Genomic DNA, 55515 nt, shown 5'->3' with positions numbered 1-55515 from the left:
TGTTGTATGAATGACACGACTTCGGCGGTACGCTTGAGCCCCGCTACATTGTCGGCGCGGAATCACTTGACCAGTGAGCTATTACGCACTCTTTCAAGGGTGGCTGCTTCTAAGCCAACCTCCTGGTTGTCTCTGCGACTCCACATCCTTTCCCACTTAGCGTACGCTTAGGGGCCTTAGTCGATGCTCTGGGCTGTTTCCCTCTCGACCATGGAGCTTATCCCCCACAGTCTCACTGCCGTGCTCTCACTTACCGGCATTCGGAGTTTGGCTAAGGTCAGTAACCCGGTAGGGCCCATCGCCTATCCAGTGCTCTACCTCCGGCAAGAAACACACGACGCTGCACCTAAATGCATTTCGGGGAGAACCAGCTATCACGGAGTTTGATTGGCCTTTCACCCCTAACCACAGGTCATCCCCCAGGTTTTCAACCCTGGTGGGTTCGGTCCTCCACGAAGTCTTACCTCCGCTTCAACCTGCCCATGGCTAGATCACTCCGCTTCGGGTCTTGAGCGCGCTACTGAATCGCCCTGTTCGGACTCGCTTTCGCTACGGCTTCCCCACACGGGTTAACCTCGCAACACACCGCAAACTCGCAGGCTCATTCTTCAAAAGGCACGCAGTCACGACTGTATGTGCAAGCACATACAGCGACGCTCCCACGGCTTGTAGGCACACGGTTTCAGGTACTATTTCACTCCGCTCCCGCGGTACTTTTCACCATTCCCTCACGGTACTATCCGCTATCGGTCACCAGGGAATATTTAGGCTTAACGGGTGGTCCCGCCAGATTCACACAGGATTTCTCGGGCCCCGTGCTACTTGGGTGTCTCTCAAACGAGCCGCTAATGTTTCGACTACGGGGGTCTTACCCTCTACGCCGGACCTTTCGCATGTCCTTCGCCTACATCAACGGTTTCTTACTCGTCCTGTCGCCGGCAGACGACAGAAGAGAGATCCCACAACCCCGTACACGCAACCCCTGCCGGGTCTCACACGTATACGGTTTGGCCTCATCCAGTTTCGCTCGCCACTACTCCCGGAATCACGGTTGTTTTCTCTTCCTGCGGGTACTGAGATGTTTCACTTCCCCGCGTTCCCTCCACACTGCCTATATATTCAGCAGCGGGTGACAGCCCATGACGACTGCCGGGTTTCCCCATTCGGAAACCCCCGGATCAAAGCCTGGTTGACGACTCCCCGGGGACTATCGTGGCCTCCCACGTCCTTCATCGGTTCCTGGTACCAAGGCATCCACCGTGCGCCCTTAAAAACTTGGCCACAGATGCTCGCGTCCACTGTGCAGTTCTCAAACAACGACCAACCACCCGTCACACACCAAGAACCTTGGCGCTTCACCGGGGCCGGCATCGAGGTCGGGATCAAATCCGTACCCTCAGACACCCAACAGCGTGCCCGGCCCGACCAGTTCACTCACACGTTCCACGCCGAAGCAGTACTAGCGAAGCCAACCAATCGTGCCGAATAATCAACGTTCCACCCATGAGCAACCACCGTCGAACGTGTGCCGACGTAATGGCCCTGGACCACCGGGCAAGCCCGGCGGCCTAGATGCTCCTTAGAAAGGAGGTGATCCAGCCGCACCTTCCGGTACGGCTACCTTGTTACGACTTCGTCCCAATCGCCAGTCCCACCTTCGACAGCTCCCTCCCACAAGGGGTTGGGCCACCGGCTTCGGGTGTTACCGACTTTCGTGACGTGACGGGCGGTGTGTACAAGGCCCGGGAACGTATTCACCGCAGCAATGCTGATCTGCGATTACTAGCAACTCCAACTTCATGGGGTCGAGTTGCAGACCCCAATCCGAACTGAGACCGACTTTTTGAGATTCGCTCCACCTTGCGGTATCGCAGCTCATTGTATCGGCCATTGTAGCACGTGTGCAGCCCAAGACATAAGGGGCATGATGACTTGACGTCGTCCCCACCTTCCTCCGAGTTGACCCCGGCGGTCTCCTGTGAGTCCCCATCACCCCGAAGGGCATGCTGGCAACACAGAACAAGGGTTGCGCTCGTTGCGGGACTTAACCCAACATCTCACGACACGAGCTGACGACAGCCATGCACCACCTGTACACCGACCACAAGGGGGCGCCCATCTCTGGACGTTTCCGGTGTATGTCAAGCCTTGGTAAGGTTCTTCGCGTTGCGTCGAATTAAGCCACATGCTCCGCTGCTTGTGCGGGCCCCCGTCAATTCCTTTGAGTTTTAGCCTTGCGGCCGTACTCCCCAGGCGGGGCACTTAATGCGTTAGCTGCGGCGCGGACAACGTGGAATGTTGCCCACACCTAGTGCCCACCGTTTACGGCGTGGACTACCAGGGTATCTAATCCTGTTCGCTCCCCACGCTTTCGCTCCTCAGCGTCAGTAATGGCCCAGAGATCCGCCTTCGCCACCGGTGTTCCTCCTGATATCTGCGCATTTCACCGCTACACCAGGAATTCCGATCTCCCCTACCACACTCTAGCTAGCCCGTATCGACTGCAGACTCGGGGTTAAGCCCCGAGCTTTCACAATCGACGTGACAAGCCGCCTACGAGCTCTTTACGCCCAATAATTCCGGACAACGCTTGCGCCCTACGTATTACCGCGGCTGCTGGCACGTAGTTAGCCGGCGCTTCTTCTGCAGGTACCGTCACTTTCGCTTCTTCCCTGCTGAAAGAGGTTTACAACCCGAAGGCCGTCATCCCTCACGCGGCGTCGCTGCATCAGGCTTTCGCCCATTGTGCAATATTCCCCACTGCTGCCTCCCGTAGGAGTCTGGGCCGTGTCTCAGTCCCAGTGTGGCCGGTCGCCCTCTCAGGCCGGCTACCCGTCGTCGCCTTGGTGAGCCATTACCTCACCAACAAGCTGATAGGCCGCGGGCTCATCCTTCACCGCCGGAGCTTTTAACCCCCATCCAGGAGGACAGGAGTGTTATCCGGTATTAGACCTCGTTTCCAAGGCTTGTCCCAGAGTGAAGGGCAGATTGCCCACGTGTTACTCACCCGTTCGCCACTAATCCACCCCGAAGGGCTTCATCGTTCGACTTGCATGTGTTAAGCACGCCGCCAGCGTTCGTCCTGAGCCAGGATCAAACTCTCCGTGAATGTTTCCCCGTGATCGGGGCGACACACACGAGAGCGGAACAGTCGGAGGAATAATCCGACCGTTCACAGCGTCCTCGCTGTGTTTTTTTACAAAGGAACCTCATCCCCAGCAGACGCTGGAGACGGGGTATCAACATATCTGGCGTTGATTTTTGGCACGCTGTTGAGTTCTCAAGGAACGGACGCTTCCTTTGTACTCACCCTCTCGGGCTTTCCTCCGGGCGCTTCCCTTCGGTACTTCTTTGCAGTGTTACTGCGTGTTTCCAACCTTACCAGATCCGTTTTCCGTTCCGTTTCCGGTTCGGATTTCATTTCCGGTGGCCGTTGGAGGGCCTTTGCCTTTCGGCGTGTCCACCACATTAGCCGAATCTTCCGGCAACTCATAATCGAGTTTCGCGGGTTCGAATTGCGGCATGCGAGCACGCCGAAAGGACCCCGCCGAGGGAAGTCGTAATGAGTGGTTTGGCCGCTTCCGGTGGTTGGCTGAGCGCCAGATCCGGCTTCAGCGGCTCAGGCCACATTACGGATCCCGTAGGGGCGCGTCAAGTTGAGCGGCGGCGCGGCGTATGGGCCCGATAAGGGCTCACCGTCGGGTCGTTGGCGATCCAGAAGCGCCACGGGTGGACGCCGCCCTCGCCGGACACCCCTGTGCGTGGGCCGTTGCGTACCTGGTCAGTGGGTACCGGGGTGCCGTGCAGGACCGTCAGTGGGGAGTCCGTGCGGGCGCAGGCGTCCGTGCCGTCCAGGGAGCGGTCCACGCCGAGGGCCGTGGCCATGCGGGCCGGGCCTTTGGCCAGTTCCTTGTCATGTCGGGCCGATAGTCGTCGCTTGCGGGCCAGTTCGACGCCTGCGGTGATCTCGCCGGCGCGGAGCAGTACGGCGCTCGCCCTGCCCTCCTCTCCGCAGACCAGGTTCATGCAGTGCCACATGCCGTAGGTGAAGTAGACGTACACGTGGCCGGGGCGGCCGAACATCACGCTGTTGCGCGCGGTCTGCCCTCGGTAGGCATGGGAGCCGGGGTCGTCCGCCCCGTCGTAGGCCTCGACCTCTGTGAGGCGGAGTTCGATGGGCCCGTCGGGGGTGTGCCGGACCAGCGTGCGCCCGAGGAGGTCGGGGGCGACTTCCAGGACAGGTCGATCGAAGAACTCGCGTGCGAGGGGCGTACGGTCAGGGGCCGTGATCATGCCCTCCGAGGGTAGTGGAGCGGGGCGGGACGGGCGCTCGCGGAACCGGGCGTCGGTGTCCCGCGTTTGTAGTCAGCAGTATCTGCAGTGATTCGCACACGGAGGAGATCGAGGCATGGGGTTCAAGCGGCTGTTGGCGAGTCTGGGTGCGGGCGGGGCGTCCGTGGAGACGGTGCTCACCGAGGTCAATGTCGTGCCCGGTGGTGTCGTTCAGGGTGAGGTGCGGATCCAGGGCGGGTCCGTCGACCAGGAGATCGAGGGGCTTTCCGTCGGTCTTCAGGCGCGGGTCGAGGTCGAGGGCAACGACACGGAGACGAAGCAGAACATCGAGTTCACCAAGGTGCGGCTCGGGGGCGCGTTCGAGCTGAAGGCGCAGGCCGTGCACGCCGTTCCGTTCGGGCTCGAGATCCCGTGGGAGACGCCGGTCACGACGATCGACGGGCAGCAGCTGCGCGGCATGAACATCGGGGTGACGACCGAGCTGGAGATCGCCCGGGCCATCGACTCGAGCGACCTCGACCCGATCAATGTGCACCCGCTGCCGTCCCAGCAGGCGCTTCTCGACGCCTTCATCCGGCTCGGCTTCCGGTTCAAGAGCGCGGACATGGAGCGCGGGCACATCCGGGGGACGCGGCAGAAGCTGCCGTTCTACCAGGAGATCGAGTTCCACCCGCCGCAGCAGTACCGGGGGCTCAACCAGGTGGAGTTGAGCTTCGTGGCCGACGACCGGGAGATGGACGTCGTACTGGAGATGGACAAGAAGCCGGGCCTCTTCAGTGAGGGCAGTGACACGTTCCGGTCGTTCGTCGTCGGGCACCACGACTTCCAGGGCACGGACTGGTCGGGGTATCTGCACCAGTGGCTGTCCGAGGTCGGCAGCAAGAGGAACTGGTTCTAGGGTTTCAGGAGCAGGGTCGACAGGCTCTGTGGAACCACTGTTTCCGTAGATCCAGGAGGTGTCGTTGTGACCGAGCAGCCCCAGAGGGCCTCGCTTCCTCATGACTTTCATCCGCAGGTGCCGTCGTTCACCGTCGTGAGCCAGGACTTCGAGCCGGGCGGGACGCTGGACGACGCGCAGGTGTACGCGGCGGGGAACACGTCGCCGCACCTGCGCTGGGAGGGCTTCCCGGCGGAGACCAAAAGCTTCGCCGTGTCCTGCTTCGACCCGGACGCGCCGACCGGCAGCGGGTTCTGGCACTGGAGCGTGTTCGACATCCCGGCCTCGGTGACCGAGCTGCCGGTGGGCGCGGGCAGCGGCAAGTTCGACGGGCTTCCCGAGGGCGCCGTGCAGGTGCGCAACGACTACGGGACGAAGGAGTTCGGGGGTGCCGCGCCGCCTCCCGGGGACCCCGCCCACCGTTACGTGTTCACCGTGTACGCGGTGGATCAGGAGAAGCTCGGCCCGGACTCCGACGCGACGCCGGCCTTCGTCGGGTTCAACCTGCGGTTCCACACGATCGCTCGGGCCCAGGTCATCGCCGAGTACGGGGCACCTGCCGAGGGCTGATCCGCTCTCCAGCGTTCACTGAACGTTTGCCTGCCTCTGGTCATGGAATTGATCAGGGGCAGGCACTTTTTATTGCGTTGTCCATCTCGGCGGGCCCGGCCAGAGTTGACGCACGGACGCCGAGGGGTGATCCGCTGCGTACGGGAGGTGGGCAGGGTGCGGGACACACTGGTGCTGAACGCGAGCTTCGAGCCGCTCTCCACGGTGACGCTCAATCGAGCCGTCGTCCTGGTGTTGCAGGACAAGGCCGTCGTCGAGCAGGTCCACCCCGAGCTGCGCGTGCGCGGTGCCGCGATCGACATCCCCGTGCCCCGGGTGATCAGGCTGTGCAGGTATGTCCGGGTGCCGTTCCGAAGACGTGCGCCGTGGTCCAGGCGGGGCGTGCTCGTACGGGATCAGCACCGGTGCGCGTACTGCGGCAAGCGGGCGACGACCGTCGACCACGTGGTGCCGCGGTCGCACGGCGGTGCTGATTCGTGGTTGAACACGGTCGCGTCCTGCGCCGCCGACAATCACCGCAAGGCGAACCGGACGCCCGAGCAGGCGGGGATGCCGCTGCTGCGGCAGCCGTTCGAGCCGACCCCCGCCGACGCGATGCTGCTGTCGCTGGGGGCCGGCGGGCGGGCCGGGCTGCCGGACTGGCTGGCGCAGACCGCCGCGTAGGGACGTGCGAGGAGCTGGTCGATCTAGTCGATCGGCGGCTGTTCGCGGCGCGGCTGGGGCGGCGTCGGCATCACCGGCGGCGTCTTCGCGTCGCTGCCGCCGCCCGGCATGGCGCCGCCGAAGTTGCCGAACGCGCCCGAGAGGCCCTTGAGGGCGTCGCCGATCTCGCTGGGGACGATCCACAGCTTGTTGGCGTCGCCCTCGGCGATCTTCGGGAGCATCTGCAGGTACTGGTACGAGAGCAGCTTCTGGTCCGGGTCTCCGGCGTGGATGGACTCGAAGACCGTACGGATGGCCTGGGCCTCGCCCTCGGCGCGCAGGGCCGCGGCCTTCGCCTCACCTTCGGCGCGCAGGATCGCGGACTGCTTCTCACCTTCGGCGGTGAGGATCTGGGACTGACGGATGCCTTCCGCCGTGAGGATCGCGGCGCGCTTGTCACGGTCGGCGCGCATCTGCTTCTCCATCGAGTCCTGGATGGAGGTGGGCGGCTCGATCGCCTTGAGCTCGACGCGGTTGACGCGGATGCCCCACTTGCCGGTGGCCTCGTCGAGGACGCCGCGCAGCGCCGCGTTGATCTCCTCGCGGGAGGTCAGGGTCCGCTCCAGGTCCATGCCACCGATGATGTTTCGCAGGGTGGTGACCGTGAGCTGCTCGATGGCCTGGATGTAACTGGCGACCTCGTACGTGGCCGCCCTCGCGTCGGTCACCTGGTAGTAGATGACGGTGTCGATGTTGACGACCAGGTTGTCCTGGGTGATCACCGGCTGCGGCGGGAACGGCACGACCTGCTCGCGGAGGTCGATGCGGTTGCGGATCGAGTCGATGAACGGGACGACGATGTTCAGGCCCGCGTTCAGCGTGCGCGTGTAGCGGCCGAAGCGCTCGACGATGGCGGCGCTGGCCTGCGGGATGACCTGGATGGTCTTGATCAGCGCGATGAAGACCAACACCACCAGAATGATCAGGACGATGATGATCGCTGACATCGAGTCTCCCGTGCCCCTCGTACCGTTCGTACCGTCGTGGTCCCGGCGCCGGCGCGCCGGAAGATCATGAGGTCTTGCGCGTCGAGTGTGTCAGAACTGCCCACGTGGCGGGGCTGGTTCGGGCCACATATCGGTTCACATGACGATCGCCGTGGCCCCCTCGATCTCGACCACGTCGACCTGGCGGCCCGGCTCGAAGGCCGCCTCCATGTCGAGGGAGCGGGCGGACCAGATCTCGCCGCCCAGTTTGATCCGGCCGCCCTCCTGTCCGTCGACGCGCTCGACGACGACGGCCTGCTTGCCCTTCAACGCCTCGATGCCCGTCGCCAGTTCGGGTTTCTGGGCGCGGTGCCGGTTGGCCACAGGGCGTACGACCGCGATGAGCGCGCACGAGACGATCGCGAAGACGATCACTTGGAGGACGACACCACCGCCCATGCCCGCCGTGACGGCGCCAGCGACAGCGCCGACGGCCAGCATGCCGAGCTCGGGCATGGCGGTGATGACGAGCGGGATTCCGAGTGCGGCCGCCCCGATCAGCCACCACACCCATGCGTCGATGTCTGCCACACGGCCATGGTAGATCCGCAACTGCCGCGCGGACAGGGGCCGTCCGGCCCGCGCGGCGTCCGGGAGGGTCAGCTCAGGGGCAGGCCGGTGGCGGTCCAGCGGCCGTTGTTCTCCTCGACGACCAGCGGGAGGCCGAAGCACTTGGAGAGGTTGCGGGAGGTGAGTTCGAGCTCGATCGGGCCCGCGGCGAGGATCCGGCCCTGGCGGATCATCAGGACGTGCGTGAAGCCGGGGGCGATCTCCTCGACGTGGTGCGTCACCATGATCATCGAGGGGGCGATCGGGTCGCGGGCGAGGCGGCCGAGGCGGCGCACCAGGTCCTCGCGGCCGCCGAGGTCGAGGCCCGCGGCCGGCTCGTCGAGGAGCAGCAGCTCGGGGTCGGTCATCAGGGCGCGGGCGATCAGCGTGCGCTTGCGCTCTCCTTCGGAGAGCGTCCCGAACTTGCGGTCCAGGTACTCGCTCATGCCGAGGCGGTCGAGGAACGCGCGGGCGCGCCGCTCGTCCATGTCCTCGTACTCCTCCTGCCAGCCGGCCGTCATGCCGTACGCGGCGGTGAGCACGGTCTGCAGGACGGTCTGCCGCTTGGGCAGCTTGTCGGCGAGCGCGATACCGGCGACGCCGATGCGCGGGCGCAGTTCGAAGACGTCCGTCCCGGGCTTGCCGAGGGTCTCACCGAGGATCGTGGCGGTGCCGGTGCTCGGGTAGAGGTAGCTCGAGGCGACGTTCAGGAGGGTGGTCTTGCCCGCGCCGTTCGGCCCGAGGATGACCCAGCGCTCCCCCTCCTTCACCGACCAGGAGACCTGGTCCACCAGAGCCCGGCCCTCGCGGACCACGGATACGTCCTCCAGCTCCAGTACATCGCTCATGAGCGCGTTGTCTCCCATTGCAGTCTCGACTGTTCGCCGCGTCCGTCATGCCTTCGCATAGTTCCTGCTCGGCGCGGCCCCCAAGGAAAACCTACGCCACCGCCCCAGCGGTCCATTCCATCGGTCGGGCTTTTGGCGGCTTTGCGGGCTTCTAAGGTGGGGCGCATGCTCACTGAACCACGCTCCGGACGCCTCGCAGCCTGGGGAAATGCCCTTCTTGGTGGATTTGTCGCGCCCGATGACGCGGCGCTCGCGATTGTCGGCGAGGACACATCGCACCGCGTGGCGGGGCTTCCGGGCGAGGACGGGCCCGTCGGCCTGACGCTGGCGCTCGGCCGCCTGCGGACACTCGGCGTCGGCGGCCTGCGCGTGGCGCTGCCCGCGCCGGGCCATCCGCTGGGGCTCAGCGGGCCGCCGGAGTTCAACGCGCGGGCCCTGGAGGCCGAGGAGGCGGTGGTCTGCCACGGCGCCGCCCTCGGGCTCGTACCCGAGGTCTACGAGGTCGGTCCCGAGGGCGACGCGCACCTCCAGGTGATGTGGCACTGCCTGGCGGTGCGGGAGGCGCCGCCGGCGGATGTCCCCTCGCTCGGCGAGGCCGAGCGGGAGCTGGCGGAGGCGCTGCGGGATGCCACCGAGGTGCTGACGCGGCTCGACGTGGCCGGGTCGGGGCCGGTGTCCGAGGCCGCCGTGGACGCGTACCGGGCGCGGGCCGAGCGGGGGCGCGAGGCGCTGGCGCCGGGGTATCCGGGGCGGGCCGTGCGGGTGCTCGAGCTGGCGCAGCGGGTGGGGCTGCTGATCTCCGTGGCGTACGAGAGCGGGCACGGGGGCGCGGTGAGCGCTTCGGAGATGGGGGCGCGGGCGCTGGCGTTGCGCCCGGTGGAGCGGACGGCCCGGCGCGCGCAGGTGGCCGCGTACAACGCGTTCGTGGAGGAGCGGGAGCGGGGCTGAGGACCGGGGCCGGGGAAGGAGGAAGGCCCCCACGGACCGGGTCCGTGGGGGCCTTCCTGTGCCTCGGGGGCAGCGAACCTTACTTGTTCGCCGCGGAGTTGCCGAACGCCGGGTTCAGCAGACCGATGACGTTGACGGAGTTGCCGTCGACGTTGACCGGGACGTGAACCGGAACGCCGACGTTGTTGCCCGAGCCGACGCCCGGGGAGTTCGCGGCCACGCCGTCGGCGTTCGAGTCGGCGAAGGCGGCGCCGGCGGAGGCACCCGCGGCGATGCCGGCGACGGCGACGGCCAGGGCGGCCTTCTTGGCGATGTTCATGAGAAGCGTTCCTCCAGATATTGCGGTCCGACCCCAGCCGCGGGGTCGCACGATGGGAAACGCGCGGGGCGCGGCGCGGTCACGGGACGAACACCTGATCCGCCCGATTGGATCAATAGGCCGACGAATCGACCAGCCGCGCTATCGAACAGGAGACGCGCCCCCCGGGAAGGACGTGTCCCCAGGAAAGCGGACCGGCCCCGCGGGGAACACCCCGGGGGCCGGCGAAGCCTGAGCACGCGTCAGCCGTTGTAGCCGTCGTTCGCGAACGCCGGGTTGAGGCCGCCGATCACCGTGGCGGTGTTGCCCACGGCGTTCACCGGAACGTGGATCGGGGCCTGGATCAGGTTGCCCGAGCCGACGCCCGGGGACTTCACGGCGTGACCGTGGGCGTGCGCGCCGTCGGTGGCGGAGGCGAGTCCCGCACCGGCGGCGACAAGGCCGCCGGCCACGAGGGTGACGGCCGCGGCCTTCTTCAGGTTCTTCACTTCTGGATCCTCCTAAGCGGTCGCCGCGGCATGACCGCCGCGGCACGCATTGGAGAACGCGGCACCATCGAAAGAGATACGCCGTCCGAGGGACATCTACACGACGGTATGAATTCCAGAACGGAGTGCGACGCTCCGAGTTGCCGTCTCAGCCCGCGGCGCCGTGCCGCACGGCCCACAGGGCGGCCTGCGTACGGTCCGCCAGATCGAGCTTCATCAGGATGTTCGAGACATGGGTCTTCACCGTCTTCTCGGAGAGGACGAGGGCGCGGGCGATCTCCCGGTTCGAGCGGCCGTCGGCGATCAGGCCGAGCACCTCGCGCTCGCGTTCCGTGAGGGAACCGCCCCTCCCCTGCCCGTTGTTGGTCTCCTCCTGGGACAACAGGGCGCCCGCCACCTCGGGTTGCAGCAGGATGTGGCCCGCGTGGACGGAACGGATGGCGCCTGCCAGGGCGTCCGGGTCGACGTCCTTGTAGACGTAACCGGCGGCTCCGGCGCGCAGGGCGGGGACGACGGTGCGCTGCTCCGTGAAGCTGGTGACGATCAACACCTTGGCGGGGTTGGCGAGTTCGCGGAGCCGGCGCAGGGCGTCGACTCCGTCCATGACCGGCATCTTGACGTCCATCAGCACGACGTCGGGCTTCAACTCCTCGGCGCGGGCGACTCCTTCGGCGCCGTCCGCGGCCTCGCCGACGACCTCGATGTCGCCCTGTACCTCCAGGAAGGTGCGCAGGCCCCGGCGGACGACCTGGTGATCGTCGACCAGCAGTACCTTGATCGGGTCAGCCACCGGGGACCTCCATCTCGATCGTGGTGCCCTTGCCGGGCTCCGATTCCACTGTGAGCCTGCCGCCGACCCCGCTCGACCGGTCGCGCATGGAGACGAGGCCCAGGTGGCGGCCCGCGCTGCGGATCGCCTTGGGGTCGAAGCCCGCTCCGTCGTCGATGACCCGCAGCACGGCGCCCTGGCCGTGCTTGTCGAGCGTGACCCGCACCTTCTCCGCGCCGGAGTGGCGCAGCGCGTTGTGCAGCGCCTCCTGGGCGACGCGCAGCATCGCCTCCTCCTGGGCCGCGGGCAGCGCTTTTATGCCGCTGGTGGTGAAGGTGACATGCGCCGAGTGGGCGCGGTCGAGCACCTGGATCTGGGTGCGGAGGGTGGCCATCAGGCCGTCGTCGTCGAGCGCCGCGGGGCGCAACTCGACGACGGCGGCGCGCAGTTCGTCCACTGCCTGTGCCGCGAGCTCCGCCACGTGCGCCAACTCCCCCTTGGCGCGCTGTGGGTCACGGTCCATCAGGGTCGCGGCGGCCTGCGCGGTCAGGCGCAACGAGAAGAGCTTCTGGCTCACCGCGTCGTGCAGCTCGTGGGCGATCCGGGAGCGCTCCTCGGCGATGGTGAGCTCGCGGCTGCGCTCGTACAGGCGGGCGTTCGTGAGCGCGATGGCCGCGTGCTGGGCGAGGATCCCGAGCAGCTCCTCGTCGTCCTGCGTGAAGCCGCAACCGCCTTCCGGCTTCGGGCTCGGGGGGTGTGGGGGGTGTCCCCCCACAGAACGCAGCTTGTTTGCCAGGAAGAGCGCGCCGATGGTCTCCTCGCCGTCCTTGATGGGCAGGCCGAGGAAGTCGGACATGTCGGGGTGGGCGGAGGGCCAGCCCTCGAAGCGGGGGTCCTTGCGGACGTCGGCGAGGCGCTCGGTCTTCGCCTCGCGCAGCATCGCGGCGAGGATGCCGTGCTGGCGCGGCAGCGGGCCGATGGCCTTCCACTGCTCCTCGCTGACGCCGTCGACGACGAACTGGGCGAAGCCGCCGTGGTCGTCGGGCACGCCGAGCGCCGCGTACTCGGCGTCGAGCAGCTCGCGGGCCGAGGCGACGATCGTCTTGAGGACGTCGCGCACCTCGAGATGCCTGCTCATGGCGAGGAGCGCGGCGCTCACCGCGGCCAAGCCTGTACGTGGACCCTGACTCATGTCCTCACCGTACCGGCGGGGTGTGACAGCCGGATCGGACCGATGGCGCCCCGCGCCTAGGTCGGTCGGCGTAGGGCGAAGGGCCCTGCGTTGTTGCTGCTCGCGTACGAGGTGCCGAGGGCCGCCGCGTTCCTACGTTGAGGACACGACGCACAACGGATGACGTACGCAAGGGGACGGTTGTCATGACGGTAGCGATCATCACGGGGGCTTCGCGGGGGTTCGGGAGGGCGCTCGCGACGGCGCTGGCCGAGCGGGGTTGGGATCTGGTCCTGGACGCGCGCTCCGCCGGGCCGCTGGAGGAGGTCGCGGAGCGGTTGCGGGGGCACGGCGGGACGGTGACGGCCGTGCCGGGCGATGTCGCGGACGGCGGGCACAGGGTGGAGCTGATCGCCGCGGCGTGGGAGCTGGGCGGGCTCGATCTGCTGGTGAACAACGCGGGGGTGCTGGGCGCGGCGCCCCTGGTGCCGCTCGACCGTCACTCGCTGGACGACTTCAGGGCGGCGCTCGAGGTCAATGTGGTGGCACCGCTCGGCCTGCTCCAGGAGGCGCTGCCGCTGCTGCGCGAGGCCCCGGCAGGCACGGTGCTCAGCATGAGTTCGGACGCGGCCACGGAGGCGTACTCCACCTGGGGCGGTTACGGGTCGACGAAGGCGGCCCTCGACCAGCTCATGGCCGTGCTCGGGGTGGAGGAGCCGGGCCTGCGCGTGTGGGCGGTCGATCCGGGCGGGATGCGGACGGACATGCTGGCGGCGGCCGAACCGGAGGAGGACCTGAGCGGGGTGCCGCGCCCCGAGGACGTGGTCCCCGCCTTCCTGAGCCTGCTGGACCGGCGCCCCGCGAGCGGGCGCTACTCGGCCCCGTCCCTCCTGGAGGCGTGATGGCGCTGGCGCTGCGGGTGCCCGAGGAGCTGTCGGCGCGGGTCCCTGCCGAGCAGCGGGGGCCCGGCCTGGACAGATCGTCCGTACGCCTCCTGGTGTCGCGCGGCACCTATGCCTCCCATCACCGCTTCCCCGAGCTGCCGTCCGTGCTGCGCGCCGGGGACCTGCTCGTCGTCAACACGTCCCCTACGTTGGCGGCCGCCGTGGACGGACGGCTGGGGCACGCGCGCGTGGTCGTGCATTTCTCGACGCGCGGCGACGACGGGCGCTGGGCGGTCGAGCTGCGGGACCCGGACGACCGGGGCACGACGCGACCGCGCGCGGGAGGGCCCGCGGGGTCCGTGGTCGCGCTCCCCGGCGGCGTACGCCTCACCTATGAGGAACCCCTGGCGGCCGGGAGCGAGCGGCTGTGGTGGGTGCGGGTGGCCGGGGACGTGCCCGCGCTGCTCGGCCGGCGCGGGCGGCCCATCCGCTACTCCTATACGGAGCGGGACCAGCCGCTGGCCGCGTACCAGACGGTGTTCGCGCTGCCGTACGCCGCCGGGGCGGGCAGCGCGGAGATGCCGAGTGCGGCGCGGCCCTTCACGGAGTCGATCGTGTCGCGGCTCGTGAGCCGCGGTGTGCAGTTCGCGCCGATCACGCTGCATACGGGGGTGGCGTCGGTCGAGTCGCACGAGCCTCCTTATGCGGAGCGTTTCGAGGTGCCCGAGGCGTCGGCCCGGCTGATCAACGCCGCGAGGGCCGCGGGCCAGAACGTCATCGCCGTGGGGACCACCGCCGTGCGGGCCGTCGAGTCCGCCGTCGACGGCGACGGGGTCGTACGGGCGGCGCGTGGCTGGACGGAGCTCGTCGTGACGCCCGAGCGCGGGGTGCGGGTGGTGGACGGGCTGCTGACGGGGCTGCACGAGCCGGAGGCCTCCCATCTTCTGATGCTGGAGGCGGTGGCGGGGCGGGCCGCGGTGGACCGTGCGTACGAGGAGGCGCTGAGGGGGCGCTACCTGTGGCACGAGTTCGGCGACGTGCACCTCATCCTGCCGGAGGAGAGGCATCACGCTGTGCGTTGCAGTGGCAACTGCCGGTGAGTTCGGGAGGGGGTGCGTGTGACGCCGCGCATAGGGCCCACGTCACGTACGAAGGTCCCTAGTGGATGAGTAAGGGACCTACGTCCCGATGCGGCGCGGGGACAGGAGGTCGGACATCGGCTTCCTGTCCCTTTTTGTACGCCCCCGGTCCACTACCCGGCTTCGTACGTCACACCTTTGCCTCGGCATTTTGCGGCCGCTAAGAATGTCCATCGTTGTTCGGCGCCGCGGGGTCCTACCCGCGGCGTTCGTGTCGTAAACACGACTGATCCGGTCCCCTGGATCCGCGAGCGACTTCCGTTCTTAGAGAGGTCCCCGTCTCATGTCCAAGCACAGCTCCAACGCCGGCCATAGTCAGCTGACCCGCACCCACAAGTTCTCGCTCGCCGGTGTCGCGGCTCTCGGTGCCGCCGCCCTCGCGGTGACGCTGGTTCCGGGCCACGACACCCAGGCCCAGGCGAAGGACGAGACGGTCTCCGCCGCCCCGGTCGCGTTCACCACCGACGCCGGTGCGAAGCAGATCAAGGACGTCCACGCCAGCGTCACCGACCAGCAGGCCGCCGCCAGCGAGAAGGCCAAGCAGGCCGAGGCGAAGGCGAAGGCCCGCAAGGAGGCCGAGGCCAAGAAGAAGGCCGAGGCCGAGCAGAAGGCGCAGGCGGAGGCCAAGGCTCGGGCCGAGGCGCAGGCGAAGAAGGAGCGCGAGGCCAAGCAGGCCGCCGCGCGTGCCGCCGCCCGCAAGCCGGTCTACGCCAACAACCTGGACGGCTGGATCAAGGAATCCCTCGCCATCATGAAGGCCAAGGGCATTCCCGGTTCGTACGACGGCCTGCACCGCAACATCATGCGTGAGTCCGGCGGCAACCCGAACGCGGTCAACGGCACCGACGTGAACGCGCAGAACGGCACGCCGTCCAAGGGTCTGCTGCAGGTCATCCAGCCGACCTTCGACACGTACCACGTCGCCGGCACCGCCAACAGCCTGACCGACCCGGTCGCCAACATCGTGGCCGCGGCCAACTACGCGGCCGACAAGTACGGCTCCATCGACAACGTGGACAGCGCGTACTGATTCCTGTAGTCGGGACCTCCAGGTCCGGCACACGCTGAACCCCCACGGCACGAAGGGCGGCACCCATTGGGTGCCGCCCTTCGTGTTTCTTACGTACGAAGTACGTAAGGGGGTTACTTGCGCATGACCTCCGGCTCGTGGCGGCGCAGCAGGCGCGCGACCATGACGCCGCAGACGAGGCCGAGCAGGATCAGGACCGTGAGGTTGAGGCCCCACTGGCCGACCGAGTGCTGCCACAGCGGGTCCAGGTCGTTCGGCTTCTGCGGGTCCCACGGCGGCATCAGGTGGCCGAGGTCCAGGGTGGCGCCGGCGGCGCCGACCGCCCAGCGGGACGGCATCAGCCAGGCGAACTGTTCGAGGCCCACGGTGCCGTAGATCTGGAAGAGCACGCCGGTGAACACGACCTGGACGATCGCGAACATGACGAGCAGCGGCATCGTCTTCTCGGAGGTCTTCACCAGCGAGGAGATGACGAGCCCGAACATCATCGACGTGAAGCCGAGCGCGATGATCGAGATGCACAGCTCGGCGGCCGGCGGCAGCAGGAGACCTTCCTTCGGAAGGTCACGCGTCGAGAAGCCGATGGCACAGAGGATGACGCCCTGGAAGGCCGTGATCACGCCGAGGACGATGACCTTGGACATCAGGTACGCGGAGCGGGACAGGCCGGTGGCCCGTTCTCGCTCGTAGATGACCCGCTCCTTGATCAGCTCGCGGACCGAGTTGGCCGCCGCGGAGAAGCACATGCCGACCGCGAGGATCAGCATGATCGTGCCGGCGTCCCCGTTGAACTTGGAGGGGGGTTTCGGCGGGCCGAGGCCGAAGTCGGCCGGGATGACCACCGAGACGATGCCGAGGACCGCGGGCAGGATCACCATCAGCCCCATGAAGCCCTTGTCCGAGGCGATCACCGAGCAGTAGCGCCGGATCAGCGTGACCAGCTGCGAGCCCCAGGGCTGCGTCTTGGGCGCCTTGATCGCGGCGGGCGGCGCCACCGGGTCCGACTGCGCGGCGACAGCGTCGATGTCGGCCGCGTACATCTGGTAGTGCTGCGAGCCCTTCCAGCGGCCCGCCCAGTCGTAGTCGCGGTAGTTCTCGAACGCCGAGAACACGTCGGCCCAGGTCTTGTAGCCGAAGAAGTTGAGGGCTTCCGCCGGCGGGCCGAAGTAGGCGACGGCGCCGCCCGGCGCCATCACGAGCAGCTTGTCGCAGATCGCCAGTTCGGCCACGGAGTGGGTGACGACGAGGACCGTGCGGCCGTCGTCGGACAGGCCGCGAAGGAGCTGCATGACGTCGCGGTCCATGCCCGGGTCGAGGCCGGAGGTGGGCTCGTCCAGGAAGATCAGCGACGGCTTGGTGAGCAGCTCGAGGGCGACCGACACGCGCTTGCGCTGGCCACCGGAGAGGGAGGTGACCTTCTTCTCCTTGTGGATGTCCAGCTTCAGCTCGCGCAGCACCTCGTCGATGCGCTGCTGGCGCTCCTGCACGCTCGTGTCGGCGGGGAAGCGCAGCTTGGCGGCGTACTTGAGCGCCTTCTTGACGGTGAGTTCCTTGTGCAGGATGTCGTCCTGCGGGACCAGACCGATGCGCTGGCGCAGCTCGGCGAACTGCTTGTACAGGTTCCGGTTGTCGTAGAGGACGTCGCCCTCGTTGGCGGGCCGGTAGCCGGTGAGCGCCTTGAGGAGCGTCGACTTCCCGGAGCCCGACGGGCCGATGACCGCGATCAGCGACTTCTCGGGGACGCCGAAGGAGACGTCCTTGAGGATCTGCTTGCCGCCGTCGACGGTGACCGTCAGGTGCCGTGCGGAGAAGGAGACGTCACCGGTGTCGACGAACTCCTCGAGCCGGTCCCCGACGAGCCGGAACGTCGAGTGGCCGACGCCGACGATGTCGTTCGGGCCGAGGAGGGTCGTGCCGCCCTTGGGGATCGGCTGGCCGTTGACGTACGTGCCGTTGTGTGAGCCGAGGTCGTGGATCTCGAAGCGGCCGTCTGGCGACGCGTGGAACTCGGCGTGCAGCCGCGAGACCTGGAGGTCGGAGACGACCAGCTCGTTCTCCAGGGAGCGGCCGATGCGCATGACGCGGCCGAGTGCCAGCTGGTGGAACGTGGTGGGGCTGCGGTCGCCGTACACGGGCGGGGCCCCCGCGACCCCGCCGGCGCCCTGCTGTTGCGGCACCCTCTGAGCCTGCGGTTGCCGCGGCCACTGAACCGGCGCCTCGCGCTGCTGGGGCGCCTGCTGGGACCAGCTCGGCTGCTGCTGGTACTGCTGCGGTGACGGCTGCTGCGCGAGGCCCGCGGCCTGCTGCTCCGCCTGGTGCGGCGAGGCCACGGCGGCGGCGCGGGCGCTGCCCTGCGCGGTCAGGCGCGGGCCGTCGGTGGAGTTGCCCAGGTGCACGGACGAGCCGGGGCCGATCTCCATCTGGTGGATCCGCTGCCCCTGCACGAACGTGCCGTTGGTCGAGCCGTGGTCCTCGATGACCCAACTGCGGCCGCCCCAGCTGATCGTGGCGTGACGCCAGGACACCCGGGCGTCGTCGAGCACGATGTCACCCTGCGGATCTCGTCCGAGGGTGTACGGCCTGGACTGGTCGAGCGTCCAGGTCCTGCCATTCAATTCCAGTACGAGTTCAGGCACTCCATGCCCCACTGAGTTGTCCCCCGAGTTTTTCCCCCGACATGGGGAGTCTAGGGATGTCGAACATCGTGAGGAACTATTTCAGGAAGCCCTCCGTGACCGGAAGGCGGGCCTTGCGCGAAGACCGCTCGCACCTCCTGTACGCCCTTTGGCATCCGCCCCGTTGACGGTACGGAGACGGCCCCGGAGAGTGGTGGGAGCCCACAACTCCCCGCGGATCATGAGCACATGGGATCTCGTGGGGCGGGGCGGGGCGGATCGGGGGGTCCTTGATGGCGTTGGCGGCGAGCACCCAGGAGCCGAAGCGGCGCGCGCGGTTATCTGTCGGCGATGTTCTTCTGTCCGCCGTGGCCGCGGTGAGCTGGGCGTTCATCGCCATGGCCGGAGTCGCGGCGCTCGGCCTGCACTTGCTGGAGGCCGACAAGGCCGCCTCGCTCGCCCCGATGACGGCCGCGGTGGTGGCGCTCGGGGCGGGCGGGCGTGTGACGCCGTCCGGGGACGTCTCGGCCTTCGGCCTGGAGGGCGCGCAGGCGCACACGGCGATCGACGTCGCGCCGCTCGGCGTGGGCCTGGTGGGCGCGCTCGCACTGAGCTGGTTTTTCCTACGTTCGCTGCGGGCGGCGGGAGTTGAGGTGTCGCCGGGTGAACTCCTCGCGCGCGCGGGCGCCGTGGTGGCGCTCTTCGTGGCGATGATGGGCGGCCTCGCCTGGGCCGGTCACGACATCATCACGATCGACGGTTCGCAGTTGGGGCTCGACGACATTCCGGGCGGCGGGAAGGGCCTTCCGGGCGGCATCGCGGACAAACTTCCGGGCGGGGTCGGCGGATTGCTGCCCGACAAGATCGGCGACCTGGTCCACGCGAAGGCGTCCGTCGGGTTCACCGTGGAGACGGTCCCTTCGCTGCTCGGCGGCGCCGCGTTCGTGGCGGGTGTCCTGGCGATCGCCCTCCTGGCGTCGCGGCGCGCTCCGCTGCCGCGCGCGCTCACCCCGCTGCGGACCGTCCGGCCGGCCGCGTCGGCGCTCGTGGCGGTGCTGCTGATGGCGGTCGTCGCGGGCCTGGCGGCGGCGGTCTACGCGATGGTCGGCGACGACCATCCGAAGCGGATCGCGGGCGCCGCGCTGCTAGGGGCGCCCAACGGGGTGTGGCTCGGCATCCCCATCGGCCTCTTCGTGCCCTGGGACGGCAAGGCGACGGGTGGGCTCGCGAACCTGCTGCCGGATCCGCTGGACGAACTGCTCAGGGTGTCGGCGAACGAGCCGGTGACGCTGGGGCGGCTCGCGGAACTCGACGGCAGGGTGTGGCTGTTGGGCGTCGGGGCGGCCGTGATGATGCTGCTCGCCGGGGTGCTGACGGCGGTGCGCTCACCCGTGACGCGGGGCGTCTGGGGGTTCGCGGGGCGGTGCGCGGTGCGGCTGGGGGGCGTGACGGCGCTCGCGCTGCCGCTCCTTGTGTGGCTCACCGGGGTGTCGGCGGGGGCCTCGCTCTCGGTCCTCGGCTTCGACGCGTTCGGGGCGGGCATCGAACTGCACGGGCGGGTCGGGATGGCGGTGCTGCTCGGGGCTGCGTGGGGGGCGGGGGCGGGGGCGCTCGGTGCGGTGCTGGCGTATGCGACCGGAAGGGTTCGGCCCGCGCCGATCTCGGACGGCGGGCCGTCCAGTCCGGCGGGGCCGTATCAGCCCAATCGTCCGTATCGGCCGGCCAACCCGGATACGAATCCGTATTTGCGGCCGTACGACCCGTGATGCTCGTCCATGAACCGGTCGCGGGGCTCTGCCCCGGGCCCCGCTGCTCAATCGCCGCAGGGGCTTGATATGGGGCTCTGCCCCATGCCCCGCGCCTCAATCGCCGGCGGGGCTTACATGGTGGGCGTGATTGCAGGGTCCGTACACAGGCCCGATAACGTAGACCCCATCATGAGCGCTTCGCAGCCCCAGCCCACCGCTGATGCCCCGCCCGTGGACGTTCCGGCGGACGTCCCCACTCTCCTGGTCAAGATCTTCGGCAAGGACCGGCCCGGTATCACCGCCGGGCTCTTCGACACCCTCGCCGCCTACTCCCTGGACGTCGTCGACATCGAGCAGGTCGTCACGCGTGGCCGCATCGTCCTGTGCGCCCTGGTGACCCAGCCACCGGCCGGCCTCGAGGGCGATCTCCGGTCGACCGTCCACAGCTGGGCGGAGTCGATGAAGATGCAGGCCGAGATCATCTCCGGTATCGGTGACAACCGTCCGCGCGGCACGGGCCGCTCCCACGTCACCGTCCTCGGTCACCCGCTCACCTCCGAGTCGACCGCGTCGATAGCGGCCTCCATCACCGGCACCGGCGGCAACATCGACCGCATCTTCCGGCTCGCGAAGTACCCGGTGACCGCAGTCGAGTTCGCGGTGTCCGGCACCGCGACGGAGGAGCTGCGCACGGCGCTCGCCCCCGAGGCGGCGAAGCTGGGCGTGGACGTGGCGGTCGTCTCGGCCGGGCTGCACCGGCGTGCGCAGCGGCTCATCGTGATGGACGTCGACTCGACGCTCATCCAGGACGAGGTGATCGAGCTCTTCGCGGCGCACGCGGGCTGCGAGGACAAGGTCGCCGAGGTGACGGCGGCGGCGATGCGCGGCGAGCTCGACTTCGAGCAGTCGCTGCACGCGCGCGTGGCGCTGCTCGCGGGCCTCGACGCCTCGGTCGTCGACAAGGTGCGCAGCGAGGTGCGGCTGACGTCCGGGGCCAGGACCCTCATCCGTACGCTCAAGCGTCTCGGCTACCAAGTGGGCGTCGTGTCGGGCGGGTTCACGCAGGTCACGGACGATCTGAAGGAGCGGCTCGGGCTCGACTTCGCGCAGGCCAACACGCTGGAGATCGTCGACGGCAAGCTGACCGGCAGGGTCACCGGCGAGATCGTGGACCGCGCCGGCAAGGCGCGTCTGCTGCGCCGGTTCGCCGCCGAGGCGGGGGTGCCGCTCGCGCAGACCGTGGCGATCGGCGACGGCGCGAACGACCTGGACATGCTGAACGCGGCCGGGCTCGGCGTCGCCTTCAACGCCAAGCCGGTCGTGCGCGAGGCCGCGCACACCGCGGTGAACGTGCCGTTCCTCGACACGGTGCTGTATCTGCTGGGCGTCACGCGCGAAGAGGTCGAGGCCGCGGACGCGCAGGGCGTGTAGGACGTCATACGTACGACGTGGGGCCCGGTACCGACGATCGGTACCGGGCCCCACGTCGTACGTATGACGGGTGGTGGCGGTTACTCGCTCGGCGCCCAGTAGTCGGCGAGCGTGGCGGTGCCGGGCTCCAGGCTCTTCCACGGTCCGGTGAACGTGAGCACGGAGAACGCGGCGGTCGGGAAGCCACGTCGGTTCAGCCGCTGCCGGGCGTCGCCCTCGGCGTCGGAGGCGAGGATCTCGGAGAGGGCCTGCACGCCGGGGTTGTGGCCGATCAGTACGGCGTTGTGCACGTCGTCGGGGGTCTCGTTCAGCACGGCGATCAGTTCGCCGGGCGACGCTTCGTAGATCCGCTCCTCGTACACGGTCTTCGGTCGCTCCGGCATCTCCTGCACGGCGAGCTTCCAGGTCTCACGGGTGCGCGTGGCGGTCGAGCACAGGGCCAGGTCGAAGGAGATGCCTGCGTCGGCCAGCTTGCGGCCGGCGACGGGGGCGTCCCTGCGGCCCCGCTCGGCGAGCGGCCGCTCATGATCGGAGACCTGCGGCCAGTCCGCTTTCGCATGCCGGAAAAGGACAATCCTGCGGGGTTCTGCGACGCTCATGCGTCCCAGCTTCGCATGAAACCCTCCGCCGGGCGCAGGGAGTTGACGGGGTCCCCCGGCAGGAGTGAACGACGTACGGGGCCCTAGCGGAGGACCAGGTCCTTCGCGCGGTCCAGGATGTGGACCAGGCTCGGCTCGCCCGCGACGGTCTGGGCGTCGGCCGGGTTGAGGATCAGCAGGAGCAGCCCCACGAAGGCCACGGCCGGCAGCACGATCGCCCACCACGGCAGCCGGATGTCGACGCGACCCGCGGCTGCCGCAGGGGGCTGGGAGTGCGTGGGGGCCGACGTGGACATGGCTGCTGCCTCCGGGGTCCGTGTTCCGTACGCGCTTCGTCCGGTGCGCCGACGGTCTCGGCGACACTTCGAAGGTACGGAAGCCGGGGCCCCGGCCCCATCCGGTGATCCACCCACTTCACCCTGACACTGGCCCCCTAGGGGATGGTGGAGTTAACCCCACCCCGCCCCCGCGGCCCCGGTCCTACGGTGCGGCGATGGACGCGATGATGCCGACGACGACGGTGACGGCGAGCATCGCGCCGAGCACGAGGAGCAGCTTCTTCTGGCCGTTCTGGGGATTCGGCTCGAGCACAGGCGACATGCGCCAAGTGTCGCACCTGTCCGCGCCCCTCAGGGCGCCGGGGCCGCCTAGGCCGTGTCGTCCGCCTCGTCCTCGACGGTGCGGTTGCGGCCCGCGAACACGCCCACCACGATCTGCGGCACCATCAGCGCCGCCATGAACGCGATCGGGACGCCCCAGCCGCCGCTGTGCTGGTTGAGGACGCCGACGAGCAGTGGTCCGGGGATCGAGATCAGGTAGCCGGTGGACTGCGCGAAGGCGGACAGCTTGGCGACTCCCGCGCCCGTGCGGGCCCGCATCCCGACCATGGTGAGCGCGAGCGGGAAGGCGCAGTTGGAGATGCCGAGCAGCACCGCCCACACCCAGGCGCCGGAGGCCGGGGCGAAGTACAGACCCGCGTAACCGGCGAGACCGCACACACCGAGGGCGATCACCATCGGCCCCTGGCTGGGCAGCCGGGCGGCCATGCGCGGGATGACGAAGCCGAGCGGGATGCCCATCGCCATGGTGACGGCGAGCAGCACGCCCGCGGTCGACGCGGAGACCCCCGAGTCGCGGAAGATCTGCGCCATCCACCCCATCGTGATGTACGCGGCCGTGGCCTGGAGCCCGAAGAAGACGGCGAGCGCCCAGGCGGTACGGCTGCGGGCGATCCGCAGGCCGCTGCCCTCGGAGGCCGCCGCGGACTCGGCGGCGGGCGAGGCGGCGGCCGCCAGGGTGGCGGTGTCCTTCTTGCCCACGAGCGGCAGCCAGGCCAGGGCCGCCGCGACGGCGAGCACCGCCCACACCGCGAGCCCGGCCTTCCAGCTCCCGCCGAGCGCCGACGTCACCGGCACCGTCGCGGCGGCCGCGGTGGAGGTGCCGAGCGCGAGGGCCATCGAGTACAGGCCGGTCATGGTGCCGACCTTGTCGGGGAACCAGCGCTTGACGATGACCGGCATCAGTACGTTGCTGACGGCGATACCCATCAGGCCGAGCGCGCTGGCCACGAGGAAGCCGGCGGTGCCGCCGGTGAACGGGCGGACGGCGAGGCCCACCGCGATGGCGAACATGCCGGCACAGACGACGGCGCTCGGGCCGAAGCGCTTGGCGAGCCGGGGCGCCATCACGCCGAAGATCGCGAAGCAGAGCGGCGGCACGGAGGTGAGCAGCCCGGCGACGCTGCCGCTCATCCCGAGCCCGTCCCGGACCTCTTCGAGGAGGGCGCCGAGGCTGGTGATGGCGGGCCGCAGGTTCACCGCGGCGAGCACGATGCCGACCATGACCAGCCGGACCACCCACGCGCGCGGGGCGGGCTTCTCGGTCCGTACGGGGGTCTCGGGGTGGGCGCTCGGTGGTGCCATCGTCGGGGTTTCCTCACTAGCCATGAGGCCCATCTTAGATTCATGGGATGATTGGTTGTCCAATCGATTCGCTACCGTACGACCTCCGCCGCACGAAGGAATGTCATGCCGCTGACCTCGCCCCAGCGCTCGGCCCTGTCCGAGCAGGTCATCTCCGCCCTGCGCGCCCAGATCTCCTCGGGCGAGTGGCCGGTGGGCTCCCGCATCCCGACGGAGCCCGAGCTCGTGGAACAGTTGGGTGTGGCCCGGAACACGGTGCGGGAGGCGGTGCGCGCCCTCGCGCACAACGGCCTTCTCGACATCCGGCAGGGCTCGGGCACGTACGTCGTGGCGACGAGCGAGCTGGCGGGCGTCATGCAGCGGCGGTTCGCGGAGGCCGCCCCGCAGGACATCGCGGAGCTGCGCGCCACGCTGGAGTCGAGCGCGGCGAAGTTCGCGGCGGAGCGGCGCACCGAGCGCGATCTGAAACAGCTCGACGCGCTGCTCGTGCGGCGTGAGGAGGCGTGGTCCTCCGGGGACACGGAGGCGTTCGTGTCGGCGGACGCGACGTTCCACCTGGCCGTGGTGGCCGCGTCCCACAACGACGTACTGACGGCGATGTACGCGGACCTCGGCGAGGTGATGCGGGACTGGCTGCGCGAGGACGTGGGCGAGCGGCTCACCGCGGAGAACCACATGGACCACGCGACGCTCGTCGACGCGATCCGGGTCGGTGACGCCGAGGCCGCCGCCAAGGAGGCCGCGCGCTATCCGTTCGACTGCCGCCCCGGGCGCCTCACGGCGCAGCCTTCTGGTGACTGACCCAGGCCGTCCGCACGTTCTTCCAGCACCGGCCGTCAAGGCGCAGGGTCTCGGCCGGGTACACCGCCTTCGGGCGTGAATCGGTGTCGATGTCCCACCACTTGTCGCACTCGATGTGCAGGGCGACCCGGTCGACCGTCGGGTACGGGTTGTGGCATTCGGCGCTCACGAGGGAGCGGTCGATGTCGATCCGGCAGTCCGCGCCGAAGTACTCCCGCTTCTTGTCGGCCACGCGCGCGTGGCCGCCCTTTTCGGCTGTCGCCCCTTGCGCCGACGCGCACGCCGCGACGTACGGCAACGCGATCAACAGGGCGAGGGCTGCGGTGAAACGGGGGTGCGGACGCACGTAGGGACCTCCTCGCACCAGCGTGCGTGGAGGTCCCTACGGCTCGCCCGGCCGGTGAGCCGAACGAGTGAGCCCGGTGTCAGGCGCCGATGGCGTGCAGACCGCCGTCGACGTGCACGATCTCGCCCGTCGTCTTCGGGAACCAGTCCGAGAGCAGCGCGACGATGCCCTTGCCGGCCGGCTCCGGGTCGTCGAGCTTCCACTCCAGCGGGGAGCGGCTGTCCCAGACGGCGGCCAGGTCGCTGAAGCCGGGGATCGACTTCGCGGCCATCGAGCCGAGCGGGCCGGCCGAGACCAGGTTGCAGCGGATGTTCTGCTTGCCCAGGTCGCGCGCCATGTAGCGGCTGGTGGCCTCCAGGGCGGCCTTGGCCGGGCCCATCCAGTCGTACTGCGGCCAGGCGAACTGCGCGTCGAAGGTCAGACCCACGACGGAACCGCCCTCGGTCATCAGCGGCAGCAGCGCCATCGTCAGCGACTTCAGCGAGAAGGCCGAGACGTGCATGGCCGTGGAGACGGACTCGAACGGCGTGTTCAGGAAGTTGCCGCCGAGGGCGTCCTGCGGCGCGAAGCCGATGGAGTGCACGACACCGTCGAGACGGTCGCCGAGCTGCTCACGGACCTGGCCCTCCAGGCGGGCGAGGTGCTCGTCGTTCGAGACGTCGAGCTCCAGGACCTTGATCTTCTCCGGGTGGGGCAGCTTCTTGGCGATGCGCTCGGTGAGCGTCGGCCGCGGCCAGGCGGTGAGGATGATCTCCGCACCCTGCTCCTGGGCCAGCTTCGCGGTGTGGAAGGCGATGGAGGACTCCATCAGCACACCGGTGATGAGGATCTTCTTGCCCTCGAGGATTCCAGCCATGGTTCAGTGACCCATTCCCAGTCCGCCGTCAACCGGGATGACGGCTCCAGTGATGTACGAGGCGTCGTCGGAGGTCAGGAACTTCACCACTCCGGCGATCTCCTCGACCTGCGCGTACCGGCCGAGCGGCACCTGCGACACGATGCCCTTGCGCTGCTCGTCGGTGAGCGCCTGGGTCATGTCGGTGTCGACGAAACCGGGCGCGACGACGTTGAAGGTGATGTTGCGCGACCCGAGCTCACGGGCGAGGGAGCGCGCGAACCCGACCAGGCCGGCCTTCGAGGCGGCGTAGTTCGCCTGACCCGCCGAGCCGAGCAGGCCGACGACGGAGGAGATCAGCACGACGCGGCCCTTCTTGGCGCGCAGCATGCCGCGGTTGGCACGCTTCACGACCCGGAAGGTGCCGGTGAGGTTGGTGTCGAGGACGGACGCGAAGTCCTCCTCGGACATGCGCATGAGGAGCTGGTCCTTGGTGACGCCTGCGTTGGCGACGAGGACCTCGACGTTGCCGTGCTTCTCCTCGATCTCCTTGTAGGCGGCGTCCACCTGCTGGGAGTCCGTGATGTCGCAGCGGACGGCGAGGGCGCCGGCGTCGACGAGCTCCTTCGGGGGCTCTCCGGAGCGGTAGGTGAAGGCCACCTTGTCGCCCTGCTCCAGGTAGGCGCGGGCGATGGCGAGGCCGATGCCCCGGTTTCCCCCGGTGACGAGAACCGAGCGGCTCAACGGATCACCCTTTCGTTCGGCGGTCAGGTACGCCTTGAACCTATCCGGCCGCGGCACCGGGTGCCGAATCCGGGGGCGACAGGGCGAGGGGGTGCTGTCTGTGGGGTTCCCACAGACAGCACGTGTCGTGGTTCACTCACACGCACTGTGCCGCCTGTGCCATGACAGAAGGGGAACCCGCCCATGGCCCATGAGATCGATCAGTCGTTCCTGGATCTGCCCCTGCGGGCACTCGCCGACGCCGCCCTCGCGCGCGCACGCGCGCTGGGAGCGGAGCACGCGGACTTCCGTCTGGAGCGGGTGCGCGGCGCTTCCGTGCGGCTGCGGGACGCGAAGCCGTCTGGCTCCTCCGACAGCACTGACCTGGGATACGCCGTGCGCGTCGTACACGGCGGGACCTGGGGGTTCGCCTCCGGTGTCGATCTGACGATGGACGGCGCGGCGAAGGTGGCCTCGCAGGCCGTGGCGATGGCCAAGCTGAGCGCGCAGGTGATCAAAGCGGCCGGGTCGGACGAGCGCGTGGAGCTGGCGGACGAGCCGGTGCACGCGGAGAAGACCTGGGTCTCCTCGTACGAGATCGATCCCTTCACCGTGCCGGAGGAGGAGCGGGCCGGGCTGCTCGCCGACTGGAGTGCGCGGCTGCTCTCGGCGGACGGGGTGTCCCACGTGGACGCCTCCTTGTACTGCGTCCACGAGAACAAGTTCTACGCGGACACGGCGGGGACCGTCACGACGCAGCAGCGGGTGCGGCTGCACCCGGAGCTGACGGCGGTCGCCGTGGACGACTCCAGCGGCGAGTTCGACTCCATGCGCACGATCGCGCCGCCGGTGGGACGCGGCTGGGAGTACCTCACCGGGACCGGCTGGGACTGGGGCCGGGAGCTCGCCGAGATCCCCGAGCTGCTCGCCGAGAAGATGCGCGCGCCGAGCGTCAAGGCGGGCGCGTACGACCTGGTGGTGGACCCGTCGAACCTCTGGCTGACCATCCACGAGTCGATCGGGCACGCCACCGAGCTGGACCGCGCGCTCGGCTACGAGGCCGCGTACGCGGGCACCTCCTTCGCCACCTTCGACCAGCTGGGGAAGTTGAAGTACGGCTCCGAGATCATGAACGTCACGGGTGACAGGACCGCCGAGCACGGGCTCGCCACCATCGGGTACGACGACGAGGGCGTGGCCGGGCAGTCCTGGGACCTGGTGAAGGACGGGACCCTCACCGGCTATCAACTCGACCGGCGCATCGCCAAGTTGACCGGCTTCGAGCGCTCCAACGGCTGCGCGTACGCGGACTCCCCCGGGCACGTGCCCGTACAGCGGATGGCCAATGTGTCGCTGCAACCGGATCCGGGCGGGCTCGCGACGGAGGACCTGATCTCGGGGGTGGAGCGCGGCCTCTACCTGGTGGGCGACCGGTCGTGGTCCATCGACATGCAGCGCTACAACTTCCAGTTCACGGCGCAGCGCGCCTACGCGATCCGGGGCGGGCGGCTCGCCGGGCAGGTGCGGGACTTCGCGTACCAGGCGACGACGACGGACTTCTGGGGCTCCATGGCGGCGGTCGGCGGCCCGCAGACGTACGTCCTCGGCGGCGCCTTCAACTGCGGAAAGGCCCAGCCGGGCCAGGTCGCGTCCGTCTCGCACGGCTGCCCCTCCGCCCTCTTCAAGGGCGTCAACATTCTCAACACGACGCAGGAGGCGGGTCGATGAGCCCTCGTACGCCGATGAACAAGCCCTACGAGATCGTCGAGCGCGCCCTGGAGCTCTCCCGGGCCGACGGCTGCGTGGTCATCGCCGACGAGACGTCCTCCGCCAATCTCCGCTGGGCGGGCAACGCGCTCACCACGAACGGTGTGACGCGCGGGCGCACCCTCACCGTCGTCGCGACGGTCGACGGCAAGGAGGGCACCGCGTCCGGCGTCGTGTCCCGGTCGGCGGTGACCGCGGACGACCTGGAGTCGCTGGTGCGCGCCGCCGAGGAGGCCGCCGCCCAGGCGGGGCCCGCCGAGGACGCGCAGCCGCTCATCGGCGACGTGCCGCACTCCCCCGACTTCACGGACGCGCCCGCCGAGACCTCGTCCGCCGTCTTCGCCGAATTCGCGCCGGCGCTCGGCGAGGCGTTCGCGCGGGCCGGGGCGGGCGGCCGCGAGCTGTACGGGTTCGCCAACCACGAGCTGACCAGCAGCTACCTCGGTACGTCGGCGGGACTGCGGCTGCGGCACGACCAGCCCAACGGGACCCTTGAGCTGAACGCCAAGTCGCACGGGCGCAGGCGGTCGGCGTGGGCGGGGCGCTCCACGCGGGACTTCAAGGACGTCGACCCGGCGGCGATGGACGCGGAGCTGGCCACCCGGCTCGGGTGGGCCCAGCGGCGTATCGACCTGCCCGCAGGGCGTTACGAGACGCTGCTGCCGCCGACCGCCGTGGCGGACCTGCTGATCTACCAGATGTGGTCGTCGGGGGCGCGGGACGCGACCGAGGGCCGCACCGTGTTCTCCAAGCCGGGCGGCGGTACGCGGGTGGGTGAGCGGCTCAGCGAGCTGCCGCTGACGCTGCGCAGCGATCCGCACGAGCCGGGGCTCGAATCGGCGCCGTTCGTCCTCGCGCACGCCTCCAGCGACGCGTCGTCCGTGTTCGACAACGGGCTGCCGGTCGGCCCCACGGACTGGATCCGCGAAGGGGAACTCAAGCACCTCTCGACGACCCGGCACAGCGCCGCGCTCACCGGGCAGCCCGTCGCCCCGGCGATCGACAACCTGATCCTCGACGGCGGCGGCGCGAAGTCCCTGGCCGAGATGGTCGCGGGCACCGAGCGCGGGCTGCTGCTCACCTGCCTCTGGTACATCCGCGAGGTCGACCCGGCGACGCTGCTGCTCACCGGCCTCACCCGGGACGGCGTGTACCTCGTGGAGCACGGCGAGGTCGTCGGCGAGGTGAACAACTTCCGGTTCAACGAGTCGCCGGTCGGCCTGCTCGGCCGGGCCACGGAGGCGGGGCGGACGGAGAAGACGCTGCCTCGCGAATGGGGCGACTGGTTCACCAGGGCCGCCATGCCCGCGCTGCGGGTGCCGGACTTCAACATGAGCTCGGTCAGCCAGGGCGTGTGACACCCATAGACTGGCAGGGTTGCAGCAGACCTGTTTGACCTGTTCAAGGAGAACCGAAACCGTGACCGACATCGTCGACGAGCTGAAGTGGCGTGGCCTGTGGGCCCAGTCCACTGACGAGGACGCACTGCGCAAGGCGCTCGCGGACGGTCCGGTCACGTTCTATTGCGGCTTCGACCCGACCGCGGCCTCCCTGCACGTCGGGCACCTGGTGCAGGTCCTCACCATGCGCCGGCTCCAGCAGGCGGGCCTGCGCCCGCTCGCCCTGGTGGGCGGCGCCACGGGCCAGATCGGCGACCCGCGCCCGACGGCGGAGCGCACGCTGAACGATCCGGAGACGATCGCGCTGTGGGTGTCCCGTCTGCGCTCGCAGATCGAGCCGTTCCTCGACTTCGAGGGTGAGAACGCGGCGACGATGGTGAACAACCTGGACTGGACCGCCGGGATGTCCGCGATCGAGTTCCTGCGCGACATCGGCAAGCACTTCCGGGTCAACAAGATGCTGACCAAGGACTCCGTGGCCCGCCGCCTCGAGTCCCAGGAGGGCATCAGCTACACGGAGTTCAGCTACCAGCTGCTCCAGGGCATGGACTTCCTGGAGCTGTACCGCCGCTACGGCTGCACGCTCCAGCAGGGCGGCTCGGACCAGTGGGGCAACCTCACGGCCGGGCTCGACCTGATCCACCGCCTGGAGCCGGACGCGGTGGCGCACTGCGTGGCGACGCCGCTGATGGTGAAGGCGGACGGCACGAAGTTCGGCAAGACCGAGGGCGGCGCCGTCTGGCTCGACCCGGAGATGACGACGCCGTACGCGTTCTACCAGTTCTGGCTGAACGTGGACGACCGCGACATCTCGACGTACATGCGGATCCTGTCCTTCAAGTCCCGCGAGGAGCTGGAGGAGCTGGAGAAGCAGACGGAGGAGCGGCCGCAGGCCCGTGCCGCGCAGCGCGCGCTGGCCGAGGAGCTGACGACGCTGGTGCACGGCGCCGACCAGACGGCGGCCGTGATCTCCGCGTCGAAGGCGCTGTTCGGGCAGGGCGACGGGAACCTGGCGGACCTGGACGAGGCGACGCTCGCCGCGGCGCTCTCCGAGCTGCCGAAGGCCGAGGTCACCGAGCTCGGCCCGGTCGTCGACCTGTTCGCCGAGGTCGGCCTCGTCGCGAGCAAGTCGGCCGCGCGGCGCACCGTGAAGGAGGGCGGCGCCTACGTGAACAACGTGAAGGTCGCCGCCGAGGACTTCGTGCCGGGCGCGGACGAGCTGCTGCACGGGCGGTGGCTGGTGCTGCGGCGCGGCAAGAAGAACCTCGCGGCCGTGGAGGTCAAGGGCGCGTAGGGCTCGCGCCCCGCACCCCGAAAGCCCCGCACCCCGAAAGCCCCGCACCCCGAAGGCCCGGCCCGCCGCTCAGGCGTCGCCGGGCCTTCAGCTGTGTCCTGATCCGAACGGCAGGCCCTATGCCTTGCTCTTGTTTCCGCGCAGTGCCACCCACACCCGGTCGCCCACGCCGACCACGACCACCGCTCCGATCAGCTGCAGCAGGTGGCGGATCCAGTCGATGCCCCGGGTGTCGTTGACGCCCATGCCGGTGGCCGCCCAGTTGCCCAGGATGCTGCCGATGATGCCGAAGACCACCGTCAGCCAGAGCGGGATCTGCTGCTTGCCGGGCAGGATCGCCTTGGCGATCAGGCCGAGCACCAAACCCACGATGATCGCCCACAACCAGCTCATGTCGTCGCCTCCTCGTGCGGTGCGGGGCACCGAACGGCCACCCGCGCGATCAGTCTCACCGCGTACGCCATACGGCGCATGTCGGACAGCTCCGTACGTGGTGAGACGCAGGCAACGCTCCCAGGTCGGGCCCGCCCCCGGTCTCGTAGCCGACGCATACCGGGCGTACCGTGGACGCAGTCCGGTCCGGGGAGTGACCGGCGAGCTGGCGGGTGGTGGGAATGTGATGCGGAAGCGCAAGGACAACGGCGGGGCAGAGGTTTTCCGGATCACGGGCGCGCGGCAAGGGCTCGCCGACGATGTCCGCGGCCGACAGCGCCGGTACATCATCTCGATGTCCGTCCGCACCGTTTCCGTGATCCTCACCGCGGTGCTGTGGAACGTGGAGCGGCACGTCGCCATCGTGACGCTGGTGCTCGGCGTACTTCTCCCCTACGTCGCCGTGGTCTTCGCCAACGCCGGCCGGGAGAACGCCCCCTCGCTTCCTTCGACCTTCGTGCCCGCGCCTTCGCGCCCCATGATCTCGCCGGTGCCGTCCGCGGACGCCGCGGAATCCGCCCCGGAGGACCGGGCCTGAGTGACGGCGCGAGCCGGTGCACAATCGATCGACAAAGCTCAAGAAAAGCTCAGATCAATCATGTTGTTCCGGTGCCGGGCGGCGGGTCCCCCGTGACATACTGCGTGAGCGCTCCGCATCCCCCGTCGGAGCGACGGACCGACGCCGGGCAGCTCCCCCCGTGGCTGCTCGGCGTCGCCATTTCCGGGGCGTTTAAGGTTGACGCGTGAACCTCGCGAACCTCTCCGGACCGTCACCCGAAAATCCCCAGTGCTCGGCCAAGGGCTGTCGCGCCGACGCGGTGTGGGTGCTCGCGTGGAACAACCCGAAGCTGCACACTCCGGAGCGCCGCAAGACGTGGCTGGCGTGCGACGAGCACCGCGAGCACCTGTCCAAGTTCCTCGGCGTACGCGGCTTCCTCAAGGATGTCGTGGCACTGACGGAGTGGGACGACACCCCCGAGAGCTGAGGCTCAGCCGCCGATCGCCGACATCGGGCGGTCCGGCTGGAGGAAGGACGGGTCGTCGAGGCCCGAGCCCGCCTTCTTGCCCCACATGGCGCGCTTCCATATGCCGGCCAGCTCCTCGTCCGGCATGTCGGAGCGCAGGGCCGCCCGCAGATCCGTCTCCTCGGTGGCGAACAGGCAGGTGCGGACCTGGCCGTCCGCCGTCAGGCGCGTGCGGTCGCAGGCCGAGCAGAACGGGCGGGTCACCGAGGCGATGACGCCGACGCGGTGCGGTCCCCCGTCCACGATCCAGCGCTCGGCGGGCGCGGAGCCCCGCTCGCCGGCCCCCTCCTCGGTGAGCTCGAAGCGTGTACGCAGCGAGGCGAGGATGTCGCCCGCGGTGATCATGCCCTCGCGCTTCCAGCCGTGCTGGGCGTCGAGCGGCATCTGCTCGATGAAGCGCAGCTCGTAATCGTTCTCCACCGCCCAGGCGAGGAGGTCCGGGGCCTCGTCCTCGTTCAGCCCCGGCATCAGGACCGAGTTGACCTTCACCGGGGTCAGGCCCGCTTCGCGCGCCGCTTCGAGGCCCTCGATGACGTCCTTGTGCCGGTCGCGGCGGGTGAGGGTCTTGAAGACGTCGGGGCGGAGCGTGTCCAGTGAGACGTTGACCCGGTCGAGGCCCGCGTCCTTGAGCGCCCGCGCCGTGCGCTTGAGCCCGATCCCGTTCGTCGTCAGGGACATCTTCGGGCGGTGCTCCAGGGCCGCGACCCGCTCGACGATGCCGACCAGACCGGGCCTGAGCAGGGGCTCGCCGCCGGTGAAGCGGACGTCCTCGATGCCGAGGTCGGTGACCGCGACGCGGATGAGGCGGACGATCTCGTCATCGGTGAGCAGGTCGGGCTTGGCCAGCCACTGCAGGCCCTCTTCGGGCATGCAGTACGTACACCGCAGATTGCACCGGTCGGTCAGCGAGACCCGCAGGTCGGTAGCCACTCGGCCGTATGTGTCGATGAGCACGTGGGCCCCCTCCCTCGGCGTCTTCTTACCTACTGATCCCGAGCCTACGTGACCGGTATGACAGCGGCAGGCCTCGCGCCGTCCAAAGTGCGTGCCGTGCCCGTCGTAGGGATCTACGAAGCGGGGCACGGCACGCGGGGAAAGGAGCCGGTCAGTGGGCTCCGGTGCCTGTCAGGGAGCGGACCTCGAGCTCCGCGTACTTGCCCTTGTCGGCCTTCTCCTTGGCGACGTAGGTGCCGATGACGCCCAGCAGGAAGCCGACCGGGATCGAGATGATGCCGGGGTTCTCCAGCGGGAACCAGTGGAAGTCGACGCCCTTGAACATGGAGGTCTTCGGGTTGCCCGAGACGACGGGCGAGAAGAGGACCAGGAAGACCGCCGTGAACAGACCGCCGTAGATGGACCACAGCGCGCCGTTGGTGTTGAACCGCTTCCAGAACAGCGAGTACAGGATCGTCGGCAGGTTCGCGGAGGCCGCGACCGCGAAGGCCAGGGCGACGAGGCCCGCCACGTTCAGGTCGCGGGCGAGCGCGCCCAGCCCGATCGAGACGATGCCGATGAAGACGGTGGCCCAGCGGGCCGCCTTCATCTCCTGCTTCTCGGAGGCCTCGCCCTTCTTGATGACGTTCGCGTAGATGTCGTGCGCGAACGAGGAGGACGAGGCGAGGGTGAGGCCCGCGACGACCGCGAGGATCGTGGCGAAGGCGACCGCCGAGATCGAGGCGAGCAGGATCGCGCCCCAGCTGGAGTCGACGCCGCCGAGATGGAGCGCCAGCAGGGGCGCCGCCGTGTTGCCCGCCGGGTTGGAGGCGATGATCTCGTCCGGCTTGATGAGCGCGGCCGCGCCGAAGCCGAGCGCGATCGTCATCAGGTAGAAGGCGCCGATGATGCCGATGGCCCAGTTGACCGACTTACGGGCCGCCTTGGCGGTCGGCACCGTGTAGAAGCGGATCAGGATGTGCGGCAGGCCCGCCGTGCCGAGCACGAGCGCGATGCCGAGCGAGATGAAGTCGATCTTCGACGTGGAGGTGAGGCCGTACTTCAGGCCCGGCTCCAGGAACGCCGAACCCTTGCCGCTGTTCTCGGCCGCGGTGCCCAGCAGGTCCGAGATGTTGAAGTCGAACTTCAGCAGGACCAGGAACGTCAGCAGGATGGCCCCGATGATCAGCAGCACCGCCTTGACCATCTGCACCCAGGTGGTGCCCTTCATGCCGCCGATGGTGACGTAGACGATCATCAGGATGCCGACCAGGGCGACGATGCCGACCTTGCCCGCGTCCGAGGTGATGCCGAGCAGCAGCGAGACGAGCACGCCCGCGCCCGCCATCTGCGCGAGCAGGTAGAAGATCGAGACGACGATCGTCGAGGTGCCGGCCGCCGTGCGCACCGGGCGCTGGCGCATCCGGTAGGCGAGCACGTCGCCCATCGTGTAGCGCCCGGAGTTGCGCAGCGGTTCGGCGACCAGGAGCAGTGCGACGAGCCAGGCGACCAGGAAGCCGATCGAGTAGAGGAAGCCGTCGTAGCCGGCGAGCGCGATGGCGCCCGCGATGCCGAGGAACGACGCGGCGGACATGTAGTCGCCGGAGACCGCGAGGCCGTTCTGGAAAGCGGTGAACTGGCGGCCGCCCGCGTAGAAGTCGGACGCGCTCTTGGTCTGGCGGCCGGCCCAGATGGTGATGACGAGGGTCGCGAGGACGAACACCGCGAACAGGCTGATGATCAGCGGCCGGTGCTCGCTCGCCTCGGCGGCCAGGGGGAGTTGGGACATGTGGGGGTTCACTCGCCGCCCTCCAGACGGGTCTTGATGGCCTCGGCCTTCGGGTCGAGCTTGGTGGCGGCGTGCCGCGAGTACCACCAGGCGATGAGGAACGTGGTCAGGAACTGGGCGAGCCCGAGGACGAAGGCGACGTTGATGTTGCCGAAGACCTTGGTGCCCATGAAGTCGCCCGCGTAGTTCGACAGCAGCACGTACACGAGGTACCAGGCGATGAAGGCGAGGGTCAGCGGGAAGGCGAACGAGCGGTGCGCGCGCCGCAGTTCACCGAACTCCGCGCCCTCCTGCACCTCGATGAACTTCTCGGTGGAGGGCAGCGCGGGCCCGTCGTGCGGGCTGCCCTGCTGCGGTGTTGGTGCGTCGGTGGCCACGGACTCTCCTCGCGGTGGGGTGCTGTCTCTCTAACCTCAACGTGATCTGGATCACGCGGGCCGGGTCGCGATGGTAGAGCTCCCCGACCCCCTGCACAACGGCACGGGAGCACGGTCGACGAGGTTCAACTCCCTTTGCTCTTTCGGAACTTCTTTCGGAACTCGTTGATGACCTGCGGCGACCAGAGATACGTTCACACCGCACCACGCGTCATGTACCTGCCCGGGACCCACTCGTGTACCGGGCATTTCCATAAACGACGGATGATGTGGAGACCCCATGGCTCATCTGCCTTCCAGACGCCTGCCCGCCGGACGACTGTCGTCTCGGCGCCGCCTGGCTCTCGCCCTGCCGGTCGGTATCGCACTGACCGCCTCCTTCGGTTTCCTCCCGTCCGCGGCCGCGGCCCCCGTCGCCGACTCGCCCTCGGCGGCGGCCAGTTCGGCCTCCTCGCTCACGTACGTGGTGAACACGCGCGGCACCGATGCCCGCACGATCTCCTCGGTGACCCAGGCGATATCCGCGGCGGACGGCTCCATAGTCGCGACGTACGCGAAGATCGGCGTCATCGTCGTCCAGTCCTCGAACGCCGACTTCGGCAAGCGGATACGCGCGGCGAAGGGGGTGGCCACGGCGGGCGCGACCCGCACCGCGCCGCTCACCCCGGCCGGCACCACCGAAGAGGGCGCCGTCCAGAAGCTGACGAAGGCGGAGGCCAAGTCCGTCGCGGCGCAGGCGAGTTCGGACCAGGAGCCGCTCGAGGCCGACCAGTGGGACCTGCGGGCGATGGGCGCCGACAAGGCCGCGAAGATCAACCCGGGCAGCAGCAAGGTCACCGTCGGCGTCATCGACACCGGCGTGGACGACACCCACCCCGACCTCGCCCCGAACTTCTCCGCCTCGCAGTCCGCGAGCTGTGTCGGCGGCAAGGCGGACACCTCGCCGGGCGCCTGGCGGCCGAGCGATGCCGACGCCTACCACGGCACGCACGTCGCGGGTGAGATCGCCGCCGCGCGCAACGGGATCGGCGTCGCCGGTGTCGCGCCGGGCGTGAAGGTCGCGGGCATCAAGGTGGCCGACCCGGTCACCGAGCTGTTCTACCCGGAGAGCGTCGTCTGCGCCTTCGTGTTCGCCGCGGACCACGGCATCGAGGTCACCAACAACAGCTACTACGTGGACCCGTGGCTCTACAACTGCATGGACGACCCCGACCAGCGGGCCATCGTCGACGCGGTGAACCGGGCCCAGCTGTACGCCCAGAAGAAGGGCACCCTGAACCTGGCGTCCGCTGGCAACTCCAACCACGACCTCGACTCCGACGCGATCGTGGACGACTCCAGCCCCGACGACTCGACACCGGTGAACCGCACGATCGACCCGCACACCTGCTTCGACATCCCGACCCAGCTGCAGGGTGTCGTCACGGTGAGCGCGACGGGCGTGACCAAGGCCAAGTCGTACTACTCGACGTACGGCAACGGTGTCATCGACATCGCGGCGCCGGGCGGCGACAAGTACAAGAAGCCGACCGACACCCCGTCGCAGGACGGCCGCATCCTGTCCACGCTGCCGGGCAACCAGTACGGCTGGCTGCAGGGCACGTCGATGGCCTCGCCGCACGCCGCCGGCGTCGCCGCGCTCCTCAAGTCGACGCACCCGAAGGCCACTCCGGCGCAGTTGCAGGCCCTGATGAAGGCGCAAGCCGACAAGGAGCCGTGCCCGACCGCGTACGACGGGGACGGCGACGGCACGGTCGACGCGGTCTGCGAGGGCCCCGAGCGGCGCAACGGCTTCTACGGGTACGGGATCGTCGACGCGCTGAAGGCCGTCAAGTGACCTTCTCTGTACGCGACATGTGAGGCGATCCGGGGGCCGGGTGGCGCACGCCACCCGGCCCCTGCGTGTGCCGCCCGTGTGCCGGGGCCGCGTGCTGCGCGATAGTGCGGACATGACACATGCGCCCCATGCACCGGTCGACACCCGGGCCGCGTGGGCGGCGCTCGGCGGCGACCCCGCCCTGCTCGCCCGCGTTTCGTACCGCACGCGCGCGGGTGCGCTGCCCGCCCGCCTCCCCGTCGCCGACCTGGCCAGATCCTGCGTCGCCTGCTGCTCCCTCGCCGCCGCGGAACTGGCCGCCACGCGCGCGAGGCATCCGCTCGGCGCCGTCCGGGTGCGTGTCGACGACGGCGCGGTGGCGACCGCGTTCACCAGCGAGCGGCATCTGCTGATCGACGGGCGCGCGCCGGTCAGCTTCGCGCCGCTGTCGCGCTTCTGGCGCACGCGGGACGGCTGGCTGCGCACCCACGCGAACTATCCGCACCACCGGGCGCGGCTGTGCGCGGCCCTCGGGGTCGGCGCGGACGCGACCGTGGACGAGGTCGCGGCGCTGCTCAAGGAGCGCTCCGCGCACGAGGTCGAGGAGACGGTGTACGCGGCCGGGGGCCTGGCCGTCGCGCTGCGCACGCCCGAGGAGTGGGCGGCGCATCCGCAGGGCGCGCAGGTGGCGGCCCGGCCGCTCCTGACGCTCGACCGGGTCGACAATGCGCCGGTCCGGACGCTGTCGCGCGGGGTGCTCTCGCCCGCGGCCGGGATCCGGGTCCTCGACCTCACGCGCGTCATCGCGGGTCCGGTCGCGACGCGCACCCTGGCGCTGCTCGGCGCGGACGTGCTGCGGGTGGACGCGCCCCGGTTGCCCGAGTCGGCGGACGCGCACGCCGACACCGGTTTCGGCAAGCGCTCGACCCGGCTCGACCTGAAGGGCGCGGCGGACCGGCGCACGTTCGACGAGCTGCTCGCGGGCGCGGACGTGGTGGTCACGGGGTACCGACCCGGCGCGCTCGACCGGTTCGGGCTCGCCGCGGAGGCGCTCGCCGAGCGGCGGCCGGGGCTCGTGGTGGCGGCGCTGTCGGCGTGGGGCGGGTACGGGCCGTGGGGCGGGCGGCGCGGCTTCGACAGCCTCGTCCAGGTGGCGGCGGGCGTCGCGGCGACCGAGGGCTCCCCCGAGCGCCCCGGAGCGCTGCCCGCGCAGGCGCTCGACCACGGCACGGGCTATCTGCTCGCGGCGGCCGTGCTGCGCGCGCTCACCGAGCAGACGACACAGGGCGGTTCGCGGGTGGTGCGGCTCGCGCTCGCGCAGACGGCCGCCTGGCTCGTGCGAGGGCCGCGCCCGAAGGAGTACGGCGAGCGCGCGGAGCCGTACGAGGCGGACGATCCGGCCGTCTGGCTGACCGAGGCGGACAGCCCGATCGGGCGCCTGCGGCACGCCCTGCCGCCGCTGTCGTTCGTCGGCGGGCCGGCGAACTGGGCGCGTCCTCCGGGGGTTTGGGGCACGGACGAAGCCGGTTGGCTGCCGGCGGGGTGAACCAGGGGCGCGCGAAATCGCGTCCTACGTAGTCGTGAACCCCCGCAGCGCAGCACCGGACCCGGCCGCACACGGTCCGTACGTGCATGGTCCGAACGCGCACGGTCCGGACCCGCATGCCCCGCCTGTCGGTCTGCGCTTGCCGGGATCGGTGCCGCCTGGTGAAGATCCAATGGTGAGCTCCATACCGCCGCCCACCGAGGCTCCCGTGTCCGTCGGGGCCGACGTCTCCCTGCGCGGACCCGGCGCGGGACGCGCCGTCGCCGTGCTCGTACTCGTCGCCGTGGCCGCGCTGATCCCGCTGTTCGGGCCGCGCGCCGCGCTCGACGGCACAGGGGAGGCCGCGGCGCCCGGCGTCGGCGTGCTCGCTCTCCTGCGCACGGTCCTGTTCGCGGCGTTGTGCGTCCAGGTGGGCGAGGTGTTCGCCGGGTTCCTCGCACGCAGGGTGGACCCGTCGCGGGAGCTTCCCCGCACCTGGTCGGCGTACGCGCCGTGGGCCGGATTCGCGGCAGCGCTCGGGCTCGCCTCCGTGGTGGCCTCGGGGAACCTGATTCCGCACAGCGTCGCGGCGCTGGACCTCGGCGGCCTGGGCGGAACGCGGGACGGCACGCTCGCGCTCGTGGAGGTCAACGGCTTTCTGCTCGCGGGCCTGTGCGCCCGCTGGCGGCGTCCTGCGACGGCGCTGCTCCCGCTGGCCGCCGTGGCCGCGGCGGAGGCGCTGCGGGCGCACCCGGCGGCCGAGGACAGCGCTCTGCTCGGCTCGGGTCTCACCCTGGTCCATCTGACCTGCGCCGCCCTGTGGGTGGGCGGACTGCTGTACGTGCTGCGCACGACCCACGCCTGGCACACGACCGCCCCCGAGGCGGGCACGGCGCTTCTCGGCCTCTACGCGCGCGTGGCCGCGGTGCTGCTCGCGGCCATCACCGCGACGGGCGTGTGCAGCACCCTGCGCCGGATGCCGCCGAGCACGGTCCTCGACCAGCTGACGACGACGGCGTACGGGCGCGTGCTGCTCGCGAAGGTGCTCCTCGTCGCCGTCGTCGCCGGGCTCGCCCTGGCGGCGCGGCTGCGCCTGCGCGGCGCCCCGGACCGCGGACGGGCCTACACACCCGCGCGCGCGGAGGTCGTGATCCTGGCGGTCGTGGTGGCGGTGTCGGCGGCGCTGACGGCGCTGCCGGTGCCGATCCGCTGGTGAGCCCGGAGCGCCCGTAGACGCGCCTAGTTGGTGCGCCTAGTTGGTGACCATCACCTTGAGGGCGGCGCGCTCGTCCATCGCCTTGTAGCCATCGGGCACGCCCTCGATGTCGACCGTCATGTCGAAGACGGGCGACGGGTCGATGGTCCCGTCCAGGACGTCGGGCAGCAGGTCGGGGATGTATGTGCGGACGGGGGCCACGCCGCCGCGCAGCGCGATGTTGTGGTCGAACATGACGCGCAGGTCGACGCCGCCGCCGCTGCCGTGCGGGACGCCGACGAAGCCGATGGCGCCGCCGTCGCGGGTGATGTTCACGGCGGTGTTCATGGACTGCTCGGTGCCGACCGCCTCGATCACGGCGTGCGCGCCCTGGCCGCGGGTGAGTTCGCGGACCGCCGCGACCGCCGCCTCGCCGCGCTCCGCGACGACGTCCGTGGCGCCGAAGCTCCGTGCGATGTCCGTACGCGCCTGGTGGCGGCCGAGCGCGATGATCCGCTCGGCGCCGAGCCGGTGGGCCGCGAGGACGCCGCACAGGCCCACGGCGCCGTCCCCGACGACGGCGACGGTCGCGCCCTTGCGCACGCCCGCGCCGAGCGCCGCGTGGTGGCCGGTGCCCAGCACGTCGGACAGCGTCAGCAGGGCGGACAGCAGGCGGTCGTCCGAGGCGGCGTCGGCCGGCAGCGCGACGAGCGTGCCGTCGGCGTACGGGACGCGCACGGCCTCGCCCTGGCCTCCGTCGTAGCCGACCGCGCCCCAGAATCCGCCGTGCTCGCATGACGTGGTGAGGCCCTCGCGGCAGTAGTCGCACACCCCGTCCGACCACATGAAGGGCGCGACGACCAGGTCGCCGCGCTTGAACACGGACACCTCGGAGCCGGTCTCCTCGACGACGCCGAGGAACTCGTGCCCGATGCGCTGCCCGGCCTGTCGCGCGGCCTCGCCCCGGTAGGCCCAGAGGTCGCTGCCGCAGACGCAGGCGCGCAGGACGCGCACCACGGCGTCCGTGGGCAGCACGATGACGGGATCGGGTACGTCCTCCACGCGCATGTCGTACGGGGCGTGGATGGTGGTGGCGCGCATGGGAGGTTTTCCTTCGTGCGGGTCCCGCAATCGATGCAGGTCAGTGAGCGACGCGCCGGGTTTCGGCGCGTCTTTCACGGTACGCCGAAGGGGGCGCGGCCCGCTCCCCGAGCACGCCCCGGGCGAGCAGGTACTGCGCCGCCACGTAGGTGCCCATGACCCAGAGGTCGGGGCGCGGCAGGGCGGGCCAGTCGGCGATGCCCGTGGCGATGAGCGAGTCCGAGAGCAGGAACAGGGCGCCGCCCACGCCCGCGGCCGGCCCGAGCCGGGAGGACGCGAACGCCATGCAGGTCAGCAGCACGCTGTACGCGGCGACGGGCCCGCGCATGTCCGCCGGAAGGTCGGGCCACAGGGCGGCCACCGTCACGACGAGCGCGACGCCGTACGCGGCGCCGAGCAGCGCGCCACGCGCGCGTACCGAACCGTGCCGCTTGAAGAGCACCAGGTAGCAGACGTGGCCGACGGCGAAGGCGCCCATCCCGGCGAGGAACACGGTGTCCTGGTCGAACAGCAGCAGCACGTCACCGCACCAGCCGAACAGCAGCGCGGCGCACAGCAGCCGGGGGCCGCGGCACGCGATCACGTAGGCCGCGAGGAGCGGCATGAGCAGGGGCTTGAGGACGACGTGCGCGCCGTCCGCGCCCACGAGCAGCGCCACGAGGTCGGCGGCGCACACCACGAAGAACGCGGCACGCCACAACGATGCGGCAGGCCTCACGCGGCGCCCTCCGTGACCTTCTGCGGGGCCTTCGGGACGCCGACGCGCTCGGGCTGCCACCCGGGCCCCCGGAAGACCCTCCCGGCCCGCTCGCGCCAACTGGCGGCCGCCTTCAGGTCCTTGGCGATGGCCGCGTACTCGTGGGTGGCGACGCGCAGCGGGTTGTACGTGCTGATGTTCTTGGTGAGCCCGAACTCGGGGCGCTCGACCTCCGCGACCCACGACCCGAAGAGCCGGTCCCAGAGGATGAAGATCCCGCCGAAGTTCCGGTCCAGGTAGCCGCCTTGGGAGGCGTGGTGGACGCGGTGGTGGGAGGGCGTGTTGAAGACGAACTCGAAGGGGCGCCACATCTTGTCGATGCGCTCGGTGTGGATCCAGAACTGGTACACGAGGTTGACCGACGAGCAGAACGCGAGCGCCGCCGGGTGCACGCCCAGCGCGATGAGCGGCAGGTAGAACGGCCACACGGTCAGGCTCGTCCAGGGCTGGCGCAGCGCGGTGGTGAGGTTGAACCTGCGGCTGGAGTGGTGCACCACGTGGCACGCCCACAGGATGCGGATCACGTGGTGCCCGCGGTGCGACCAGTAGTAGAAGAAGTCCTGGCCGAGCAGCATCAGCGGGATCGTCCACCACAGGACGGGCACGCGCAGCGGCGTGAGTTCGTAGACCGCCGTGTAGATCGCGACGATCGGGATCTTCCACAGGAAGTCGAAGACCAGGCTTCCGAGCCCCATGGTGACGCTCGTCGCCGCGTCCTTGGTCTCGTAGCCGGCGGCGTCCTCGTCGGGGTGGATCCGGACACTGACGATCTCCACGATCGTCAGCAGCACGAACGCGGGGATCGACCACAGCACGGCGTCGGGCAGGTTCGGGGTCGGCATGCGTGCACCGTAAGGGCCCTGACCTGCCCCCGGCTATAGGTAGTTACCGACAAGTATTACTGCCGGTAAGGGATCAAACTCCGGCCGCACCCAACAAAGATCCCGCCGCGTACGTGACGGCCATCGCGAGCGCTCCCCCGCCGACGTTGCGCCACACCGCGGGCCGCACCGCCGCGCTGCCCGTCCGGGCGCTGCTGTAGCCGGTGAAGGCGAGCGCCACGAGGACGGAGCCGACCGTGACGGGCAGCCGCCACGCGGAGGGCGGCAGGACGATCGCGAGCAGCGGCAGCAGCGCGCCCGCCGTGAAGGCGAGGAAGCTGGCCCAGGCGGCGTGCCACGGGTTGGTGAGGTCGTCGGGGTCGATGCCGAGCTCCACGCGCGCGTGGGCGCGCAGCGCGTCCCGTTCGGTGAGCTGCTCGGCCGCCTCGCGGGCGACCTCGCGGCTGAGCCCGCGCTCCTCCAACAGGTCGGTGAGTTCCTCCAGTTCGGCGGCCGGCTGCTCGGTCAGCTCGCGCTTCTCCATGGCGATGGCGGCCTTCTCGGAGTCGCGCTGCGTCGACACGGAGACGTACTCGCCGGCCGCCATGGACATCGATCCGGCGAGCAGCCCGGCGAGCCCGGCCGTGAGCAGCGTGGAGCGGTCGTCGGTGGCTCCGGCGACGCCGACGACGAGCCCAGCGGTGGAGACCACGCCGTCGTTGGCGCCGAGTACGGCGGCGCGCAACCAGTTGAGCCGCGAGCCGAGCGCGCCGCCGTGGGACTCGTCATGGGTGGGTTGCGCTCCGCGTTCCGTCACGCGGTGAGCATGCCACCAGGCGCGTCACCACACGCGTACCGACGCCCCTGGTGCGAACACCGGGCTCGTCGCGTCCGCGGGCGGCTCCTTGAGCGGCTCGTCGATCTCCGCGACCGTGGGGCCCACGCGGGCCGCGATGGGGTCGAGGAGGCCGAGGTCGAACCCGTAGACGCGGGCCGCGTTACCGCCGACCATCGCGGCGATCTCGTCCTTCGGCAGCCCCGCGTAGGCGATGCGCAGGCCCTCGCGCGTGTACGGGTGCGTGCCTTCGTCGTGCGGGTAGTCGCTGCCCCACATGATCTTGTCGAGGCCGATCCGGTCCCGCAGGGGCACTTCGTGGGGCCGCATGAAACTCGCGCCCACGAAGCAGTTCTCGCGCCACACGGTGGAGGGGCCCTTGCCCATCGAATCGGCGAGCCCGGCACCGAACTTGGACTCCGCCGTGTTCGCCTTCGTGGCCGCCCGGACCAGGCGCGCGTGGTAGTAGTCCAGCATGTCGAGGACGCCGGGGATCCAGCCCGAGCCCTGCTCCGTGAGGACGAGCCTCAGGTCGGGGTGCTTGCGGAAGGCGCCGCCGAAGACGAGGTGCCACAGGGCGCGGTGCGAGAACCACGTCGTCTCGACCATGAAGACCGCGCGGGCGGCCGGTTCCTCGCCGAGCGGCGGGGACGCCGAACCCGCGTGGTGGTTGACCGGGACGCCGAGTTCGGCGCAGGTCCGCCAGATCGGGTCGTACGTCGACGAGTAGAGCTCCGGGAGCCCCGAACCCGGCGGCGTGCCGGGCAGCAACAGGCCGCCCTTCAGGCCCGCTTCGGCCGCCCAGCGGATCTCCTTCACGGCCTCGTCGACGTCGTTGAGGAGGATCTGGAAGACGCCCGCCCTGCGGCCCGGGGCGGCGGCGCAGAAGTCCGCGAGCCACCGGTTGTGGGCGCGCAGGCCCGCCCAGCGCTGCTCGAACTCCTCACGCGTGGGCGCGGGCGCCATGAGCGACGCGGACGGGAAGAACGGCGGGATGGTGTTCGGGAAGACGACCTCGGCGACGATGCCGTCCCGCTCCAGCTCCTCGACGCGACGGTCGGAGTTCCAGTTGCGGTCGGCCGTGTCGGCGAGCAGGTCCTGGTACGGGTTCACGTACGTGGCGGCCCAGGCGTCGAACGCGTCGTGGTGTTCCCTCGCCAAGTACGGCTTGTAGTCGAGGAGATCGGCGCCCGCGTGGCAGTCCGCCGAGATCACGGTGTAGCGGTCGGCATCGGGATGCGCAGGGCTCACAGGGCTCACAGGACTCATGGGGTCACCCCGAGCGTCGGGAAGTCGTGGTCGGTCAGCCAGTGCCGGCCCACGTCGCGCGAGCGCGCCCAGGACGCCTCCACGGCGCTCTGGTCGTCGTCCTGGCCGAGGTCGGCCGGGGTCGGTCCGATGCGGGCGGCGAGCGGCGCGAGCTTGGCGGTGTCGAAGCCGAACACCTCGGCGGCCGACAGGCCCAGCATCCGGCGGGTCTCCGAGACGGGTATGTCGTGGAAGGTCTTGCGCAGCCACGCGCGCGTGTCGGGCCACGTTCCCTCGGGGTGCGGGAAGTCGCTGCCCCACAGGATGTTGTCGACGCCGATCTCGTAGCGCTGGGCGAGTTCGCGGCGCTTGGTGTTGGTGGCGCAGATGAAGACCTGCCGGTCCAGGTACTCGGCCGGGGAGCGCTTCAGTTCGGCGAACGGGGAGAGCTTCTTGCCGCCGTGCGCGCCCAGGTAGAGGCGGTCCATGAACCACAGCAGGTTCGGCAGCCACCAGCAACCGGACTCTGCGACGCCGAACTTCAGCCCCGGATGCCGCTCGAAGACGCCCGACCACAGCAGGAACGCCAGCGGGCGGGACGGCCACCACGTCACTTCGCTCACGTAGATGCCCAGATGGTCGCCGTACTCGTGGCGCGGCGCGGCCCCCGAGTGCGTGACGATCGGCATCCCGCACTCGGCGGCCGCCGCCCACACGGGGTCGTAGCGCCGGGAGTGGTACGGATCCTTGTCGACCCACATGGCGGGGATCATCAGGGCGCCGAGCCCGGACTCCTTGGCGCGGTGCACCTCGGCGACGACCTTGTCGGGGTCGGCCGTGATGGGCAACAGGGCGACGCCGCAGTGCCGTTCGGGGTTCTGCGACACGAACTCGGCGAGCCAGCGGTTGTGGGCCTGCGCGCCCGCCATGCCGAGTTCGGGGTCCTGGTCGCCGGAGAGGCCGAGCCCGACGCCGAAGGGCGCCGCCGTCTGGCTGTCCACGGCGTCGGCGTCGGGGAAGACGACCTCGGCGGCCACCCCGTCGCCGTCGAGCTCCTTGAGGCGCTGTGCGGCGTCCCAGCCGCCGCGCAGGCCCTCTTCGTTGTCCTCGAACCACTTGGCGGCGAACGCGTCGTTGCGGATGCCGAGCCGGGTCGCCTCCTCCCGGCGCTTGTCCCGCTCGCCGAGGAATTCGTCGAAGTCGCGGTGGAAACGGCTGTCCAGGTAGGGCCGGTACTCCTCGGTGGGCAGCCCGGCGTGGCAGTCGGAGGAGATGATCAGATAGGGGTCCTGATTGCTCATCGTGCGTCTCACCTCGGTTCTCAGTCGAGAATGAAGCTCTCCAGGTACGCCGGGTTCGCCCGGTCCAGCATCGACTGCGAGCGGCCCCGGATCTGCCGGTCGCTGTGCTCGCTCTCGGGGAGCAGCCAGAACCGGTCCGCCGCGATGCCCTCCGCGACGAAGTCGGCGACCTCCTCGACGGGCGTGAACTCGACCTCGTGACCGGCCTCCTTCATGGCGGCCTCCCACTTGGCGATGCTGCGGTACGGCGTCTTGCGGGGCCGCTCCTTCGCGAACCGGTCGGGCCGGTTGCGGTGCGACTCCCACAGGCCCGTGCGCAGCATGTGGGGGCCGGGGAACAGCACGGACGCGCCCACGCGCGCGTGCTCCGCCTTCAGGTGCGCGTACAGCGACTCGGTCATGGTCACGACGGCCGCCTTCGTGACGGCGTACACGGACGCCGTCGGCAGCGGTGCGATACCGCCGTCCCCCGAGGACGTGTTGACGATGTGGCCGGGTTCGCCGGCCTCGATCATGCGCGGCACGAAGGCCTGGATGCCGTGGAAGACACCCCACACGTTGACGTTGAACGCCCACTTCCAGTCGTTCGGTTCGTGCTGCCACATGCGGCCCTCGGCCCCCGAGCCGACTCCCGCGTTGTTGCACAGCACATGGCAGGCGCCGAACGTCGCGTACGTGTCCTCGGCGAGGTCCATGACCTGCTCGCGCTCGCCGACGTCGACCACGCGCGCGTGCACGGTGGCCCCGGTGTCGCGCAGTTCGGCGGCGGCCGTCTCCAGGGCGCCCTTCTCGACGTCGGCGAGGACCACCTTCAGGCCGTCCGCCGCGAACCGCCGCGCCATGGCGAGCCCGATCCCGCTCGCGGCGCCCGTGACGACGGCGACCTGTCCCTCACGCAGCTCCATGTCAGGCGCTCCCCTCGGGCGGGCCGTCGTGGATCTGCTGCGGGTCGTCGTAGCGCTGATGGATGTACGGGAGCAGGGCCTCGGCGCTGACCCGCTCGACGACCTTGCCCTTCTGGTCGGTGGTCTTCTCGCCGATGGTGATGTCCACGAGGGACCGCACCGGAAGGTCGGCGACCGGGTCGTACATGGACTCCCGCAGGACGATGTCGCCGGTGATCTGCTCCAGCTTCCTGACCTTCTCGTTGCGCAGGCAGTGCACGAGGACGGGTTCCGCGTCGAAGCCCGAACCGTCCACCCCTGGAAGGAACTTGAAGTAGAAGTCCGTCTTCTGCGAAGGCTCCGGGATGGGCAGGCTGCCGCTGACGGCGCCGCGCACCTCCACGAACGCGATGCCGTGCCGCGCGAGCGCCGCGTGGACGACGAGCCCGTCGCGCTCCACCGTGACCTCGCCGAGCTTCTTCGGTTCGCCGAAGACCTCGCGCCCGCCGATCAGCGCCCGCTCGTGCGTCATCGGCATGACGAGCGGATACCAGCCCTGCACTCCCCCGTGCTCGGCGGCGACGGCCACCGAGCCCGCGCCGAGCGGATAGCCCGGCAGGTCGACCTTGCTGATGTTGGCCCGCACCAGGGGCCGCCCCGTGGGCTTCAGCGGTGGCGGCAGAACCGCGGCCACCGCGTCCGGATCGGATTCCCACACGGCCACCACACCGGTGGACCAGATGTCGGGAAGTTTGCTGCTCGCCGAGCGCGAAGCGGCGATCTCCGCCTCACTGCGCGCTCCGTACCGTACGCGTGCCATGTCGTACCACCCTTCGTACGAGACGTGATGGGGGTCGTTCGGTCGTTCGCGAGGCGCCTGTAACACAGTTACACCGGAGGCGATGAAGGGTAAAGACATGCGCACAGGACAAGGTGCACGGAACAAGGCCGGGGAGGGCGAGAAATGGCGGCACGCGCACCGCTCACCCGCGAAGAGGTCGTCGCCGTCGCCGCCGGTCTCGTCAAGCAGCACGGTCCGCAGGCGCTCACCATGCGCAAGCTCGCGGCCGAACTGGGCACGGCCGTCACGTCGATCTACTGGCACGTCGGCAACCGCGAGTCCCTGCTCGACGCCCTGGTGGAGCGCACCGTCGCCGACCTCGGCGGCTTCAGGCCACGCGGCGCCACGCCGCAGGACCGCGTCCTGTCCGTCGCCCGCACGCTGCGCCGCCGGCTGCGCGCCCACCCGCATCTGATCGCGATGGTCCATGAACGCGGCCTCACCGAGCGGATGTTCCTGCCCGCGCAGCAGGCGCTGGTGCACGAGGTGCACGCCGCGGGCCTGCGCGGGACGCCCGCCGCCGAGGCGGTGCGCGCGGTCCTCTTCCAGGTCGTCGGCCATGTCCTCGTCGAGCGGAACCGGGAGCGGGCCCCGGTGCAGCACCCGCGCGAGGAGGAACTCTGGGGCGCGGGCACGGCGGAGGAGGACCGGGTGCTGGCCCGCGCGCTCGCCGCGCCCGCCGACCCGGAGCGGATCTTCACAACTTCCGTACGCGCCCTGGTGAAGTCGCTCCTGGACCCGCCCACTTGAGCCGCGGCGTGATCCGCGACACGGCTTGTGGGGAAGGCGGCGACGGGAGTGTCAGTCCGGGCCCGTATCCTCTGGGACCATGCTCGAAGACCATCCGACCGCAGCGTCCGCAGCCTCCTGGCCGGCCGCGTATCCGAAGGGATACGCGGTCGTCGACGTGGAGACCACCGGCCTGTCCCGGGACGACCGGATCATCTCCGCCGCCGTCTACCGCCTGGACGCGCGGGGCGATGTCGAGGACCACTGGTACACGCTGGTCAACCCGCAGCGCGATCCAGGACCCGTGTGGATCCACGGCCTGACGACGGACGTGCTGACGGCCGCCCCGCTGTTCTCGGACATCGCCGAGGAGTTCGCCGCGCGCCTCGACGACCGCGTCCTGGTCGCGCACAACGCGGTGTTCGACTGGTCGATGATCGCCCGCGAGTACGCGCGCGCACAGCGCACCGCCCCGGTCCGCCAGCGCCTGTGCACCATCGCGCTCTCCAAGGAGCTGGGCCTGCCGCTGCCCAACCACAAGCTGGAGTCCCTCGCGGCGCACTTCGGCGTCGTACAGGAGCACGCGCACAACGCGCTGGACGACGCGCGCGTGCTCGCCGAGGCGTTCCGCCCGAGCCTGCGCACGGCCGCCGCGGACAACGTGCGGCTGCCGCTGCTCGAATGCCGCCCGCTCACCGAGTGGTCGGACGCGTCGGTGCCGCGCCAGCCCGGGTCCTCCTACCGGGGAGGCGGCGGGGGCACCTGGCGCGCCTCGCGCAAGCGCCCCGCCTGCCCGTACCCGAACCCGGGGCGCTACGAGCCGGACAAGCCGCTCAAGCAGGGCATGCGGGTGGCGTTCTCCGGGGACACGTCGGTCGACCGTGAGCTCCTGGAGGACCGGGCCGTCGACGCGGGCCTCCATGTGGCGACGAGCCTGTCCCGGCTCACCAGCCTCCTCGTGACCAATGACCCGGACTCGTACACCTCGAAGGTCGTCAAGGCGAAGCAGTTCGGGACGCCGGTCATGGACGAGGCGGCGTTCGGACAGCTGTTGCAGGACGTGGCTCCGGCGGACGGCGCGTAGGCCACCGGGCCGGGCAGACGGGTGAACGCGGGGCGACTCGCCCCGCGCCCCCTCGCCCGGCGCCGCTTCGGGCACCCACCCTGTGGCGCATGGCACGTTGTGAGGTCTGCGGAAACGACTACGGCATGTCCTTCGAGGTCCATGCCCAGGGAGCGGTCCACGTCTTCGACTGCTTCAGCTGCGCCATTCACCGCATGGCGCCGATCTGCGAGCACTGCCGGTGCCGCATCATCGGGCAGGGCGTCGAGGTCGACGGGCACTGGTTCTGCGGGGCGCACTGCTCCCGCGCGGAGGGGAAGGTGGGCATCGTCGACAACGTCTGAACCCTTCGGCACACGCCCGCCGCAATCGGGCACACCCCACTGAAAGCACCCCATGCCCGCCGCTGTACGGTCATGGGGTGTACCGCTTCCTGTTGACCCGGCAGTGGGTGATCCTCACCCTGGTCGCCCTCGTTCTCATCCCCACGATGATCCGGCTGGGCATCTGGCAGATGCACCGCTACGAGGAGCGCGACGCCAGGAACCAGCTGGTCACGAACGCCCTCCGTGCGAAGGCCGTGCCCGTGGAGGACCTGGCGTCCCCCGGCCACGTCGTCAACAGCCACGAGCGGTACCGATCGGTGACCGCGAAGGGCCACTACGACACCGCCGACGAGGTCGTGGTGCGCCGCCGGGTCAACGCCGACGAAGAGGTCGGCTATCACATCCTGACCCCGTTCATCCTGAAGGACGGCAGGGTCCTGCTGGTCAACCGCGGCTGGATCCCGGCGAACGGGGCGCAGACCGCCTTCCCGAAGGTCCCCGCCCCGCCGCGCGGCGAGACCACCGTCACCGGCCGACTGATGCCCAACGAGACGACCGCGGCCAGCGGCATCAAGGACCTCAAGGATCTGCCCGCCCGGCAGGTCATGCTGATCAACAGCAAGCAGGAGGCCGAGCGCCTCGGCAGGACGGTGCTCGGCGGCTACGTCGCCCAGACCGCGCCCGAGCCGAAGGGCGGAACGCCCGAACTGGTCGGAGCCCCCGGCAAGGAGGACTCCGCGCTGAACTACGCGTACGCGATCCAGTGGTGGCTGTTCGCCGCCGCGGTTCCCGTGGGCTGGGTGGTGCTGGTGCGGCGCGAGGTTCGGGAGCGGCGTCGTAAGGAAGAGACGTCCACGTCCGAGGCCGAGGAGCCGGCCGCCGTCGGCTGACCGACGGAAAACTCGCATGCAGCACCCCGCCGCTGACGGGGAACCCATGGCGTGTGCGCCCACATATCGAGGATTACGCCCTCATCGGTGACCACCAGACCGCCGCGCTCGTCGGCAGGGACGGGTCGATCGACTGGCTGTGCCTGCCCCGGTTCGACTCCCCCGCCTGTTTCGCCGCGCTGCTCGGCAGCGAGGAGAACGGCCACTGGCGGCTCGCCCCCGAAGGGGCCGAACACTGCACCACGCGCGCGTACCGCCCCGGCTCCCTCGTGCTCGACACCGAGTGGGAGACGCCGGACGGCAGCGTCCGCGTCACCGACTTCATGCCGCAGCGCGACAGGGCCCCGGATGTCGTGCGCATCGTCGAGGGCCTCAGCGGGCGCGTCACCGTGCGCGGCACGCTGCGTCTGCGCTTCGACTACGGCTCCGTCGTGCCGTGGATGCGCCGCGCCGACGGGCACCGGGTCGCCGTCGCGGGCCCGGACTCGGCGTGGCTGCGCAGCGAACCGCACGTCCACACGTGGGGCGAGGACTTCGGCACGCACTCGGAGTTCACGGTCGAGGCCGGCGAGACCGTCGCCTTCGTCCTGACCTGGCACCCCTCCCACGAGAAGCGCCCACCGCTGATCGACCCGCACGAGTCGCTGCGGCACAGCGTGGAGGACTGGCAGGCGTGGGCGGACCGCTGCCGCTACGAAGGCCCGCACCGGGAGGCCGTGCTCCGCTCCCTCCTCACGCTGAAGGCGCTCATCTTCGCGCCGACCGGCGGCATCGTGGCCGCCCCCACCTCCTCGCTCCCCGAGGAGATCGGCGGCGTACGGAACTGGGACTACCGGTACTGCTGGCTGCGCGACTCGACCCTGACGCTCGGCGCGCTGCTCTCGGCCGGCTATCTCGACGAGGCCGAGGCCTGGCGCGACTGGCTGCTGCGGGCCGCCGCGGGCGATCCGGCCGACCTGCAGATCATGTACGGCCTCGCGGGCGAGCGGCGCCTTCCCGAGCAGGAGCTCGACTGGCTGAGCGGCTACCGCGACTCCCGCCCCGTACGCACGGGCAACGACGCCGCCCGTCAGCTCCAGCTGGACGTGTACGGAGAGGTCGTCGACTCCCTCGCGCTCGCCCGCCATGAGGGCCTGAAGGCCGGGGCGCACGCCTGGCGGCTTCAATTGGCCCTGCTCGACTTCCTGGAGAAGACGTGGCGCGAGCCCGACGAAGGGCTGTGGGAGGTGCGCGGGCCGCGCCGGCACTTCGTGCACTCGAAGGTGATGGTGTGGGTCGCCGCCGACCGCACCGTGCGCGCCATGGAGGACGACCCGCGGCTGCCCGGCGACATCGACCGGCTGCGCAAACTGCGCGACGCCGTCCACCGGGAGGTGTGCGAGCGCGGCTACGACGCGGAGCGCAGCACGTTCACCCAGTTCTACGGCTCGTCCGAACTGGACGCGGCGCTGCTGCTCCTGCCGCGCGTCGGCTTCCTGCCGCCGGACGATCCGCGCGTGGTCGGCACGGTCGACGCGGTCCGCGACGAGCTGTCGTACAAGGGTCTCCTGCGCCGCTACACCGCCGACAAGAGCGTCGTGGACGGGCTGCCCGGCGAGGAGGCCACGTTCCTCGTCTGCTCGTTCTGGCTCGCGGACGCCCTGCACATGACGGGCCGCACGAAGGAGGCGCGCGAGCTGTTCGAACGGCTCGTGGCGCTCCGCAACGACGTGGGGCTGCTCGCCGAGGAGTACGACCCCGTGGCGGGCCGGCAGCTCGGCAACTTCCCGCAGGCGTTCAGCCACATCGGCCTCGTGGGCACGGCACTGACCCTCTTCGGCACGCGGACCGAAGGAGAGGGAGGATAGGGCCATGGATCTTGGACTGAACAACCGTGTGTACGTGGTCACCGGTGCGACGCGGGGCCTCGGCAACGCGGCCGCCCGCGAGCTGGTCGCCGACGGCGCGAAGGTCGTCATCAGCGGCCGCGACGAGCAGAAGGCCAAGGAGGCCGCGGCCGCGCTCGGGCCGAACGCGTACGGTGTCGCCGCCGACAACTCCGACCCGGACGTCGCCGCACGCCTCATCGGGGCGGCCCGCGAGCAGTTCGGCTCCTTCGACGGGATTCTCGTCAGCGTCGGCGGCCCGGCGCCCGGCTTCGTCGCCGACAACACGGACGAGCAGTGGACGGCCGCGTTCGAGTCCGTGTTCCTCGGGGCGGTGCGGCTCGCGCGGGCCGCGGCGGAGCAGCTGGACGAGGGCGGGGTCATCGGGTTCGTGCTCTCCGGCTCCGTGCACGAGCCGATCCCCGGCCTCACCATCTCGAACGGGCTGCGTCCCGGGCTCGCCGGTTTCGCCAAGTCCCTCGCGAACGAGCTGGGGCCGCGGGGCATTCGCGTCGTGGGGCTGCTGCCCGCCCGCATCGACACGGACCGGGTGCGCGAGCTGGACGGGATGGCGGCGGACCCCGAGGCGGCGCGGACGGCGCAGGAGTCCCGTATCCCGCTGCGGCGGTACGGGACTCCCGAGGAGTTCGGCCGGGCGGCGGCGTTCTTCCTGTCGCCCGCCGCGTCCTATCTCACCGGTGTGATGCTCCCGGTGGACGGCGGGTTCCGGCACGGATTCTGATCCGCCGGGCCGGGCCCGCTGTGTTCAGCTGACCCGCTCCGCGCGGTGCTTGACCGCCTTCAGGCGGACCTCTGCCGGAAGCTCCGTCAGGCCCGCCGAGTCCCTCGCCTGCCTCAGCGAGTCCTGGCTCAGCAGGCGAACGGCCTCGCCGGGGACCGCGTGCGGCTCCAGGGTGAGGCTCGCGCGGGCCTGCGGGGTGGAGCGGCGGCCGGTCAGCCGCACCCGGGCCCGGTCGACCCCGTCCAGCGACTCCGCGCCGCTCACGAGGACGTTCTCCAGGGCCCGGCCCCGCAGCAGCGCCCCCTCGCCGTCGCCGCTGTCGACCAGCACCTCGGCGAGCCTGCGGCGCCGCAGCTGGGACACCAGCCACCACAGGGCGAGCAGCACGACGACGCCGAGCACGGCGATCACCGTCGGCCAGAACCAGCCCTCGTCGTGCCAGCGCGCCCGGTCGGCATCGCTGACGAGCACGTCGTCCGGGCCGTCGTGGATCCACCACGACGGCGGGTTCACGCCGAGCCCGACGGCGAGCACCGAGCCGCCGCCGAGGACGAGGACGAGCCCGAGCAGCCCGAGCACGATCCGGTTGACGGTTCTGAGCACGCCGCTCACCCCTTCTTCCCCGGCCGTGCGACCCGCACGGACAGGCCCGGCGCCTTGCCGAGCCCCAGCTCCTTGATCCCGTCGCCGAGCGTGGCGTCCAAGTCGGCTCGTACGTCGTCGAGTTCACGGAAGTGCGAGAGCGCCCGCACGTCCACCTTGGAGCGCTTCATACGGACCCGTACAGACTGCACGCCCGACACCTCCATGGCCCGGTCGCGCAGCACCATCGCCGCGGCGTCGCGGTGCAGCACCGCGCGGACGTCGGGGTGGGTGCGGCGCATCGGCAGCAGGGCGCGCAGGCCCGGCGTCGCCGCGAGCAGGATCAGCCACAGGCCGAGCGCTGCCGCGACGCCGGCGCCGACGAGGACGGCGGTGTCGTCGAGGGTCCGTGTGGAGAGCTCGTCCGCGAGCGTCCGCCGCCACTGCATGGATTCGCGCCCCGCCCGCACCGCTGCCACGTCGTAGAGCAGCAGTCCCGCGGCGGCGAGGATCACCAGGGCCACGAGCGCCGCGGGGATCCGCCGACCGGACCAGAAACGGCCGGCCTTCGGTTCGCTCTCCAGCGTCGGACGCTGTTCGTACGCGGCGGCGGACGCCGACTGGTCGAGCTCGCTGCTGCCCCGCTCGACCACCGGGACCGGCTGGGTGGGTTCGCTCATCGGATCCTCCCCCGGTCCGTCCCACGGGTGTGCGCCGAGTGCAGCCGCTCGACCTGGACGGCCACCTCGGGCACTTCCATTCCCGCCAACTCCCTTACCCGCTGGGACACTTGACGACGCACGGCACCGCACTGGCGGCCGATGTCCGTCGGGTACTCCAGCTCAAGGCTGATCCGGACCCGTGCGCTGTCCTGCCGCACGGTGACCGTGGCGCCCGGCGCCGCCCCGTCCTCGGGGATCCGGTCGAGTGCCTCTCGTGCCGCGTGCGCGGCGATCTTCGCGACGACCCGGTCGGCGATCCGGGTCGCGCCGCGCTCGGCCGGCGCGACCTGTGCCGCCATCGGTCACCCCCGCCGATCGCCGCGCGAACGGAAGAACTCGCCGACTTCCAGGTCCCCTTCCAGGAACCGGCCCGCGACGAAGCCGATGGCGCCGAGCGCCGCCACCAGCAGGAAGGCCCCGAAGCCGCCGAAGTATCCGGCGAATCCGAGGGCCATGCCGGCGATCATGCCGACCACGGCCAGATTCATCGTGCGCTCCTCCTGGGGAAGCCCGTAGCTACGCCTTCAGATGTCATTGGAGTCGGGACTCCGGCTCTTCGTCCTCCTCGTCCGGCAGCTTCACGTCGCTGACGGCGATGTTCA

At 70.1% G+C, this 55515-nt stretch carries 55 protein-coding genes, 2 rRNA genes and 2 pseudogenes (2 of these 59 only partly in view); 24 read left to right on the top strand and 35 right to left on the bottom strand.

Annotation, left to right across the window (positions count from 1 at the left end):
- The 3 genes from ACP4E5_RS34190 to ACP4E5_RS34180 form a co-directional block, all read right to left on the bottom strand.
- Positions 1-1281, bottom strand: a 23S ribosomal RNA gene (locus ACP4E5_RS34190); it reaches 1842 nt to the left of the window's first position.
- 302 nt (positions 1282-1583) lie between these two features.
- Positions 1584-3109 (bottom strand): 16S ribosomal RNA (locus tag ACP4E5_RS34185).
- The 16S and 23S rRNA genes sit together here, the layout of an rRNA operon.
- 542 nt (positions 3110-3651) lie before the next feature.
- Positions 3652-4293: a DNA-3-methyladenine glycosylase gene (locus ACP4E5_RS34180; protein ID WP_425835541.1), complete on the bottom strand. Its 642-nt coding sequence runs from the start codon at positions 4291-4293 to the stop codon at positions 3652-3654.
- A gap of 115 nt (positions 4294-4408) precedes the next feature.
- Between ACP4E5_RS34180 and ACP4E5_RS34175 the strand changes: the two genes are divergently transcribed.
- From ACP4E5_RS34175 to ACP4E5_RS34165, 3 genes are all read left to right on the top strand, one after another.
- Positions 4409-5191, top strand: a complete 783-nt coding sequence (locus ACP4E5_RS34175) for a sporulation protein (RefSeq protein ID WP_425835539.1) — start codon at positions 4409-4411, stop codon at positions 5189-5191.
- Between the two features lie 66 nt (positions 5192-5257).
- Entirely contained in the window at positions 5258-5800 is a 543-nt protein-coding gene (locus ACP4E5_RS34170) for a YbhB/YbcL family Raf kinase inhibitor-like protein (RefSeq protein ID WP_425835537.1), read from the top strand.
- Between the two features lie 156 nt (positions 5801-5956).
- A complete protein-coding gene (locus tag ACP4E5_RS34165) occupies positions 5957-6463 on the top strand; it encodes an HNH endonuclease (RefSeq protein WP_425835535.1) in 507 nt (168 codons plus the stop codon).
- A gap of 23 nt (positions 6464-6486) precedes the next feature.
- Here the strand turns inward: ACP4E5_RS34165 and ACP4E5_RS34160 are convergent, their stop codons facing one another.
- The 3 genes and pseudogenes from ACP4E5_RS34160 to ACP4E5_RS34150 all read right to left on the bottom strand — a co-directional run.
- Positions 6487-7449, bottom strand: coding sequence for an SPFH domain-containing protein (locus ACP4E5_RS34160; RefSeq protein WP_425835533.1), 963 nt, complete (start codon positions 7447-7449; stop codon positions 6487-6489).
- A gap of 135 nt (positions 7450-7584) precedes the next feature.
- Positions 7585-8019, bottom strand: coding sequence for an NfeD family protein (locus tag ACP4E5_RS34155; protein ID WP_425835531.1), 435 nt, complete (start codon positions 8017-8019; stop codon positions 7585-7587).
- 335 nt (positions 8020-8354) lie between these two features.
- Positions 8355-8885 (bottom strand): annotated as a pseudogene (locus ACP4E5_RS34150) (ABC transporter ATP-binding protein); the annotation flags it as partial.
- Between the two features lie 165 nt (positions 8886-9050).
- On the opposite strand from ACP4E5_RS34150, the gene ACP4E5_RS34145 reads away from it, so the two are divergent.
- Entirely contained in the window at positions 9051-9833 is a 783-nt protein-coding gene (locus ACP4E5_RS34145) for a hypothetical protein (protein WP_425835529.1), read from the top strand.
- Between the two features lie 79 nt (positions 9834-9912).
- On the opposite strand, the gene ACP4E5_RS34140 is transcribed toward ACP4E5_RS34145, so the two are convergent.
- The 4 genes from ACP4E5_RS34140 to ACP4E5_RS34125 form a co-directional block, all read right to left on the bottom strand.
- On the bottom strand, positions 9913-10152 hold the full coding sequence (locus ACP4E5_RS34140) for a chaplin (protein ID WP_425835527.1): 240 nt from the start codon (positions 10150-10152) through the stop codon (positions 9913-9915).
- A 242-nt stretch (positions 10153-10394) separates the two neighbouring features.
- Positions 10395-10640: a chaplin gene (locus ACP4E5_RS34135; RefSeq protein ID WP_425835525.1), complete on the bottom strand. Its 246-nt coding sequence runs from the start codon at positions 10638-10640 to the stop codon at positions 10395-10397.
- A 148-nt stretch (positions 10641-10788) separates the two neighbouring features.
- Positions 10789-11430 carry a response regulator gene (locus ACP4E5_RS34130; protein ID WP_425835523.1) on the bottom strand — a complete coding sequence of 214 codons (642 nt, stop codon included), beginning with the start codon at positions 11428-11430 and terminating at the stop codon, positions 10789-10791.
- Positions 11423-12601: a GAF domain-containing sensor histidine kinase gene (locus tag ACP4E5_RS34125; RefSeq protein ID WP_425835521.1), complete on the bottom strand. Its 1179-nt coding sequence runs from the start codon at positions 12599-12601 to the stop codon at positions 11423-11425. Before ACP4E5_RS34125 ends, ACP4E5_RS34130 begins: the two co-directional genes overlap by 8 nt.
- Before the next feature lie 185 nt (positions 12602-12786).
- Between ACP4E5_RS34125 and ACP4E5_RS34120 the strand changes: the two genes are divergently transcribed.
- The 3 genes from ACP4E5_RS34120 (at position 12787) to ACP4E5_RS34110 (ending at position 15633) form a co-directional block, all read left to right on the top strand.
- Positions 12787-13482, top strand: coding sequence for an SDR family NAD(P)-dependent oxidoreductase (locus tag ACP4E5_RS34120; protein WP_425835519.1), 696 nt, complete (start codon positions 12787-12789; stop codon positions 13480-13482).
- Entirely contained in the window at positions 13482-14564 is a 1083-nt protein-coding gene (locus ACP4E5_RS34115; RefSeq protein ID WP_425835517.1) for an S-adenosylmethionine:tRNA ribosyltransferase-isomerase, read from the top strand. Before ACP4E5_RS34120 ends, ACP4E5_RS34115 begins: the two co-directional genes overlap by 1 nt.
- Positions 14565-14886: 322 nt before the next feature.
- Positions 14887-15633: a transglycosylase SLT domain-containing protein gene (locus tag ACP4E5_RS34110; protein ID WP_425835515.1), complete on the top strand. Its 747-nt coding sequence runs from the start codon at positions 14887-14889 to the stop codon at positions 15631-15633.
- 113 nt (positions 15634-15746) lie between these two features.
- On the opposite strand, the gene ACP4E5_RS34105 is transcribed toward ACP4E5_RS34110, so the two are convergent.
- Positions 15747-18269, bottom strand: coding sequence for an ABC transporter ATP-binding protein/permease (locus tag ACP4E5_RS34105; RefSeq protein WP_425835513.1), 2523 nt, complete (start codon positions 18267-18269; stop codon positions 15747-15749).
- Positions 18270-18541: 272 nt separating this feature from the next.
- Between ACP4E5_RS34105 and ACP4E5_RS34100 the strand changes: the two are divergent.
- Positions 18542-19999 (top strand): annotated as a pseudogene (locus ACP4E5_RS34100) (streptophobe family protein); the annotation flags it as partial.
- 186 nt (positions 20000-20185) lie between these two features.
- The gene (serB, locus tag ACP4E5_RS34095) at positions 20186-21427 is read left to right on the top strand and encodes a phosphoserine phosphatase SerB (protein ID WP_425835511.1); all 1242 of its coding nucleotides are present in this window, start codon (positions 20186-20188) and stop codon (positions 21425-21427) included.
- 80 nt (positions 21428-21507) lie between these two features.
- Here serB and ACP4E5_RS34090 read toward each other — a convergent pair whose 3' ends face one another.
- The 4 genes from ACP4E5_RS34090 to ACP4E5_RS34075 form a co-directional block, all read right to left on the bottom strand.
- On the bottom strand, positions 21508-22026 hold the full coding sequence (locus ACP4E5_RS34090) for a SixA phosphatase family protein (RefSeq protein ID WP_425835509.1): 519 nt from the start codon (positions 22024-22026) through the stop codon (positions 21508-21510).
- An 83-nt stretch (positions 22027-22109) separates the two neighbouring features.
- Positions 22110-22322, bottom strand: coding sequence for a hypothetical protein (locus ACP4E5_RS34085; RefSeq protein ID WP_425835507.1), 213 nt, complete (start codon positions 22320-22322; stop codon positions 22110-22112).
- Between the two features lie 184 nt (positions 22323-22506).
- Positions 22507-22617, bottom strand: a complete 111-nt coding sequence (locus ACP4E5_RS34080; protein ID WP_266725572.1) for an SGM_5486 family transporter-associated protein — start codon at positions 22615-22617, stop codon at positions 22507-22509.
- 56 nt (positions 22618-22673) lie between these two features.
- Positions 22674-23948 carry a CynX/NimT family MFS transporter gene (locus ACP4E5_RS34075; RefSeq protein ID WP_425841861.1) on the bottom strand — a complete coding sequence of 425 codons (1275 nt, stop codon included), beginning with the start codon at positions 23946-23948 and terminating at the stop codon, positions 22674-22676.
- A gap of 105 nt (positions 23949-24053) precedes the next feature.
- On the opposite strand from ACP4E5_RS34075, the gene ACP4E5_RS34070 reads away from it, so the two are divergent.
- A complete protein-coding gene (locus ACP4E5_RS34070) occupies positions 24054-24749 on the top strand; it encodes a FadR/GntR family transcriptional regulator (protein ID WP_425835505.1) in 696 nt (231 codons plus the stop codon).
- Here ACP4E5_RS34070 and ACP4E5_RS34065 read toward each other — a convergent pair.
- The 3 genes from ACP4E5_RS34065 to fabG form a co-directional block, all read right to left on the bottom strand.
- Positions 24724-25095 carry a hypothetical protein gene (locus ACP4E5_RS34065; protein WP_425835503.1) on the bottom strand — a complete coding sequence of 124 codons (372 nt, stop codon included), beginning with the start codon at positions 25093-25095 and terminating at the stop codon, positions 24724-24726. The two genes, ACP4E5_RS34070 and ACP4E5_RS34065, sit on opposite strands and share 26 nt — an antisense overlap.
- A 79-nt stretch (positions 25096-25174) precedes the next feature.
- Complete coding sequence (gene fabI, locus ACP4E5_RS34060) at positions 25175-25951, bottom strand: enoyl-ACP reductase FabI (protein ID WP_425835501.1); 777 nt, start codon at positions 25949-25951, stop codon at positions 25175-25177.
- 3 nt (positions 25952-25954) lie between these two features.
- Positions 25955-26674 (bottom strand): 3-oxoacyl-[acyl-carrier-protein] reductase, encoded by a 720-nt coding sequence (fabG, locus tag ACP4E5_RS34055; protein WP_425835499.1) that lies wholly within the window; start codon positions 26672-26674, stop codon positions 25955-25957.
- 183 nt (positions 26675-26857) lie between these two features.
- Here fabG and ACP4E5_RS34050 point away from each other — a divergent pair, with 183 nt between their 5' ends.
- The 3 genes from ACP4E5_RS34050 to tyrS all read left to right on the top strand — a co-directional run bounded on the left by ACP4E5_RS34050 (position 26858) and on the right by tyrS (position 31114).
- Positions 26858-28381 (top strand): TldD/PmbA family protein, encoded by a 1524-nt coding sequence (locus ACP4E5_RS34050; RefSeq protein ID WP_425835497.1) that lies wholly within the window; start codon positions 26858-26860, stop codon positions 28379-28381.
- Positions 28378-29778 (top strand): metallopeptidase TldD-related protein, encoded by a 1401-nt coding sequence (locus ACP4E5_RS34045; protein WP_425835495.1) that lies wholly within the window; start codon positions 28378-28380, stop codon positions 29776-29778. The genes ACP4E5_RS34050 and ACP4E5_RS34045 overlap by 4 nt, the downstream gene beginning before the upstream one ends.
- A gap of 61 nt (positions 29779-29839) precedes the next feature.
- The gene (gene tyrS, locus ACP4E5_RS34040) at positions 29840-31114 is read left to right on the top strand and encodes a tyrosine--tRNA ligase (RefSeq protein WP_425835493.1); all 1275 of its coding nucleotides are present in this window, start codon (positions 29840-29842) and stop codon (positions 31112-31114) included.
- A 117-nt stretch (positions 31115-31231) separates the two neighbouring features.
- On the opposite strand, the gene ACP4E5_RS34035 is transcribed toward tyrS, so the two are convergent.
- Positions 31232-31507 carry a GlsB/YeaQ/YmgE family stress response membrane protein gene (locus ACP4E5_RS34035; RefSeq protein WP_425835491.1) on the bottom strand — a complete coding sequence of 92 codons (276 nt, stop codon included), beginning with the start codon at positions 31505-31507 and terminating at the stop codon, positions 31232-31234.
- A 226-nt stretch (positions 31508-31733) separates the two neighbouring features.
- On the opposite strand from ACP4E5_RS34035, the gene ACP4E5_RS34030 reads away from it, so the two are divergent.
- Positions 31734-32084 (top strand): DUF3099 domain-containing protein, encoded by a 351-nt coding sequence (locus ACP4E5_RS34030; RefSeq protein ID WP_425835489.1) that lies wholly within the window; start codon positions 31734-31736, stop codon positions 32082-32084.
- A gap of 205 nt (positions 32085-32289) precedes the next feature.
- Positions 32290-32532, top strand: coding sequence for a hypothetical protein (locus tag ACP4E5_RS34025; RefSeq protein WP_425835487.1), 243 nt, complete (start codon positions 32290-32292; stop codon positions 32530-32532).
- Between the two features lie 3 nt (positions 32533-32535).
- Here ACP4E5_RS34025 and moaA read toward each other — a convergent pair whose 3' ends face one another.
- The 3 genes from moaA to ACP4E5_RS34010 all read right to left on the bottom strand — a co-directional run bounded on the left by moaA (position 32536) and on the right by ACP4E5_RS34010 (position 35670).
- Positions 32536-33525: a GTP 3',8-cyclase MoaA gene (moaA, locus tag ACP4E5_RS34020; protein WP_425835485.1), complete on the bottom strand. Its 990-nt coding sequence runs from the start codon at positions 33523-33525 to the stop codon at positions 32536-32538.
- 151 nt (positions 33526-33676) lie between these two features.
- Complete coding sequence (locus tag ACP4E5_RS34015) at positions 33677-35293, bottom strand: solute symporter family protein (RefSeq protein WP_425835483.1); 1617 nt, start codon at positions 35291-35293, stop codon at positions 33677-33679.
- Positions 35294-35301: 8 nt separating this feature from the next.
- Positions 35302-35670 carry a DUF485 domain-containing protein gene (locus tag ACP4E5_RS34010; protein WP_425835481.1) on the bottom strand — a complete coding sequence of 123 codons (369 nt, stop codon included), beginning with the start codon at positions 35668-35670 and terminating at the stop codon, positions 35302-35304.
- A gap of 280 nt (positions 35671-35950) precedes the next feature.
- Here ACP4E5_RS34010 and ACP4E5_RS34005 point away from each other — a divergent pair, with 280 nt between their 5' ends.
- The 3 genes from ACP4E5_RS34005 (at position 35951) to ACP4E5_RS33995 (ending at position 40227) form a co-directional block, all read left to right on the top strand.
- Positions 35951-37507, top strand: a complete 1557-nt coding sequence (locus ACP4E5_RS34005) for a S8 family peptidase (protein ID WP_425835479.1) — start codon at positions 35951-35953, stop codon at positions 37505-37507.
- 112 nt (positions 37508-37619) lie between these two features.
- Positions 37620-39032: a CoA transferase gene (locus ACP4E5_RS34000; RefSeq protein ID WP_425835477.1), complete on the top strand. Its 1413-nt coding sequence runs from the start codon at positions 37620-37622 to the stop codon at positions 39030-39032.
- Between the two features lie 172 nt (positions 39033-39204).
- Positions 39205-40227, top strand: a complete 1023-nt coding sequence (locus ACP4E5_RS33995) for a CopD family protein (RefSeq protein WP_425835475.1) — start codon at positions 39205-39207, stop codon at positions 40225-40227.
- A gap of 36 nt (positions 40228-40263) precedes the next feature.
- Here ACP4E5_RS33995 and ACP4E5_RS33990 read toward each other — a convergent pair whose 3' ends face one another.
- The 8 genes from ACP4E5_RS33990 to ACP4E5_RS33955 all read right to left on the bottom strand — a co-directional run bounded on the left by ACP4E5_RS33990 (position 40264) and on the right by ACP4E5_RS33955 (position 47973).
- Positions 40264-41307 (bottom strand): zinc-dependent alcohol dehydrogenase family protein, encoded by a 1044-nt coding sequence (locus tag ACP4E5_RS33990; RefSeq protein WP_425835473.1) that lies wholly within the window; start codon positions 41305-41307, stop codon positions 40264-40266.
- 40 nt (positions 41308-41347) lie between these two features.
- On the bottom strand, positions 41348-42025 hold the full coding sequence (locus ACP4E5_RS33985; RefSeq protein WP_425835471.1) for a lysoplasmalogenase: 678 nt from the start codon (positions 42023-42025) through the stop codon (positions 41348-41350).
- Positions 42022-42906 (bottom strand): sterol desaturase family protein, encoded by an 885-nt coding sequence (locus tag ACP4E5_RS33980; RefSeq protein ID WP_425835469.1) that lies wholly within the window; start codon positions 42904-42906, stop codon positions 42022-42024. Before ACP4E5_RS33980 ends, ACP4E5_RS33985 begins: the two co-directional genes overlap by 4 nt.
- Positions 42907-42979: 73 nt before the next feature.
- A complete protein-coding gene (locus ACP4E5_RS33975; RefSeq protein WP_425835467.1) occupies positions 42980-43702 on the bottom strand; it encodes a VIT1/CCC1 transporter family protein in 723 nt (240 codons plus the stop codon).
- Between the two features lie 24 nt (positions 43703-43726).
- On the bottom strand, positions 43727-44971 hold the full coding sequence (locus ACP4E5_RS33970) for an amidohydrolase family protein (protein WP_425835465.1): 1245 nt from the start codon (positions 44969-44971) through the stop codon (positions 43727-43729).
- Between the two features lie 14 nt (positions 44972-44985).
- Entirely contained in the window at positions 44986-46269 is a 1284-nt protein-coding gene (locus ACP4E5_RS33965; protein ID WP_425835463.1) for an amidohydrolase family protein, read from the bottom strand.
- Positions 46270-46289: 20 nt separating this feature from the next.
- Positions 46290-47174, bottom strand: coding sequence for an SDR family NAD(P)-dependent oxidoreductase (locus ACP4E5_RS33960; protein WP_425835461.1), 885 nt, complete (start codon positions 47172-47174; stop codon positions 46290-46292).
- A gap of 1 nt (position 47175) precedes the next feature.
- A complete protein-coding gene (locus ACP4E5_RS33955) occupies positions 47176-47973 on the bottom strand; it encodes an acetoacetate decarboxylase family protein (protein ID WP_425835459.1) in 798 nt (265 codons plus the stop codon).
- A gap of 144 nt (positions 47974-48117) precedes the next feature.
- Between ACP4E5_RS33955 and ACP4E5_RS33950 the strand changes: the two genes are divergently transcribed.
- From ACP4E5_RS33950 to ACP4E5_RS33925, 6 genes are all read left to right on the top strand, one after another.
- Positions 48118-48744: a TetR/AcrR family transcriptional regulator gene (locus ACP4E5_RS33950; protein WP_425835457.1), complete on the top strand. Its 627-nt coding sequence runs from the start codon at positions 48118-48120 to the stop codon at positions 48742-48744.
- Positions 48745-48823: 79 nt separating this feature from the next.
- A complete protein-coding gene (locus ACP4E5_RS33945) occupies positions 48824-49807 on the top strand; it encodes a DEDDh family exonuclease (RefSeq protein WP_425835455.1) in 984 nt (327 codons plus the stop codon).
- An 89-nt stretch (positions 49808-49896) separates the two neighbouring features.
- Positions 49897-50130, top strand: a complete 234-nt coding sequence (locus tag ACP4E5_RS33940; RefSeq protein WP_266721084.1) for a hypothetical protein — start codon at positions 49897-49899, stop codon at positions 50128-50130.
- A 77-nt stretch (positions 50131-50207) separates the two neighbouring features.
- On the top strand, positions 50208-51002 hold the full coding sequence (locus ACP4E5_RS33935) for an SURF1 family cytochrome oxidase biogenesis protein (RefSeq protein WP_425835453.1): 795 nt from the start codon (positions 50208-50210) through the stop codon (positions 51000-51002).
- Positions 51003-51055: 53 nt separating this feature from the next.
- The gene (locus ACP4E5_RS33930; protein ID WP_425835451.1) at positions 51056-52849 is read left to right on the top strand and encodes a glycoside hydrolase family 15 protein; all 1794 of its coding nucleotides are present in this window, start codon (positions 51056-51058) and stop codon (positions 52847-52849) included.
- 4 nt (positions 52850-52853) lie between these two features.
- Positions 52854-53609: an SDR family oxidoreductase gene (locus tag ACP4E5_RS33925; protein ID WP_425835449.1), complete on the top strand. Its 756-nt coding sequence runs from the start codon at positions 52854-52856 to the stop codon at positions 53607-53609.
- 24 nt (positions 53610-53633) lie between these two features.
- On the opposite strand, the gene amaP is transcribed toward ACP4E5_RS33925, so the two are convergent.
- The 5 genes in view from amaP to ACP4E5_RS33900 are tightly spaced (at most 43 nt apart) and all read right to left on the bottom strand, a layout consistent with a single transcriptional unit that may run on beyond the window.
- Positions 53634-54221, bottom strand: coding sequence for an alkaline shock response membrane anchor protein AmaP (gene amaP / locus ACP4E5_RS33920; protein ID WP_425835447.1), 588 nt, complete (start codon positions 54219-54221; stop codon positions 53634-53636).
- The gene (locus ACP4E5_RS33915; protein WP_425835445.1) at positions 54218-54871 is read right to left on the bottom strand and encodes a DUF6286 domain-containing protein; all 654 of its coding nucleotides are present in this window, start codon (positions 54869-54871) and stop codon (positions 54218-54220) included. The genes amaP and ACP4E5_RS33915 overlap by 4 nt, the downstream gene beginning before the upstream one ends.
- Complete coding sequence (locus ACP4E5_RS33910) at positions 54868-55212, bottom strand: Asp23/Gls24 family envelope stress response protein (RefSeq protein ID WP_266721072.1); 345 nt, start codon at positions 55210-55212, stop codon at positions 54868-54870. The genes ACP4E5_RS33915 and ACP4E5_RS33910 overlap by 4 nt, the downstream gene beginning before the upstream one ends.
- A gap of 3 nt (positions 55213-55215) precedes the next feature.
- On the bottom strand, positions 55216-55401 hold the full coding sequence (locus ACP4E5_RS33905; RefSeq protein WP_266721070.1) for a hypothetical protein: 186 nt from the start codon (positions 55399-55401) through the stop codon (positions 55216-55218).
- 43 nt (positions 55402-55444) lie between these two features.
- Positions 55445-55515 carry the end of an Asp23/Gls24 family envelope stress response protein gene (locus ACP4E5_RS33900; protein ID WP_425835442.1) on the bottom strand. It continues 400 nt past the right edge of the window, so 71 of the gene's 471 nt are visible here — the last part of the coding sequence; its start codon lies off the right edge, out of view; it ends in the stop codon at positions 55445-55447.

This window comes from Streptomyces fractus (assembly GCF_049844455.1).
Taxonomy (GTDB): Bacteria; Actinomycetota; Actinomycetes; order Streptomycetales; family Streptomycetaceae; genus Streptomyces; species Streptomyces fractus.
The sequence above is the reverse complement of the archived record's forward strand: the minus strand, read 5'-3'. Positions and strand labels throughout refer to the sequence as shown.

Bases quoted from the DNA above. Each gene is read 5' to 3' on its own strand.
- ACP4E5_RS34075 (WP_425841861.1), bottom strand. From the start codon at position 23,948: ATGGCACCACCGAGCGCCCACCCCGAGACCCCCGTACGGACCGAGAAG.
- ACP4E5_RS33910 (WP_266721072.1), bottom strand. From the start codon at position 55,212: ATGGCGGCACAGGTCGCGCCGGCCGAGCGCGGCGCGACCCGGATCGCC.
- ACP4E5_RS34115 (WP_425835517.1), top strand. From the start codon at position 13,482: ATGGCGCTGGCGCTGCGGGTGCCCGAGGAGCTGTCGGCGCGGGTCCCT.
- ACP4E5_RS34015 (WP_425835483.1), bottom strand. From the start codon at position 35,293: ATGTCCCAACTCCCCCTGGCCGCCGAGGCGAGCGAGCACCGGCCGCTG.
- ACP4E5_RS34035 (WP_425835491.1), bottom strand. From the start codon at position 31,507: ATGAGCTGGTTGTGGGCGATCATCGTGGGTTTGGTGCTCGGCCTGATC.
- ACP4E5_RS33955 (WP_425835459.1), bottom strand. From the start codon at position 47,973: ATGGCACGCGTACGGTACGGAGCGCGCAGTGAGGCGGAGATCGCCGCT.
- ACP4E5_RS33960 (WP_425835461.1), bottom strand. From the start codon at position 47,174: ATGGAGCTGCGTGAGGGACAGGTCGCCGTCGTCACGGGCGCCGCGAGC.
- ACP4E5_RS33905 (WP_266721070.1), bottom strand. From the start codon at position 55,401: ATGAATCTGGCCGTGGTCGGCATGATCGCCGGCATGGCCCTCGGATTC.
- ACP4E5_RS34030 (WP_425835489.1), top strand. From the start codon at position 31,734: ATGCGGAAGCGCAAGGACAACGGCGGGGCAGAGGTTTTCCGGATCACG.
- ACP4E5_RS34005 (WP_425835479.1), top strand. From the start codon at position 35,951: ATGGCTCATCTGCCTTCCAGACGCCTGCCCGCCGGACGACTGTCGTCT.
- ACP4E5_RS34160 (WP_425835533.1), bottom strand. From the start codon at position 7,449: ATGTCAGCGATCATCATCGTCCTGATCATTCTGGTGGTGTTGGTCTTC.
- serB (WP_425835511.1), top strand. From the start codon at position 20,186: ATGAGCGCTTCGCAGCCCCAGCCCACCGCTGATGCCCCGCCCGTGGAC.
- ACP4E5_RS33995 (WP_425835475.1), top strand. From the start codon at position 39,205: ATGGTGAGCTCCATACCGCCGCCCACCGAGGCTCCCGTGTCCGTCGGG.
- ACP4E5_RS33940 (WP_266721084.1), top strand. From the start codon at position 49,897: ATGGCACGTTGTGAGGTCTGCGGAAACGACTACGGCATGTCCTTCGAG.
- ACP4E5_RS34000 (WP_425835477.1), top strand. From the start codon at position 37,620: ATGACACATGCGCCCCATGCACCGGTCGACACCCGGGCCGCGTGGGCG.
- ACP4E5_RS33915 (WP_425835445.1), bottom strand. From the start codon at position 54,871: ATGAGCGAACCCACCCAGCCGGTCCCGGTGGTCGAGCGGGGCAGCAGC.
- ACP4E5_RS34125 (WP_425835521.1), bottom strand. From the start codon at position 12,601: ATGAGTCAGGGTCCACGTACAGGCTTGGCCGCGGTGAGCGCCGCGCTC.
- ACP4E5_RS33945 (WP_425835455.1), top strand. From the start codon at position 48,824: ATGCTCGAAGACCATCCGACCGCAGCGTCCGCAGCCTCCTGGCCGGCC.
- ACP4E5_RS34085 (WP_425835507.1), bottom strand. From the start codon at position 22,322: ATGTCCACGTCGGCCCCCACGCACTCCCAGCCCCCTGCGGCAGCCGCG.
- ACP4E5_RS34120 (WP_425835519.1), top strand. From the start codon at position 12,787: ATGACGGTAGCGATCATCACGGGGGCTTCGCGGGGGTTCGGGAGGGCG.
- ACP4E5_RS34090 (WP_425835509.1), bottom strand. From the start codon at position 22,026: ATGAGCGTCGCAGAACCCCGCAGGATTGTCCTTTTCCGGCATGCGAAA.
- ACP4E5_RS33990 (WP_425835473.1), bottom strand. From the start codon at position 41,307: ATGCGCGCCACCACCATCCACGCCCCGTACGACATGCGCGTGGAGGAC.
- ACP4E5_RS34140 (WP_425835527.1), bottom strand. From the start codon at position 10,152: ATGAACATCGCCAAGAAGGCCGCCCTGGCCGTCGCCGTCGCCGGCATC.
- ACP4E5_RS34050 (WP_425835497.1), top strand. From the start codon at position 26,858: ATGGCCCATGAGATCGATCAGTCGTTCCTGGATCTGCCCCTGCGGGCA.
- ACP4E5_RS34045 (WP_425835495.1), top strand. From the start codon at position 28,378: ATGAGCCCTCGTACGCCGATGAACAAGCCCTACGAGATCGTCGAGCGC.
- fabI (WP_425835501.1), bottom strand. From the start codon at position 25,951: ATGGCTGGAATCCTCGAGGGCAAGAAGATCCTCATCACCGGTGTGCTG.
- ACP4E5_RS33950 (WP_425835457.1), top strand. From the start codon at position 48,118: ATGGCGGCACGCGCACCGCTCACCCGCGAAGAGGTCGTCGCCGTCGCC.
- ACP4E5_RS34110 (WP_425835515.1), top strand. From the start codon at position 14,887: ATGTCCAAGCACAGCTCCAACGCCGGCCATAGTCAGCTGACCCGCACC.
- ACP4E5_RS33925 (WP_425835449.1), top strand. From the start codon at position 52,854: ATGGATCTTGGACTGAACAACCGTGTGTACGTGGTCACCGGTGCGACG.
- ACP4E5_RS34180 (WP_425835541.1), bottom strand. From the start codon at position 4,293: ATGATCACGGCCCCTGACCGTACGCCCCTCGCACGCGAGTTCTTCGAT.
- ACP4E5_RS34070 (WP_425835505.1), top strand. From the start codon at position 24,054: ATGCCGCTGACCTCGCCCCAGCGCTCGGCCCTGTCCGAGCAGGTCATC.
- ACP4E5_RS33965 (WP_425835463.1), bottom strand. From the start codon at position 46,269: ATGAGCAATCAGGACCCCTATCTGATCATCTCCTCCGACTGCCACGCC.
- ACP4E5_RS33980 (WP_425835469.1), bottom strand. From the start codon at position 42,906: ATGCCGACCCCGAACCTGCCCGACGCCGTGCTGTGGTCGATCCCCGCG.
- ACP4E5_RS34145 (WP_425835529.1), top strand. From the start codon at position 9,051: ATGCTCACTGAACCACGCTCCGGACGCCTCGCAGCCTGGGGAAATGCC.
- ACP4E5_RS34175 (WP_425835539.1), top strand. From the start codon at position 4,409: ATGGGGTTCAAGCGGCTGTTGGCGAGTCTGGGTGCGGGCGGGGCGTCC.